At 72.2% G+C, this 56290-nt stretch carries 53 protein-coding genes, 1 tRNA gene, 1 pseudogene and 1 riboswitch (2 of these 56 running past the window's edge); of the genes and pseudogenes, 32 read left to right on the top strand and 23 right to left on the bottom strand.

Annotation, left to right across the window (positions count from 1 at the left end; genetic code table 11):
• Positions 1-1954 carry the 5' portion of a hypothetical protein gene (locus ACZ6AQ_RS02225; protein ID WP_468756811.1) on the bottom strand. It extends 56 nt beyond the left edge of the window, so the window shows 1954 of its 2010 coding nt (coding positions 1-1954); it begins with the start codon at positions 1952-1954; the stop codon falls past the left edge of the window.
• A 160-nt stretch (positions 1955-2114) separates the two neighbouring features.
• Here ACZ6AQ_RS02225 and ACZ6AQ_RS02230 point away from each other — a divergent pair, with 160 nt between their 5' ends.
• Together ACZ6AQ_RS02230 and ACZ6AQ_RS02235 are read left to right on the top strand one after the other, a co-directional pair.
• The gene (locus ACZ6AQ_RS02230) at positions 2115-3023 is read left to right on the top strand and encodes an N-acetylmuramoyl-L-alanine amidase (protein ID WP_468756813.1); all 909 of its coding nucleotides are present in this window, start codon (positions 2115-2117) and stop codon (positions 3021-3023) included.
• 100 nt (positions 3024-3123) lie between these two features.
• Entirely contained in the window at positions 3124-3978 is an 855-nt protein-coding gene (locus ACZ6AQ_RS02235) for a DUF5336 domain-containing protein (protein ID WP_468756815.1), read from the top strand.
• Between the two features lie 115 nt (positions 3979-4093).
• Here ACZ6AQ_RS02235 and ACZ6AQ_RS02240 read toward each other — a convergent pair whose 3' ends face one another.
• From ACZ6AQ_RS02240 to ACZ6AQ_RS02250, 3 genes are all read right to left on the bottom strand, one after another.
• Entirely contained in the window at positions 4094-5173 is a 1080-nt protein-coding gene (locus tag ACZ6AQ_RS02240; RefSeq protein WP_468756816.1) for a prenyltransferase/squalene oxidase repeat-containing protein, read from the bottom strand.
• Entirely contained in the window at positions 5170-5919 is a 750-nt protein-coding gene (locus tag ACZ6AQ_RS02245) for a class I SAM-dependent methyltransferase (protein WP_388694460.1), read from the bottom strand. The genes ACZ6AQ_RS02240 and ACZ6AQ_RS02245 overlap by 4 nt, the downstream gene beginning before the upstream one ends.
• A gap of 67 nt (positions 5920-5986) precedes the next feature.
• Positions 5987-7297, bottom strand: coding sequence for a glycosyltransferase family 4 protein (locus ACZ6AQ_RS02250; protein WP_468756817.1), 1311 nt, complete (start codon positions 7295-7297; stop codon positions 5987-5989).
• A gap of 204 nt (positions 7298-7501) precedes the next feature.
• Between ACZ6AQ_RS02250 and ACZ6AQ_RS02255 the strand changes: the two genes are divergently transcribed.
• From ACZ6AQ_RS02255 to ACZ6AQ_RS02295, 9 genes are all read left to right on the top strand, one after another.
• Positions 7502-8128 (top strand): TetR family transcriptional regulator, encoded by a 627-nt coding sequence (locus ACZ6AQ_RS02255; protein ID WP_468756819.1) that lies wholly within the window; start codon positions 7502-7504, stop codon positions 8126-8128.
• A gap of 148 nt (positions 8129-8276) precedes the next feature.
• A riboswitch (cobalamin riboswitch) is annotated at positions 8277-8351 on the top strand.
• Positions 8352-8443: 92 nt separating this feature from the next.
• A complete protein-coding gene (locus ACZ6AQ_RS02260) occupies positions 8444-9709 on the top strand; it encodes a prenyltransferase/squalene oxidase repeat-containing protein (RefSeq protein ID WP_468756821.1) in 1266 nt (421 codons plus the stop codon).
• Positions 9706-10371: an SCO2322 family protein gene (locus ACZ6AQ_RS02265; protein ID WP_468756822.1), complete on the top strand. Its 666-nt coding sequence runs from the start codon at positions 9706-9708 to the stop codon at positions 10369-10371. Before ACZ6AQ_RS02260 ends, ACZ6AQ_RS02265 begins: the two co-directional genes overlap by 4 nt.
• Positions 10368-11510, top strand: a complete 1143-nt coding sequence (locus ACZ6AQ_RS02270) for an energy-coupling factor transporter transmembrane protein EcfT (protein ID WP_468756823.1) — start codon at positions 10368-10370, stop codon at positions 11508-11510. Before ACZ6AQ_RS02265 ends, ACZ6AQ_RS02270 begins: the two co-directional genes overlap by 4 nt.
• Entirely contained in the window at positions 11507-13342 is a 1836-nt protein-coding gene (locus tag ACZ6AQ_RS02275) for an ABC transporter ATP-binding protein (protein WP_468756824.1), read from the top strand. Before ACZ6AQ_RS02270 ends, ACZ6AQ_RS02275 begins: the two co-directional genes overlap by 4 nt.
• Positions 13339-14202: an ECF transporter S component gene (locus ACZ6AQ_RS02280; RefSeq protein WP_468756825.1), complete on the top strand. Its 864-nt coding sequence runs from the start codon at positions 13339-13341 to the stop codon at positions 14200-14202. Before ACZ6AQ_RS02275 ends, ACZ6AQ_RS02280 begins: the two co-directional genes overlap by 4 nt.
• A gap of 283 nt (positions 14203-14485) precedes the next feature.
• Positions 14486-14887, top strand: a complete 402-nt coding sequence (locus ACZ6AQ_RS02285; protein WP_468756827.1) for an aggregation-promoting factor C-terminal-like domain-containing protein — start codon at positions 14486-14488, stop codon at positions 14885-14887.
• 124 nt (positions 14888-15011) lie between these two features.
• Entirely contained in the window at positions 15012-16121 is a 1110-nt protein-coding gene (locus ACZ6AQ_RS02290; protein WP_468756829.1) for a DUF2330 domain-containing protein, read from the top strand.
• On the top strand, positions 16118-16786 hold the full coding sequence (locus tag ACZ6AQ_RS02295) for an O-methyltransferase (protein WP_468756830.1): 669 nt from the start codon (positions 16118-16120) through the stop codon (positions 16784-16786). Before ACZ6AQ_RS02290 ends, ACZ6AQ_RS02295 begins: the two co-directional genes overlap by 4 nt.
• Positions 16787-16843: 57 nt before the next feature.
• On the opposite strand, the gene ACZ6AQ_RS02300 is transcribed toward ACZ6AQ_RS02295, so the two are convergent.
• Complete coding sequence (locus ACZ6AQ_RS02300; protein WP_468756831.1) at positions 16844-17932, bottom strand: serpin family protein; 1089 nt, start codon at positions 17930-17932, stop codon at positions 16844-16846.
• 12 nt (positions 17933-17944) lie between these two features.
• Between ACZ6AQ_RS02300 and ACZ6AQ_RS02305 the strand changes: the two genes are divergently transcribed.
• Complete coding sequence (locus tag ACZ6AQ_RS02305) at positions 17945-18268, top strand: antibiotic biosynthesis monooxygenase family protein (protein ID WP_388694490.1); 324 nt, start codon at positions 17945-17947, stop codon at positions 18266-18268.
• Between the two features lie 52 nt (positions 18269-18320).
• Positions 18321-18806 carry a GNAT family N-acetyltransferase gene (locus ACZ6AQ_RS02310; protein ID WP_468756833.1) on the top strand — a complete coding sequence of 162 codons (486 nt, stop codon included), beginning with the start codon at positions 18321-18323 and terminating at the stop codon, positions 18804-18806.
• A gap of 123 nt (positions 18807-18929) precedes the next feature.
• Here ACZ6AQ_RS02310 and ACZ6AQ_RS02315 read toward each other — a convergent pair whose 3' ends face one another.
• Positions 18930-20987 carry an MDR family MFS transporter gene (locus ACZ6AQ_RS02315; RefSeq protein ID WP_468756835.1) on the bottom strand — a complete coding sequence of 686 codons (2058 nt, stop codon included), beginning with the start codon at positions 20985-20987 and terminating at the stop codon, positions 18930-18932.
• Between the two features lie 649 nt (positions 20988-21636).
• On the opposite strand from ACZ6AQ_RS02315, the gene ACZ6AQ_RS02320 reads away from it, so the two are divergent.
• From ACZ6AQ_RS02320 to ACZ6AQ_RS02340, 5 genes are all read left to right on the top strand, one after another.
• Positions 21637-22407 (top strand): peptidoglycan-binding domain-containing protein, encoded by a 771-nt coding sequence (locus ACZ6AQ_RS02320; protein ID WP_468756836.1) that lies wholly within the window; start codon positions 21637-21639, stop codon positions 22405-22407.
• Positions 22408-22583: 176 nt separating this feature from the next.
• Positions 22584-23249: an HAD-IA family hydrolase gene (locus ACZ6AQ_RS02325; protein ID WP_468756838.1), complete on the top strand. Its 666-nt coding sequence runs from the start codon at positions 22584-22586 to the stop codon at positions 23247-23249.
• Between the two features lie 394 nt (positions 23250-23643).
• Complete coding sequence (locus ACZ6AQ_RS02330) at positions 23644-24288, top strand: HNH endonuclease family protein (protein ID WP_468757065.1); 645 nt, start codon at positions 23644-23646, stop codon at positions 24286-24288.
• Positions 24289-24505: 217 nt separating this feature from the next.
• Entirely contained in the window at positions 24506-25024 is a 519-nt protein-coding gene (locus ACZ6AQ_RS02335) for a DoxX family protein (RefSeq protein ID WP_468756840.1), read from the top strand.
• 393 nt (positions 25025-25417) lie between these two features.
• Positions 25418-26041 carry a DedA family protein gene (locus tag ACZ6AQ_RS02340; protein ID WP_468757066.1) on the top strand — a complete coding sequence of 208 codons (624 nt, stop codon included), beginning with the start codon at positions 25418-25420 and terminating at the stop codon, positions 26039-26041.
• Here ACZ6AQ_RS02340 and ACZ6AQ_RS02345 read toward each other — a convergent pair.
• Together ACZ6AQ_RS02345 and ACZ6AQ_RS02350 are read right to left on the bottom strand one after the other, a co-directional pair.
• The gene (locus ACZ6AQ_RS02345) at positions 26001-26261 is read right to left on the bottom strand and encodes a DUF2277 domain-containing protein (RefSeq protein ID WP_468756841.1); all 261 of its coding nucleotides are present in this window, start codon (positions 26259-26261) and stop codon (positions 26001-26003) included. The genes ACZ6AQ_RS02340 and ACZ6AQ_RS02345 overlap by 41 nt on opposite strands.
• Before the next feature lie 83 nt (positions 26262-26344).
• Entirely contained in the window at positions 26345-26569 is a 225-nt protein-coding gene (locus tag ACZ6AQ_RS02350; RefSeq protein ID WP_468756843.1) for a hypothetical protein, read from the bottom strand.
• 189 nt (positions 26570-26758) lie between these two features.
• Between ACZ6AQ_RS02350 and ACZ6AQ_RS02355 the strand changes: the two genes are divergently transcribed.
• Complete coding sequence (locus ACZ6AQ_RS02355; protein WP_468756845.1) at positions 26759-27517, top strand: GntR family transcriptional regulator; 759 nt, start codon at positions 26759-26761, stop codon at positions 27515-27517.
• A 144-nt stretch (positions 27518-27661) separates the two neighbouring features.
• Here the strand turns inward: ACZ6AQ_RS02355 and ACZ6AQ_RS02360 are convergent, their stop codons facing one another.
• Complete coding sequence (locus tag ACZ6AQ_RS02360; RefSeq protein WP_468756846.1) at positions 27662-28291, bottom strand: DUF4231 domain-containing protein; 630 nt, start codon at positions 28289-28291, stop codon at positions 27662-27664.
• A gap of 214 nt (positions 28292-28505) precedes the next feature.
• Between ACZ6AQ_RS02360 and ACZ6AQ_RS02365 the strand changes: the two genes are divergently transcribed.
• Positions 28506-28970, top strand: a complete 465-nt coding sequence (locus tag ACZ6AQ_RS02365; RefSeq protein WP_468756847.1) for a MarR family transcriptional regulator — start codon at positions 28506-28508, stop codon at positions 28968-28970.
• Positions 28971-29095: 125 nt separating this feature from the next.
• Here ACZ6AQ_RS02365 and ACZ6AQ_RS02370 read toward each other — a convergent pair whose 3' ends face one another.
• The gene (locus tag ACZ6AQ_RS02370; protein ID WP_468756849.1) at positions 29096-29266 is read right to left on the bottom strand and encodes a hypothetical protein; all 171 of its coding nucleotides are present in this window, start codon (positions 29264-29266) and stop codon (positions 29096-29098) included.
• Positions 29267-30143: 877 nt separating this feature from the next.
• Positions 30144-30860, bottom strand: coding sequence for a GntR family transcriptional regulator (locus tag ACZ6AQ_RS02375; protein WP_468757068.1), 717 nt, complete (start codon positions 30858-30860; stop codon positions 30144-30146).
• Positions 30861-31012: 152 nt separating this feature from the next.
• Here ACZ6AQ_RS02375 and ACZ6AQ_RS02380 point away from each other — a divergent pair, with 152 nt between their 5' ends.
• From ACZ6AQ_RS02380 to ACZ6AQ_RS02400, 5 genes and pseudogenes are all read left to right on the top strand, one after another.
• Positions 31013-31546 (top strand): GntR family transcriptional regulator, encoded by a 534-nt coding sequence (locus ACZ6AQ_RS02380; RefSeq protein ID WP_468756850.1) that lies wholly within the window; start codon positions 31013-31015, stop codon positions 31544-31546.
• Positions 31547-32179: 633 nt separating this feature from the next.
• A complete protein-coding gene (locus ACZ6AQ_RS02385; protein WP_468756851.1) occupies positions 32180-33256 on the top strand; it encodes a DUF262 domain-containing protein in 1077 nt (358 codons plus the stop codon).
• Positions 33253-34005, top strand: coding sequence for an MAE_28990/MAE_18760 family HEPN-like nuclease (locus tag ACZ6AQ_RS02390; protein WP_468756852.1), 753 nt, complete (start codon positions 33253-33255; stop codon positions 34003-34005). The genes ACZ6AQ_RS02385 and ACZ6AQ_RS02390 overlap by 4 nt, the downstream gene beginning before the upstream one ends.
• Positions 34002-35108 carry a DNA cytosine methyltransferase gene (locus ACZ6AQ_RS02395; RefSeq protein WP_468756853.1) on the top strand — a complete coding sequence of 369 codons (1107 nt, stop codon included), beginning with the start codon at positions 34002-34004 and terminating at the stop codon, positions 35106-35108. The genes ACZ6AQ_RS02390 and ACZ6AQ_RS02395 overlap by 4 nt, the downstream gene beginning before the upstream one ends.
• A gap of 170 nt (positions 35109-35278) precedes the next feature.
• Positions 35279-35937: pseudogene (locus tag ACZ6AQ_RS02400) on the top strand (tyrosine-type recombinase/integrase); the annotation flags it as partial.
• 72 nt (positions 35938-36009) lie between these two features.
• Here ACZ6AQ_RS02400 and ACZ6AQ_RS02405 read toward each other — a convergent pair.
• Positions 36010-36084 (bottom strand) — tRNA-Val (locus ACZ6AQ_RS02405).
• Between the two features lie 177 nt (positions 36085-36261).
• On the opposite strand from ACZ6AQ_RS02405, the gene ACZ6AQ_RS02410 reads away from it, so the two are divergent.
• The 3 genes from ACZ6AQ_RS02410 (at position 36262) to ACZ6AQ_RS02420 (ending at position 38864) form a co-directional block, all read left to right on the top strand.
• Positions 36262-37029, top strand: a complete 768-nt coding sequence (locus tag ACZ6AQ_RS02410) for a DUF4097 family beta strand repeat-containing protein (RefSeq protein WP_468756854.1) — start codon at positions 36262-36264, stop codon at positions 37027-37029.
• 78 nt (positions 37030-37107) lie between these two features.
• On the top strand, positions 37108-38487 hold the full coding sequence (locus tag ACZ6AQ_RS02415) for a hypothetical protein (RefSeq protein ID WP_468756856.1): 1380 nt from the start codon (positions 37108-37110) through the stop codon (positions 38485-38487).
• Between the two features lie 161 nt (positions 38488-38648).
• On the top strand, positions 38649-38864 hold the full coding sequence (locus tag ACZ6AQ_RS02420; protein WP_388694519.1) for an FmdB family zinc ribbon protein: 216 nt from the start codon (positions 38649-38651) through the stop codon (positions 38862-38864).
• 71 nt (positions 38865-38935) lie between these two features.
• Here the strand turns inward: ACZ6AQ_RS02420 and ACZ6AQ_RS02425 are convergent, their stop codons facing one another.
• From ACZ6AQ_RS02425 to ACZ6AQ_RS02435, 3 genes are read right to left on the bottom strand one after another with little or no spacing between them, the layout of a single operon-like run.
• Positions 38936-39790, bottom strand: coding sequence for an HAD family hydrolase (locus ACZ6AQ_RS02425; protein ID WP_468756857.1), 855 nt, complete (start codon positions 39788-39790; stop codon positions 38936-38938).
• Positions 39787-42372 (bottom strand): phosphoribosyltransferase, encoded by a 2586-nt coding sequence (locus ACZ6AQ_RS02430; RefSeq protein WP_468756858.1) that lies wholly within the window; start codon positions 42370-42372, stop codon positions 39787-39789. The genes ACZ6AQ_RS02425 and ACZ6AQ_RS02430 overlap by 4 nt, the downstream gene beginning before the upstream one ends.
• An 18-nt stretch (positions 42373-42390) precedes the next feature.
• Positions 42391-43554 carry an HpcH/HpaI aldolase/citrate lyase family protein gene (locus ACZ6AQ_RS02435; RefSeq protein ID WP_468756860.1) on the bottom strand — a complete coding sequence of 388 codons (1164 nt, stop codon included), beginning with the start codon at positions 43552-43554 and terminating at the stop codon, positions 42391-42393.
• 188 nt (positions 43555-43742) lie between these two features.
• Between ACZ6AQ_RS02435 and ACZ6AQ_RS02440 the strand changes: the two genes are divergently transcribed.
• Complete coding sequence (locus ACZ6AQ_RS02440; protein WP_468757069.1) at positions 43743-44609, top strand: TerD family protein; 867 nt, start codon at positions 43743-43745, stop codon at positions 44607-44609.
• Positions 44610-44624: 15 nt separating this feature from the next.
• Here the strand turns inward: ACZ6AQ_RS02440 and ACZ6AQ_RS02445 are convergent, their stop codons facing one another.
• The 6 genes from ACZ6AQ_RS02445 to ACZ6AQ_RS02470 all read right to left on the bottom strand — a co-directional run bounded on the left by ACZ6AQ_RS02445 (position 44625) and on the right by ACZ6AQ_RS02470 (position 49043).
• Positions 44625-45362: a TerD family protein gene (locus ACZ6AQ_RS02445; RefSeq protein WP_468756862.1), complete on the bottom strand. Its 738-nt coding sequence runs from the start codon at positions 45360-45362 to the stop codon at positions 44625-44627.
• A 105-nt stretch (positions 45363-45467) separates the two neighbouring features.
• Positions 45468-46616 (bottom strand): DUF475 domain-containing protein, encoded by a 1149-nt coding sequence (locus ACZ6AQ_RS02450; RefSeq protein ID WP_468756864.1) that lies wholly within the window; start codon positions 46614-46616, stop codon positions 45468-45470.
• 29 nt (positions 46617-46645) lie between these two features.
• Positions 46646-47221, bottom strand: a complete 576-nt coding sequence (locus tag ACZ6AQ_RS02455) for a TerD family protein (RefSeq protein WP_468756866.1) — start codon at positions 47219-47221, stop codon at positions 46646-46648.
• Positions 47222-47304: 83 nt separating this feature from the next.
• The gene (locus ACZ6AQ_RS02460; RefSeq protein WP_388694537.1) at positions 47305-47880 is read right to left on the bottom strand and encodes a TerD family protein; all 576 of its coding nucleotides are present in this window, start codon (positions 47878-47880) and stop codon (positions 47305-47307) included.
• Between the two features lie 137 nt (positions 47881-48017).
• Entirely contained in the window at positions 48018-48476 is a 459-nt protein-coding gene (locus tag ACZ6AQ_RS02465) for a peroxiredoxin (protein WP_468756867.1), read from the bottom strand.
• Positions 48477-48620: 144 nt separating this feature from the next.
• On the bottom strand, positions 48621-49043 hold the full coding sequence (locus tag ACZ6AQ_RS02470; RefSeq protein WP_388694541.1) for a DUF3052 domain-containing protein: 423 nt from the start codon (positions 49041-49043) through the stop codon (positions 48621-48623).
• Between the two features lie 418 nt (positions 49044-49461).
• Here ACZ6AQ_RS02470 and aceE point away from each other — a divergent pair, with 418 nt between their 5' ends.
• On the top strand, positions 49462-52194 hold the full coding sequence (gene aceE / locus ACZ6AQ_RS02475) for a pyruvate dehydrogenase (acetyl-transferring), homodimeric type (RefSeq protein WP_468756869.1): 2733 nt from the start codon (positions 49462-49464) through the stop codon (positions 52192-52194).
• A 138-nt stretch (positions 52195-52332) separates the two neighbouring features.
• Here aceE and ACZ6AQ_RS02480 read toward each other — a convergent pair whose 3' ends face one another.
• Both ACZ6AQ_RS02480 and ACZ6AQ_RS02485 read right to left on the bottom strand, forming a co-directional pair.
• On the bottom strand, positions 52333-52761 hold the full coding sequence (locus ACZ6AQ_RS02480) for a peptidase inhibitor family I36 protein (protein ID WP_468756870.1): 429 nt from the start codon (positions 52759-52761) through the stop codon (positions 52333-52335).
• 212 nt (positions 52762-52973) lie between these two features.
• Positions 52974-54596, bottom strand: a complete 1623-nt coding sequence (locus ACZ6AQ_RS02485) for an MFS transporter (RefSeq protein WP_468756872.1) — start codon at positions 54594-54596, stop codon at positions 52974-52976.
• A gap of 139 nt (positions 54597-54735) precedes the next feature.
• Here ACZ6AQ_RS02485 and ACZ6AQ_RS02490 point away from each other — a divergent pair, with 139 nt between their 5' ends.
• Both ACZ6AQ_RS02490 and ACZ6AQ_RS02495 read left to right on the top strand, forming a co-directional pair.
• Complete coding sequence (locus ACZ6AQ_RS02490) at positions 54736-55398, top strand: TetR/AcrR family transcriptional regulator (protein ID WP_468756874.1); 663 nt, start codon at positions 54736-54738, stop codon at positions 55396-55398.
• A 92-nt stretch (positions 55399-55490) separates the two neighbouring features.
• Positions 55491-56290 carry the 5' portion of an alpha/beta hydrolase gene (locus ACZ6AQ_RS02495; RefSeq protein ID WP_468756875.1) on the top strand. The gene runs 412 nt beyond the window's last position, so only the first 800 of its 1212 coding nucleotides appear in the window; its start codon is at positions 55491-55493; the stop codon falls past the right edge of the window.

Raw genomic sequence — 56290 nt, forward strand, 5'->3', positions numbered from 1 at the left:
TCGCCTTGCTCGCCTTGGTGTCCCCGGCCGACGACGTGCCGACGGCGGCCCGCTTCTGGAGGAAGTGGTAGTCACCGGCGGGCAGCATCAGGGTCGTCTTCGGGTACTTCGAGGACGGTCCGGTGCACGCCTTGACCTTCTCGCCGCCCAGGCGGAGCGGTCCCGGGTACTTGGTGCAGGTCGTGCACGCCTTCAGCGTCACCCTGCCGGTCATCGGGCCCGTGTAGAGCAGTTCGACCTCGCCGGGGCCGTCGTTGCTCACCACCATGACCATCCGGGTGCCGCCCGGAGGCGACGCCGGGGGCAGGCTCTTGCCGGCCTCGGGCTCCTCGTCCGCGATCTCCGCCGCGATGGCGATCGTGCGGGCGTACGCGGCCTGCGGGCTGGACGGGTAGTCCTTGGCGAACTGCGTCATGGTCGTGACCGCGTCGTCGTAGTCCTTGTTCCTGAACTGCGCGGTCCCGCAGGCGAAGTCGCCCTTCTGGACCGACTCCGCGGCCTCCTTCGTGGCGGCTTCGAGCACCGGGTGCGGCATGGTGTCCAGGGAGGAGCGGAGCGTGCGCAGCTCGACCGTAGTGTCGCAGGGCGAGGAGCCGCCGTCGAGGGCGGTGGTCCGCGTCCTGATCGCCGCCCGGACGGCCGGCTCGACGCGGGCGGCCTGGGGGGAGTTCGGGAAGGTGTCGTAGAGCGCGTTGAGGCTCTCACCGGCGGTCGGACGGGCGGTCTGGACACCCAGGGCGGCCGTCCCGCACGCGTAGAGCGACTCGGCCAGCGGCTCGTCGGTCCTGGCGGGCCGGGAGCCGAGCAGGTCCTTGTCGACCGTCTCGGGAAGGCTCCGCAGGTGCTTGAGCGGCGGGACCGCCTCGCAGTACTCCTTCTTCCCGTACGGGGCGGACAGCCGCTCGTAGTAGGTGTCGAGGCGCGCGGGGACGAGCTTCCCGGCCCGCGACCCGGCGTGCTTCGTGCCGAGCTCCTCGTAGGCGTCGAGCGCCTTGCGGTAGGTCGGTTCGGCCTTGTCGAAGGGGAGGCCCTCGGCGGACTTCACCAGGGTGTCGGCGGCGGCGAGGCGTTCGAGGAGGGCCTGCTCCCTCGCCTCGTCGCGGGCCGCGCCGTACGCCAGGGAGCCGCCCGCCGGCACGGCGAGCAGCACCAGGGCGAGCGGCAGCGCGAGGCGCCGGAAGGAGGCGCCGGCGCGGAGGGTGGCGCGCAGTCCGCGCCGGGCCCCGTCGGCGGCGACGGCGAGCAGGAAGACGCCGTAACCGACGAGGACGCCGACGGGCACGCCGTCGACGTCGGCGGGGAGCGCGGCCACCAACAGGGCGGCGGTGGCGAGCCAGCAGAGCGCGGCGCCGATCCAGTTGCGGAGGAGCACGTATCCCAGGCCGAGGCCGGACAGGTTGAGCAGGCCGATCGCGGCGGCCTGCGCCGGGTTCGCGGGGCCGGGCGGCGGGGCGGGCGGCCCCGCGGGCGGCGGGGGGCCGTAGCCGGGCGGCGGACCGTAGCCGGGGGGGCCGTAGGCGGGGGGCGGGCCGTAGCCGGGGGGACCGTAGGCGGGCGCGGTCGCGGAGCCCGACGCCGTGGCGTCGGCACCGGGCGAGGAGGCACCGGGCGAGGCCGCACCCACCCCCGCGCCCGTCCCCGCGTCCGCCGTACCGGGCGGCGGTCCGAAGGCGGGCGCGGGCGCCGCCGGGGCCCGGTCCGGCGCCGGAGGGGCCGCCGGGGGCGCGGCCGGCGGGGCCACGCGCGGATCGGGGGCCGGGGTCCCGGAGGCCGGGGTCCCGGAGGCCGGGGTCCCGGAGGCCGGCGCGGCCCACGGGTCCGGCCGGTCCGCCGGGCTCTGCCGGTCCTGCCCGGGGTCCGGCCGGTCCGCCGGGTCCGGCCGGTCCGGTTCCTTCGCGCGCGGGATCTCGTCCTGCGGCTCGGGACGTGCGTCGTTCGGTTCTTCCCCCACCACGGGTCCCCCTCGTGGGTCCATGCACGGTGGCACCCACCGTCGCTTCCTGTGGACACCCTTCACCCTCCGCGCACACGCGTCCACCGATATGGGCGGGCGGTGACCAACCTGCGACCTGTCCCTGCGGATTTTCGCCACGCCCAGGGCCTAAAGTCTCCGGGTGCCGAACGACCACCGGAAGACCGCCCGCCCCACCCTCGCCCTCGCCCTCGCCGCCGCCGGGTGCTGTGCCGCGCTCGCCGGGTGCGGGGCCCCGCAGACCCTCCCGTCCCCGGGGAAGGCCCCGGGCTCCCCGGAGTCCTCCGCCGCCGGGAACGGCCCCGGACCGGGCCGTACGCCCTCCCCGTCCTCCTCGTCGCCGGTCTCCTCCGCCCCGCCGGCCGCTCCGGGGAGCCGCCCCCTCGCCGGGCGGACGGTGCTCGTCGATCCCGGGCACAACCCCGGCAACTTCCGGCACCCCGGGGAGATCAACCGGAAGGTGAACATCGGGACGAAGAGCAAGGAGTGCGACACCACGGGCACGTCCACGAACGCCGGATACACCGAGGCCGCCTTCACCCTCGACGTCTCCCGCCGTCTGCGGGACCTGCTCACCGCGCGCGGCGCCGAGGTGGTGTTCACCCACGACGCCGACCGCCCCTGGGGCCCGTGCGTCGACGAGCGGGCCCGGACCGGCAACGAGGCCCGCGCGGACGCCGCGGTCTCCGTCCACGCGGACGGTTCGGCCGCCGGGCACCGCGGATTCCATGTGATCCTGCCCGCACGCGTCCGGGAGGGCTCCGCCGACACCGCGGGGATCGTCGGCCCCTCCCGCGAGCTGGGCGAACGGATCGCGGACCGGTTCGCGCGCGCCACCGGGACGGCCCCCGCCAACTACCTCGGCTCCGGTACGGGATTGGACGTACGGGACGATCTGGGCGGACTGAATCTCTCGACCGTCCCCAAGGTCTTCGTCGAATGCGGCAATATGCGGGATCCGAAGGACGCGCTGCTGCTCACGTCGGAGGCGTGGCGGCAGAAGGCGGCCCAGGGCATCGCGGACGGCATCGCCACCTACCTCGTGGGGTAGAACCCGCGAGCGATAGATTCGCTCCGTACCATGGGGCCGCCCCCGTGCCACGGCCTTGAGCGCCACCCGACGCGACGACGAACCGACGAAGGACTCTTACGTGAATATCCGCTCCCTCACCCGAGGCGATGGCGTGCTGATCGGCGCAGCGGTGGTGCTGTTCATCGCCTCGTTCCTGGACGTCTACGGCTGTGACGGCCCCAACGCGGTCTGCGACCAGGTCGAGTACCCCAACCCGTGGGAGTTGTCCTACCTCGGCTGGGGCACCTTCCTCCTCGCCATCGCGGGCGCGGCCCTGGTCGTCGCCTCCCGCGCCCTGCCGCAGCAGCGCAAGGTGGCCGGCCTGGAACTCGGCCAGGTCGGTGCCGCGTTCACCATCGCCTCCGCCTGGACCCTGCTCATGTGGGTCTTCGAGGCGGGCAACGCCGGCCCGGCCCTGATCCTCGGCCTGATCGCCTCCCTGGTCCTCGCCGCCGCCGCAGTGGCCGGCCCGCTGGTCCCGGCCCTCAAGGCCCCGCTGGTGAGCGCGCCGCGTCCGCAGGCCCCGCAGCCGTACGGCACGCAGGGGGGCCAGCACGGCGTGCAGGGCGTCCCCGGCGGCTACGGCTACCCGGGCGCGCCGCAGCCGTACGGGGCGCAGCCGGACGCCTCGCACGGCGCGGGCCGGCCGTTCGGCGCGCAGGCGGCCGCCGCCCCGCAGCAGCAGGACCCGAGGCCGTCCGAGCCGCAGGCACAGGCGCAGCCGCAGCCGTCGTCGGACTTCGCCCCGTTCTGGTTCGCCGTCCCGGTCGCCCGTCCGCTGTACGCGGAGGACGGCTCCCAGGCCCCGATCGCCGAGCTGGCGCCGGGCACCTGGTACCTGGCGGTCGACCAGCGCGGCCAGGCCCTGGTGGCCCAGACGCAGGACGGGCGGCGCGGCGTCCTCCAGGACACCACCAGCATCCAGCGCGGCTGACCGCACTCGCGCACGGCCCCGCACGACGGCCCCCGACCGGAATCCCTTCCGGTCGGGGGCCGTCGCCTTCTTCCCGCGCGAGCGGGCCGTATACGCGGGCGGTCCGGGGCGGGGATCAGCCCCCGCAGCAGTCGGGTTCGAGGCCGGTGGGGAGGCGTTCGCCGCCGAAGACGGCGACCGTGGCCTCGTCGCCGCCGAGGGCCGCCACCGCGAGCAGCAGGGAGCCGGCGGTCCAGCTCGTCTGCTCCTCCGGCCAGACGGCCCGGTCGCCCTCGAAGACGTACCCCGTCCAGTACATGCCGTTCGGGGCCCGCAGGTGCTGGATGTCCTGGAGGATCGTGAGGGCCCGGTCGGACTCCCCCACCGCCCAGAGGGCGAGGGCGAGTTCGCAGCTCTCGCCGCCGGTGACCCACGGGTTCGGGATCACGCAGCGCACGCCGAGACCGGGCACGACGAACGCGTCCCAGGACGCGTCGATGCGGGCCCTCGCCTCCTCGCCGGTGACCGCGCCGCCGAGGACCGGGTAGTACCAGTCCATCGAGTAGCGGGACTTGTCGAGGAAGCGCTCGGGGTGGCGGCGGATCGCGTGGCCGAGCGCCCCGGCCGCCAGCTCCCAGTCCGGCTGCGGCTCCTCGCGGGCCTCGGCGACGGCGAGGGCGCAGCGCAGGGCCTGGTGGATCGAGGAGCTGCCGGTGAGGAGCGCGTCGGTCACGGCCTCGCCGGTCGGCTCGCGCTTCCAGCCGATCTGGCCGCCGGGCTGCTGGAGGCGGAGGACGAACTCCACGGCCGCGTAGACGACGGGCCACATCCGGTCGAGGAAGGCGTCGTCGCCGGTGGACAGGTAGTGGTGCCAGACGCCGACGGCGACGTACGCGACGAAGTTGGTCTCCCGGCTCCGGTCGGTGACCCGCTCCGGGTCGCCGTCGTCGTAGGCCGCGTACCAGGAGCCGTCGTCGTTCTGGTGCCGGGCGAGCCAGGCGTAGGCGCGGGCGGCGGCGTCGTGCTCCCCGGCGGCGTCCAGGGCCATGGCGGCCTCGGTGTGGTCCCACGGGTCGAGGTGGTGGCCCCGGAACCAGGGGATGGCGCCGTCCTCGCGCTGCACGGCGAGGATTCCGGCGACGGTCCCGGCGGCCTGCTCGGCGGTGAGCACGCCGGGCAGGAGGAGGTGTTCGGCGATGTGCTCGGGAGAGGTCACGGGGTGTCGGCTCCGGACGGCTCGGCCCCGGGCAGGTGGGGCTTGGTCGCGTACGCCACGAAGCTCTTGCCGACCACCGGGTTGAGCAGCTGCTCGGCGACCCGGGTCAGGGCGGGCTTCTTCATGATGTCCCAGACCAGGAGCTTGTGGTAGGCGCGGACCGGCAGCGCCTTGTCGTTGTCCACGCCGAACGCGCACTTCAGCCACCAGTACGGCGCGTGCAGCGCGTGCGCGTGGTGGGTGCCGTACGGCCTGAGGCCGGCCTCCCTGATCCGGGTGAGGAGTTCGTCGGCCTTGTAGATGCGGATGTGGCCGCCCTCGACCTCGTGGTACTCGTCGGAGAGCGCCCAGCAGACCTTCTCGGGGCCGTAGCGCGGGACGGTGACCGCGATCCGGCCGCCCGGCCTGAGGACGCGGACCATCTCGGCGAGCACGCCCTTGTCGTCCGGGATGTGCTCCATGACCTCGGAGATGATCACGACGTCGAAGGACTCGTCGGGGAACGGCAGGTTGAGGGCGTCGCCCTCCATCGCGGTGGCGGTGGCCCCGGCGGGGGCCTCCCCGGCCTCCTTCATGGCGGCGAACCACTTGGCGACCTCGCGGATCTCCTCGCCGTTCCGGTCGAGGGCCACGACCCGGGCGCCGCGCCGGTAGCACTCGAAGGCGTGCCGGCCCGCACCGCAGCCCAGGTCGAGCACGCGGTCGCCGGGGGCGAGCGGGAAGCGGGTGAAGTCGACGGTCAGCACGAGGGCCTGCCTTCGCGATCGGGGCGGGGGTGGCGCGGGTGGGGGTCGTTCGGTTCGTGCGCGGTGGTCACCGGCGGGCGCGGCGGGCGACGGCCTCGCGGTAGAGCTCCTCGGTGCCCCGGGCCGCGCGGGCCCAGGTGAAGCGCTCCAGGACCCGTTCCCGGCCGGCGGCGCCGAGGCGGGCCCGCAGGCCGGGATCGCCGAGGACCCGGCCGAGGGCGGCGGCGAGCGCGCCCGCGTCGCCGGGCGGCACCGCGAGGCAGGTCTCGCCGTCGGGGCCCGCGACCTCGGGGATCGCGCCGCCGGTGGTGGCGACGAGCGGGGTGCCGGTGGCCATGGCCTCGGCGGCGGGCAGCGAGAACCCCTCGTACAGGGAGGGCACGCAGGAGACCTGGGCCGAGCGGACGAGATCGACGAGTTCGGCGTCGGTGACGCCCTTGACGAACTCGACGGCTCCTTCGAGGCCGTACCGCTCGATGGCCCGCGCGACCGGGCCGTCCTCGGCGCGCCTGCCGACGACGACGAGGTGCGCGTCGGGATTCTCGGTGCGGAGCTTGGCCAGCGCCTCGATCAGGTGGATCAGGCCCTTGAGGGGGACGTCGGCGCTGGAGGTGGTGACGATCCGGCCGGGGACCTCGGCGACGGACGGGTCCGGGGACCAGAGGCCGGTGTCGGCGCCGATGTGGACGACCCGGATGCGGTCCTCCCGTACGCCGAGGTGCTCCACGATCTCCTGGCGGGAGGTGCCGGAGACGGTGAGCACGGACGGCAGGCGGCGGGCGACCTTCTTCTGCATGCGGGTGAAGGCGTACCAGCGGCGGACGGAGGCGCGGCGCTTCCAGCCGGCGGCGGCGTCGAGTTCGAGCCGCCGGTCGACGGTGATGGGGTGGTGGATCGTGGTGACCAGGGGCGCGCCGAGCGCGCGGGGGCCGCCGAGGAGGCCGTACCCGAGGGTCTGGTTGTCGTGGACGACGTCGAAGTCGCCGCGGCGGGCGGCGAGCAGGCGCCGGGCCCGCAGGGAGAAGGTGAGCGGCTCGGGGAAGCCGCCGGTCCACATGGTGGCGACTTCCAGGGCGTCGATCCAGTCGCGGTACTCGTCGCGCTTCGGGGTCCGGAAGGGGTCCGGCGAGCGGTAGAGGTCGAGGCTGGCGATCTCGGTGAGCGGCACGCCCTCGTCGAGCGTCGGGTACGGCTGGGAGCCGATGACCTCGACGGTGTGGCCGAGGCGGGCGAGTTCGCGGGAGAGGTGCCGGACGTAGACGCCCTGGCCCCCGCAGAAGGGATTCCCCTTGTACGTGAGGAGGGCGATCCGCAACGGACCGTCACCGTCTCCGGTGACGCCCGGACGGGGGCCCGCCTCTATGGCCTCAGCGGTCATGCGCGACCCCTCTTCGAGCGTGCGTTTCGCCGGAGCGTAACCGCTGGCGTTAACCTAGAACAAGTTACAGACCCGGCCGCCGCCCGGTCGTCCGGGAGGACAGAATCTACCGGCAGGTAGTGCCGCGGTGAGATCCGGAGCGGGTGATTCGCGCCACGGCGCCACCGCCGTACCGCCGCTCCCCACCGCACGGAACGGGATCCCATGACCGCAGAGAACAGAGCGGACCACGGCGCGGACCACGGCCCCGCAGCGCCCCTCACGGAGCGCCAGGAGGAGCGGCGGCGGCGCATCCTGGACGCCAGCACGCGGCTCGCGTCGCGGGGCGGCTTCGACGCCGTGCAGATGCGGGAGGTGGCCGAGGAGGCGGGCGTGGCCCTGGGCACGCTGTACCGCTACTTCCCCTCGAAGATCCACCTGCTCGTCGCGGTGATGCAGGACCAGCTCCGGCACCTGCACACCACGCTGCGCAAGCGGCCCCCGGCGGGCGCGGACCCGGCGGAGCGGGTCGCGGAGACCCTGATGCGGGCCTTCCGGGCCCTCCAGCGGGAGCCGCAGCTGGCCGACGCGATGGTGCGGGCGCTGATCTTCGCGGACCGGAGCGTGAGCGCCGAGGTGGACGAGGTCTCGCGGCTGACGACCGCGATCGTCCTGGACGCGATGGGGACCGGACACCCGACGCCGGCCCGGCGCTCGGTGGTCCGGGTGATCGAGCACACCTGGCACTCGGCGCTGATCACGTGGCTGTCGGGACGGTCCTCGATCGCCCAGGTGAAGATCGACATCGAGACGGTGTGCCGGCTGATCGACGTGACGGCGGGGGACGCGTAGGGGCGGAGGGGCCGGGACGCGGAAGCCGGACCCCGGGACGGCGGGCCCGCCGTCGTCCGCACGGGCCGGTGCGGGGCCGGGCACATCCCGGGTGAGCAGCGCGTAAGGGCCGGTAGAGTGAGCGGGTCGCATCATGCCCGTGCGGGGGGGGGAAGCCGGTGCGAGTCCGGCGCTGACCCGCAGCCGTGAGGCCCTCCGTCCGGGGGGACGAGCCGGAATGCCCCGCCCGGGACGTGACCGCCGGCACCGTCGAGGAACACGGAGCCGAGCCCGGTGCCCCGAGGCGTGCCGTGCCCGGCCGCAGGAGAGGGCTCCATGAACACCGTCCGCCGCGCCGCCGCGCTCACCGCCGCCGTCGCCGTACTCGGCGCCGGAGCCGCCGGGCACGCTTCCGCCGCGCCCGCCCCGGCCCCCTCCGCCGCCTCCTCAGGTTCTGCCGGGTCCGGCCTGTACGGCACGAAGGACCCGACGTACGACGGCGTCTGGCGCCAGTCGCTCGCCTTCCTCGCCCAGCGCGCCACCGGCTACCAGCCCGCCGACCGGGCCGTGGAGTGGCTGCTCGGCCAGCAGTGCGCCGACGGCGCCTTCCCCTCGTACCGCGCGGACACCGCGAAGCCCTGCGACGCGAAGACGATGCGGGACACCAACGCCACCGCCGTCGCCGTGCAGGCGCTCGCCGCCGTCCGCGGCCAGGCCGCCGCCCCGGAGAAGGCCGACCGGGCCGTCAAGGCCGGCACCGACTGGCTGAAGACCGTGCAGAACGAGGACGGCGGCTGGAGCTACAACCCCGGCGGCGCCAGCGACGCCAACTCCACCTCGGTCGTCGTCGGCGCGCTCGCCGCGACCGGCGCCCGGCCCGTCTCGTTCGTCTCCGCCAAGGGCCGCACCCCCTACGACGCGCTCCTCTCCTTCGCGCTGCCCTGCACCGACAAGGAGGGCCCCGGCGCCTTCGCCTACCAGCCGGACAAGGACGGGAAGCTGGTCGCCAACGCCGACGCGACCGCCGCCGCCACCCTCGCCGGGCTCGGCAAGAGCCTCGTCGCCACCAAGGCGTCCCCCGACCAGCCGCCGGCCTGCGCCGACCTGACGAAGCCGACCGCCGAGCGGGCCGCCCTGAACGGCGCCTCCTACCTGGCCGGGGCCCTCGCGAAGACCGGCCACCTCACCCTGCCGCCGATGCCGGGCGCCACCGGCACCGCAGCCACCACCGGGCAGCCCGACGTCGGCAACACCGCCGACGCCGTCGTGGCGCTCGCCGCCGCCGGCGCGGCCAAGCAGGCCAAGCCCGCCCTGGAGTGGCTGGAGAAGAACTCCGCCGCCTGGGCGAAGGAGGGCGGCCCGGCCGCCTACGCCCAGCTGATCCTGGCCGCCCGCGCGACGGAGACCGACCCGCGCGAGTTCGGCACGGCCGACCTGGTCGAGCAGCTCAACGCCGCCGGCCCCGCGCCCAAGAGCCCCGACACCTCCGCCTCCTCCACCAGCGACGACGAGGGCCGCGGCTTCGACCTCTGGTGGATCATCGGCATCGGCACGCTCGTCGGCGTCGGCATCGGCTTCTACGTGAGCGGCCGCAAGAAGTGACCGCCGTCGCCTTCCGCAGGGCCGGGGCCGCGGGCGCCGCCGCCGGAGTGCTCCTGACCCTCGCCGGGGCGGTGGCCACCCCGGCGCACGCCACCGGCTACCGCTACTGGTCGTTCTGGGAGGGCGGGACCGGCAGGCCCTGGGCGTACGCCACCCAGGGGCCGGCGACCGCCCGTCCCGCCGACGGCGACACGATCGGTTTCCGCTTCGCGGTCGGCCGGGAGGCCGACAGCGCCTCCCGGCCCTCCGCCGCCCCGGACTTCGCGGGGATCTGCGCGGGCGTGGCGGAGCAGGACGGCACGCGGCGGATCGCGGTCGTCGTCGACTTCGGCGGCCCGGCCGACGCCCCGCCGGGCGAGGCCCCGCCGGCGCGGCCGGTCAGGACCGGCTGCGCGCGGGTCCGCGACGGCGCGACGGGCGCGGAGGCGCTGGCCGCCGTGGTGAAACCGCTGCGGTACGACAGCGGGGGCATGCTCTGCGGGATCGCGGGCTACCCGGCGCGGGGCTGCGGCGAGCCGGTCGGCGAGGAGTCCCCCGCCCCGGCCGCGCCCACGGCCTCCGGCAAGCCGGTCGGCGGCCCGTCCGTCGGCGTGCTCGCCGGCGGGGCGGCCGTCCTGGCCCTCGGCGGGGCGGCGATCTGGAAGGCCCGCCACCGCGGATGAGCACCGCCCCCCGCAGCACCGCACCCCGTCGCGGCGCGTTCCGCGGCGCGCTCACGGCCCCCGTGGCGAGCCGGGCCAACGCCCTGCACGCGGGGGCGTGGTGGCTGTGGGCGCTCGGCCTGGCCGTCGCCGCCTCCCGCACCACCAACCCGCTCCTGCTCGGCCTGGTCGTCGGGGTCGCCGGGTACGTCGTCGCGGCCCGCCGCACGGACGCGCCGTGGGCCCGCTCGTACGGCGCGTTCGTGAAGCTGGGCCTGTTCGTGGTGGCCCTCCGCGTCCTCTTCTCCCTCCTCCTCGGCTCCCCGGTCCCGGGCACCCACCCCCTCTTCACGCTGCCCGAGGTGCCGCTGCCCGACTGGGCGCGGGGGGTGCGGATCGGGGGCCGGGTGACGGCCGAACAGCTGCTGTTCGCGGTGTACGACGGCGCGAAGCTGGCGACCCTGTTGATCTGCGTGGGCGCCGCGAACGCGCTCGCCAACCCGGCGCGGCTGCTCAAGTCGCTGCCGGGAGCGCTGTACGAAGCGGGGGTCGCCGTCGTCGTGGCGATGACCTTCGCGCCGAACATGGTCGCCGACGTGGCCCGGCTGCGGACCGCCCGCCGGCTGCGGGGCCGCCCCACGGGCGGGGTCCGGGCGGTCCTCCGGATCGGCCTGCCGGTCCTGGAGGGGGCCCTCGAACGCTCGATCGCGGTGGCGGCCTCCATGGACGCGCGGGGCTACGGGCGGACGGCCCGCGTCCCCGCGTCCGTGCGCCGCACCACGAACGTCCTGACCCTCGGCGGTCTCCTCGGCATCTGCGCCGGCTCGTACGGGCTGCTCGCGGCGGAGGGCGCGGGGTACGGCCTCCCGCTGCTCGGCGCCGGGGTCCTCGCCGCCGTGGCCGGGCTCCGGCTCGGCGGGCGCCGCACGGTGCGGACCCGGTACCGGCCCGACCGGTGGGGCGCGCGGGCCTGGCTGGTGGCGGGCTCGGGCGTGGCGGTCGCGGTTCTGATGATCCGGGCGAACGCGTACGCCCCGGAGGCGCTGCACCCGGGGGTCGTCCCCCTGGTCGCCCCCGACCTGCCGCTCTGGCCGGCCGTGTCGGTCCTGGTGGGCCTGGTGCCCGCGTTCGTGGCCCCCGTACCCGAGGAGAGTCCGTGATCCGCTTCGAGAACGTCTCGGTGAGGTACGAGGAGGACGCCGAGCCCACGCTGCGGAACCTCGACCTCACCGTCCCCGAGGGGGAACTCGTCCTCCTGGTGGGGCCCTCGGGCGTCGGCAAGTCGACCCTCCTCGGCGCGGTCTCCGGTCTCGTCCCCCACTTCACGGGCGGCACCCTGACCGGCCGGGTGACGGTCGACGGCCGCGACACGCGCACCCACCCGCCGCGCGAGCTGGCGGACGTGGTGGGCACGGTCGGCCAGGACCCGTCGGCCCACTTCGTCACCGACACGGTCGAGGACGAGCTGGCGTACGGGATGGAGTCCCTGGGGCTCGCGCCCGGCGTGATGCGGCGCCGGGTCGAGGAGACCCTGGACCTGCTCGGCCTCGCCGAGCTCCGCGACCGGCCGATCGCCACGCTCTCCGGCGGCCAGCGCCAGCGGGTCGCGATCGGCTCCGTCCTCACCCCGCACCCCAAGGTGCTCGTCCTCGACGAGCCGACCTCCGCGCTCGACCCGTCGGCGGCGGAGGACGTCCTCGCGGTCCTCCAGCGCCTGGTCCACGACCTCGGCACGACGGTCCTCCTCGCGGAGCACCGCCTCGAACGCGTCGTCCAGTACGCGGACCGGGTCCTCCTCCTGCCGGAGGCGCTGATGGGACCGCCGGCCGAGGTCATGGCCGTCTCGCCGGTCCGTCCGCCGGTGGTGTCGCTGGGCCGGGTGGCGGGGTGGTCGCCGCTCCCCCTGACGGTGCGGGACGCGCGGCGGAGGGCGGGGGACCTCAAGGCCCGCCTGGAGGGCCGGGTCCCGGTGGACCCCGCTCCCCGTCCCGTCTCCTCCCTCTCTTCTTCCTCTTCTTCTTCCTCCGGCCGGGGCGCCGTCCCGGATTCCGGCCGGGGTGCCGTCCCCTCCTCCGGCCGGGGCGCCGTCCCGGACTCCGGGCCCGGCGGGAAGCGGGGCGGGGGGTTCCCCTTCCTCTCGCGACGGTGGCGGCCGGAACGGGCACGGACGGGCGGGGCTCCCGCCTCCCCCCTCGCCCCTTCCTCCCCTTCCTCCCCTCCCGCCCCCCTCGTCCTCGTCGACTCCCTCGGCGTCCGCCGGGGCCGCGTGGAAGCCCTCCGCGGGATCGACCTGAGGGTCGCCCCCGGCGAGACCGTCGCGCTCATGGGACGGAACGGCGCCGGGAAGTCGACCCTCCTCTCCGCCCTCGTCGGCATGATCGCCCCCACCTCCGGCACCGTCCGGATCGCGGGCCGGGCCCCGCACGCCACCGACCCGCGCGAGCTGATCCGCCGGGTCGGCCTGGTGCCGCAGGAGCCGAGGGACCTCCTCTACGCGGACACCGTCGCCGCCGAGTGCGCGGCGGCCGACGCGGACGCGGGCGCGGCGGACGGCACCTGCCGGGCCCTGGTGTCCGAGCTGCTGCCGGGCGTCACGGACGACACCCATCCCCGGGACCTGTCCGAGGGCCAGCGGCTCGCCCTCGCGCTCGCCGTCGTCCTGACCGCCCGCCCGCCGCTCCTCCTCCTCGACGAGCCGACCCGGGGCCTGGACTACGCGGCCAAGGCCCGCCTGATCGCGCACCTGCGCGCCCTCGCGGCGGACGGGCACGCGATCGTGCTCGCCACGCACGACGTGGAGCTGGCGGCCGAGCTGGTGCACCGGGTGGTGATCGTCGCGGACGGCGAGGTCGTCGCGGACGGCCCGACGGCCGAGGTCGTCGTCTCCTCGCCCGCGTTCTCGCCGCAGGTGGCCAAGATCCTGGCCCCGCGGCCGTGGCTCACGGTCGAGCAGGTGGAGCGGGCGCTGGCGGGGCCGGAGGGAGCGGAATGAGCGCCCGCCCCCTCCGCCTCGGCCCCCGCTCGGTCGCCGCCCTCGCCCTCGTCTCCCTGATCGGGATCGCCGCCTTCTGCTGGCCCCTGTTCGCGGACGCCGGCTCGGCGGTGACGTCGCACGCCGGTGACGCCCCGTGGCTGTTCGCCGCGCTGCTGCCGCTGCTCGTCGCGGTGGTGGTGGCGACGATCGCGGACTCCGGCATGGACGCCAAGGCGGTCGCGATGCTGGGCGTGCTCGCCGCCGTGGGGGCGGCGCTGCGCCCGCTGGGGGCGGGGACGGCCGGCCTGGAGCCGATGTTCTTCCTGATGGTGCTGAGCGGCCGGGTCCTGGGTCCGGGCTTCGGCTTCGTCCTGGGCGCGGTGACGATGTTCGCTTCCGCGCTGCTCACGGGCGGCGTGGGCCCCTGGATGCCGTTCCAGATGCTGGCGATGGGCTGGTTCACGATGGGGGCCGGACTGTTGCCGGGGCAGCGGGGCCTGCGGGGCCGGGCGGAGCTGCTGATGCTCTCCGCGTACGGGTTCGCGGCGGCCTTCGCGTACGGAACGGTCATGAACCTCCAGGGCTGGGTCCTGCTCCAGGGCCTGGGCAGCGGCGTCTCCTTCCGGCCGGGCGCCCCGCTCCACGAGAACCTGGTCCGTTTCCTCGCGTACGTCACCACCACCTCCCTCGGCTGGGACCTCGGCCGGGCCGTGCTCACCGTCGTCCTCACGCTCACGGTCGGCGGCACCCTCCTCAGGGCGCTGCGGCGGGCCACACGGCGGGCGAACTTCGAGGCGCGGGTCACATTCGAGGCCCCGGAAGAGCCCTCCCGGAGTGAGCCGCGCCATAGGACCGAGGTCACGTACGACCGGACGTAGTAGCGGTCATAACGGTACAAATACCTCCGTAACCATCCTTGACCTGCCGGAATGCCCCATACCCCTCCCGGGACCTTCTTCCCGGGTCCGAGGCTCCCTCGTACAGGGGGTCGTTGCGCCGGGGGTTCCCGTCCTGCTTCTCTGGTGGACGTCGCCAGGCAGCCGGTGCCCACCGCATCGCCCCGGTCGACCGGTTCCCTCCAGTTCCCGGGTCCTCCGGGGTCTGGTTCCGGACGGCCCGGAACGCCCGGCGCGACCTTGTCCCCGAAGTTAGGTAGAAACCTTGATCCGCTCGCTCACCACCCGTGTCGCCGCCCGCAAGAAGACCTTCGCCGCCTCCGCAGCCGTGCTGCTGGGCGCGTCGGGTGCGGTGCTCGGCACGACGGGCTCGGCCTCGGCCGCCAGCCCGCAGGATGTCGCGCGACAGATCGTCCCCTCCTCGCAGTACGCCGCCTTCAGCAAGATCGTGGCCCACGAGTCCGGCTGGAACCACAAGGCCACCAACTCCTCCAGCGGCGCCTACGGCCTGGTCCAGGCCCTGCCGGCCTCGAAGATGTCCTCGGCCGGCTCCGACTGGAAGACGAACCCCGCCACCCAGATCAAGTGGGGTCTCAACTACATGAACGAGCGCTACGGCTCCCCGAACGCCGCCTGGGCGTTCTGGCAGACCCACGGCTGGTACTGAGAAACCCGCCGCACCGCGCACCCGCACGGCCCCGCCCTCCGCACGGAGGGGCGGGGCCTGCCGCGTTCCCGGGCGCCGAACGCCCGTACGGAACCGGAGTCCCGCCCGCCGCGTCTGAGCCGCCATGGGGGAGACACGCCGCCGTCCGGCCACCAGAATCCTGACGCTCGTCGTCGCGCTGCTCGCGCTCCAGCTCGGCTCGCTCGTCGCACCGGCGTACGCCTGCGGCTGCGGCGCCATGATCCCGGACGCGTCCCGGCGCATCGGCGTCGACCGCGAGGAGTCGGCCGTCCGCTGGGACGGGCACACCGAGACCGTCGTCATGCGCTTCCGGGTGAACGGCGACGCCGAACGGGCCGCCTGGGTCATGCCGGTGCCGAGCCGGGCCGGCGTCACCCTCGGCGACCCGGCGCTCTTCGGCGAACTGGCCCGGCTCACCGCGCCCGAGCGGCGCGACCGCTTCCACTTCTGGCCGCGCGAGGACGACTGGCCCTTCGGCGGCGGACGCGGCGACGGGATCGGGGCCGGCGCGCCCCCCGGCGGGGGCGTCGGCGTCGTCGGCCGCGAACGGCTCGGCCCCTTCGACGTGGCCCGGCTGACCGCCACCGACCCGGACGCCCTCGGCGACTGGCTCCGTACCAACGGCTTCGCCCTGCCCGACCGGCTCACCGCCGAACTCCGGCCGTACGTCGAGCGGAAGTGGGAGTACGTCGCGGTCCGCCTGGCGCCCCGGGAGAAGGGCGCGGTCCTGCGCGGCGAACTCACCCCGCTGCGCATCGTCTTCGCCTCGCCCGAACTCGTCTACCCCATGCGGCTCTCCCGGCTCGCGAAGACCCCCCAGTCCCTCGGCCTCTCCGTCCTCGCGGACCACCGGATGGAGCCCCGCTCCCCCATCGGCGGCGACCGCCCCGAGGTGACCTTCGCCGGCCGGATCGAGCGCCCCGGGGGCGCCGTGGCCGCGCTCGCGGGCGGCGGACCGGTCCATCTGACCGTCCTGGAGCAGCGGTTCCCGCACCCGGAGCGGATCGACGACGACCACCACCTGCGGCGGGTGGCCGACACCCCGTACCGCCGGGTCGTGTACACCGACCGGCTGCTGACCGTCGCCGGCGTTCCCGCCTGGCTCCTGACGGTGGGCGGCGGCCCGCTGCTCGTGGCCGTCACGGCGCTCCTGCTCGTACGGGCGTCACGACGCCGTGCGGACGCCGGCGCGGGTGTACGTTCGGCCGCATGACGAACCCCCGATGGACCGCCGTGGACCAGTACGTCACCGATCTGCTCGTCCCGGACGACGAGGCGCTGTCCGCCGCGCTCGCCGACTCGGCGGCGGCCGGACTGCCGGAGATCGCCGTCGCCCCCAACCAGGGCAAGCTGCTCCACCTGCTCGCCCGGACGCAGGGCGCCCGGAAAATCCTGGAGATCGGCACCCTCGGCGGCTACAGCACGATCTGGCTGGCCCGCGCGCTGCCCGCCGACGGCCGGCTCATCACCCTGGAGTACGACCCGGCCCACGCGGAGGTGGCCCGCGCCAACATCGCCCGCGCCGGCCTGGACGGGCTGGTGGAGGTGCGGACGGGCGCGGCCCTGGACAGCCTGCCGGAGATCGGGGCGGAGGGGGCGGGCCCGTTCGACCTCGTCTTCGTCGACGCCGACAAGGCCAACAACCCGCGCTACGTGGAGTGGGCCCTGAAGCTCTCCCGGCCGGGCACCCTGATCGTGGTCGACAACGTGGTGCGGGACGGCAGGGTCGCCACCGAGCACCCGGACGACCCGGCCGTCACGGGCATCCGCGAGATGTTCGAACTGATCGCCCGCGAACCGCGCCTGGACGCCACGGCGTTCCAGACGGTCGGCACGAAGGGCCACGACGGGCTGCTGCTCGCGCGGGTGGTGGAGTAGGAGCGCGGGTGGTGGAGCAGGGCGCGGGCCGGGCGGCCGGTCGCCCGGCCGGCGGGGTCACGACGGGCCGGTGCCGGACCGCCAGCCCGCGAAGAGCGGCACCTCGCCGGTGGCATCGAGGACGACGACGCCGAAGGGCCGGTCGAAGGCGATCCGTTCCACCGCCTCCCGCCGGGGCGCGGACGCGCTCCGGGCCATCCGCACGGCGGTGACGGCCGCCGCCTCGACGCCCTCCTCGGCGACCTCGACCACCGCCTCCTGCACCACCTTGTCGACGAAAAGACCGGCCGGGTCGGGAGTCAGGCCCGCGAAGTCGGCGCCGGGGCGCAGGGCCCGGACCACGCCGAGCGCCGCCAGGTGCGCGTCCACCCCGGTCCGCGTACGGAGGGTGAAGCGCGGCAGGGAGAGGTCGACGGCGTCGGCGGCGAACCCCTCCCGCCCGCCGGGCACGGCCCAGGCGGCGGGCAGCGTCCCGGCGGGCCCGGCCCCCTCCGCGCCGAGCACGAACCGCACCAGGGCGGCGTCCTCCCCGGCACAGGGCAGCTCGACCACGGTGGCCCCGCCGACCCGCCAGGCCCACGCGGCGGGAACCCGCCGCCGCATGGTCGGCACGGGCCGGACGGCACCGCGGCCGTCGGTGAAGGGCTCGTCGCGGGTGAGGTGCGCGGGGAAAGCGGTCCGCCAGGACGCCTTGAGGGCGAGCGCGTTGAGCAGGACGAGGGCCTCGGAACCGTCGAGGCCGAGCGGCAGCCCATCGACCCGGCCACCGGTGGCCTCCCGCACCCACGCGTCGAGGACGGCCTGCGCGTCCCCGCGCAGCTCCCCGAACCGCACGCCGGGCAGCCCCCGCCGGTACTCCTCGCGGACCGGCACCCGGGCCCACACCCCCGTACCCACCGCGAGCCCGCCCGTGGCCGCGAGCCGCCGCCCCGCGACGGTCACGGCCCCGGCGGCCTCCTCCCCGGCGACCCCGAGCAGACCGCGCAACTCCTCGGCGGTGCGCCCCCGCGCCCCGGCCGCGACGGCCCCGAGCGCCAGCCACAGCCCGACCGGCGAGACGACGAAGTCACCGTCCCCGAGGCGGGGCAGCCAGCGCGCGGCGAGAGCGCGGACGGCGTCCGCGCGGGGAACGGGAGGAGGAGTCATATCCTGCCCTTCATGAGCATCGTGAAGATCAACGTCCTGACCGTGCCGGCCGAGCAGCGCGAGGTCCTGGAGCGGCGCTTCGCCTCGCGGGCCGGGGCCGTGGAGGGCTCCGACGGCTTCGAGTGGTTCGAGCTGCTGCGCCCCGTGGAGGGCACCGACCAGTATCTGGTGTACACCCGCTGGCGCAGCGAGGAGGACTTCCAGAACTGGATGAACGGTTCCATGCGCGCCGCCCACCAGGGCGGCGGCGAGGGCGGTGAGCGGCCGAAGCCCGCCGCGTCCGGGTCCACCCTGTGGTCGTTCGAGGTCGTCCAGCAGGCGGCCCCCAAGGGCTGAGCCGCGCCCGGCGGCTCAACCCGGGTGCGTCGCCGGTCGTGCGCGCCGCACAATGGCGCGCATGACCTGGTCCTTCGCCCCCGAGCCCGTCGACACCCCCGAGGCCACCGCCCTCCGCCGCGACTACTACGGCGACGTCGCCGGGCGTTACTTCCGCCGCGTCCTGGCCGAGGACGAGTACGACGACGAGATGCTGAACGAGGGGCTCGGCCTGCTCGCCCCGCCCACCGGGCAGTTCCTCGTCGGACGCCACGGGGGGAAGCCGGCCGCCTGCGGCGGGGTGCTGCTCCTGGACGGGGAGCGCGCCGAGCTGACCCGGGTCTTCGTCCGCCACGCGTTCCGCGGCCTCGGCGGCGCCGGCCTCCTGATGGAGGGCCTGGAGGACGCGGCCCGCGCCCTCGGCGCCCGCCGGACGGTCCTCAACACGCGCCTGGACCTGATCGAGGCGCGACGCCTGTACGTGCGGCACGGATACGCGGAGATACCGGCGTACTGCACCGGCCCGTACATGGAGATCTGGTACGGCAAGGAGCTCTGACGCACCGCGCCGGTCCCCGCGCGGGCGCCCGGCACGACGGCGGTCCGGCGGCGGGAGTCCGGTACGGCGGCGGTCCCGGCGGTGACGTCCGGTACGACGGCGGTCCCGGCGGCGGCCGTCCGTTCACCCGTGGTGGTCGCGGGGCGGTTGCGGGGTGTGGGGGCGGTCGCCGTCCGAGCCGTTCAGCTCGGACGTCAGTTCCTCCACCAGTTTCACCAGGTCGGTGGGCCGGTCGGGCCCCCACCAGTCGCCGAGGAGTTCGGCGAGCGACTCCTCCCGCGCCTCGGCGAGCAGCGTCGTCACCCGTACGCCCTCCTCGGTGAGGAACAGCTGGACGCCCTCCCGGGCGACCAGGTGGCGCTCCTCCACCTGCCGGGACGCCTCGGTGATCACCCGCAGCGGTACGGGGGTGGTCTCGGCGAGCCGGGCCGGTTCGACGGTGCCGTGCCGGCGGATGCGCAGCAGCAGCCAGCTCGCGGCGGGCAGCAGGTCGAGTCCGGCGCGGGCGGTGATCCTCTCGTAGATCGCCTTGCGCCCCTCGCGGGAGCCGAGGACGGAGAGGGCGCGGGCGCACTCGTCGTACGAGGAGCGTTCGACCGGGTTGGAGGCGAGGGTCTGGGTGGTGTCGGGCGCGGTGACCGAGGTGCGGAGCCGGTCCTCCTTGAGGAACCAGGCGACGACGAAGGCGACGAGGACGACGGGCGACGCGTACAGGAAGACGTCGGTGATGGACGTGGCGTACGCGTGGAGCACGGCGGGGCGCAGGCTCGGCGGGAGCTGGGCGAGGGCGCGCGGGTCGGCCGCGACCTGCCCGGGGCCGGTGCCGGGCGGGACGTTCGGTCCCGCCGCGGCGAAGACGTCTTCGAGCTTGCCGGTGAGCCGGTTGGTGAAGATCGTGCCGAAGACGGCGACGCCGAAGGACGCGCCGATGGAGCGGAAGAAGGTGGCTCCGGAGGTGGCGACGCCGAGGTCCTCGTAGGAGACGGCGTTCTGCACGACGAGGACGAGGACCTGCATGACGAGGCCGAGCCCGGCGCCGAAGACGAAGAAGTAGACGCTCATCTCCCAGGTGGAGCTGGTCTCCGTCAGGCGGTGGAGGAGGAGCAGTCCGACGGCGGTGAGGGCGGTGCCGGCGATCGGGAAGACCTTCCAGCGGCCGGTGCGGGTGACGATCTGGCCGGAGGCGGTCGAGGTGAGCAGCAGGCCGAGGACCATGGGCAGCATGTGCACGCCGGACATGGTCGGGGTGATGCCCCGGACCACCTGGAGGAAGGTCGGCAGGTAGGTCATCGCCCCGAACATCGCGAAGCCGACGACGAAGCTGATGAGCGAGACGAGGGTGAAGGTCCGGACGCGGAACAGCTTGAGCGGCAGCACGGGCTCGGCGGCCCGGCGCTCGACGCGCACGAACCAGACGAGGAGGACGACGCCGAGGACGGCGAGGCCGATGATCTGCGCCGAGCCCCAGGCCCAGGTGGTGCCGCCGAGGGAGGCGACCAGGACCAGGCAGGTGGCGACCGAGGCGATGAGGAAGGTGCCGAGGTAGTCGATGGTGTGCTTCGTGGAGCGGACCGGGATGTGGAGCACGGCGGCGATCACGAAGAGGGCGACGACCCCGACCGGCAGGTTGATGTAGAAGACCCAGCGCCAGGAGAGGTGCTCGGTGAAGAGGCCGCCGAGGAGGGGGCCGAGGACGCTGGTGGCGCCGAAGACGGCGCCGAAGAGGCCCTGGTACTTGCCGCGCTCCCGGGGCGGGACGAGGTCGCCGACGATCGCCATGGACAGGACCATCAGCCCGCCGCCGCCGAGGCCCTGCACCGCGCGGAAGGCGATGAGCTGCGGCATGTTCTGGGCGATGCCGCAGAGGGCCGAACCGATCAGGAAGATGACGATGGCCGACTGGAAGAGCTTCTTGCGTCCGTACTGGTCGCCCAGTTTGCCCCAGAGGGGGGTGGCGGCGGTGGACGCCAGCATGTAGGCGGTGACCACCCAGGAGAGGTGTTCCATGCCGCCCAGCTCGCTGACGATGGTCGGCAGGGCGGTGGAGACGATGGTCTGGTCGAGTGCGGCGAGCAGCATGCCGAGCAGCAGCGCGCCGATCGCGACGAGGACGGTGCGGTGGCTCTGCGCCTCTCCCGGCGCGGGGGCGCCGGGCGGGGACGGGCGTAGGTCCTGGGCCATGGTCGTCTCGTCTCCTCGTACGTCTCCCGGGACGGGTCCCCGGAGAGTTCACCTCGGACAGCTCCTCCATCCTGGTCCGAATGTCCGGTTATGGCCTGCGGAAGGGCACGCCCGTTCCCCCGCAGGGAGGGGGTGGGCTGCATAATCGCTCGCATTGGTATCGGGAGGGGAGCCCATCATGACCGGACACGTCTGTCCTGAATGCGGTGTACACAGACCTGGCTGCGCCTGCGTCCGGGCGGAGCCGGCGGCGGCCGAGGACTTCGATCCGCTCCGGATCAGGCCGTACGTGACGCTGGACGCGCCGCAGGAGGCGGAGGCGGGGACGTACGGCGGGCCGGGAGCCGGGGCGTACGGCGGTTCGGGAGCCGGGGCGTACGGGACGGGGGCCGGGGCGCATGACGGAACGGGGGCCCATGGCGGGACGGGTGCCGGGACCGGGGCCCACGGCGGGCCCGGGGCCGGGGCGTACGGGGCGGGGGCCGGGAGCGGGACGTACCCCGGGGCGGGAACGCGGGGGTACGGGGCGGGGGGCGCGGACGCGGACCCGCCGACCGCCCGCCTCGCCGCGGTCCCGCCGGCGGGCCCCCGGGTCCCCCCTCAGGGTTCTCGCCCCGGGGGCCGCGCGGGAACGGTTCCCGCCGCCCCGGTGACGGGAGCGCGCCCGGACGCGTACCCCGGCGCCGAGGGCGACCCCTCCGAGACGATGCCGCTGCTGCTGCACGGGACCGGCGGCACGCCGCCGTCCGGCGGGAAGCGGAGGCGGGGGCGGGGCACGGTGGTCGTGATGGTGGCCGCCGCCGCCGTGGCGGGCACCGCCGCCCTGGCCGCCGCCGTCCTCGGTGGCGGGAAGGAGGCGGACGACCGGGCGGTCCTGCCCGAGGTGACCACGAGCGCGTCCCTGAACGCCGCCGTGTCGGAGGCGCCGTCCCCCTCCTCCACGGGCCCGGAGCCGACGACGTCGTCGCCGACCCCGCACCGGACGCCCTCCGCCTCCGCCACCGCCACCGCCTCCCCGTCCCGCACGGCCACCCCCTCCGCCCCGGCCCGCACCACCGCTCCGGGTCCCGGCGCCTCGACCCGGCCGGCCGTCCCCCCGGCCGTCACCACCCCTCCGGCGCCGACGGCCGCGCCGACGACGAGGCCCGCGACCCCCTCCCGGACCCCGGAGGAGACGCGGAGGCCCGACCAGGAGGCCCCCACCCTCGCCTACGGCGACCAGGGCCCCGAGGTGAGGGAGCTCCAGTGGCGGCTGAGGAACGTGGGGGCCTACTACGGGCCGATCAGCGGCCGCTTCGACGACGAGGTCAGGAAGTCCGTGCGGATGTTCCAGCAGTGGCGGTCGGTCCGGGGGGACGCGCCGGGCGTCTACGGACCGAACACGCGCGCGGCCCTGGAGGGCGGAGGGTCCGACTTCTGAGGCGCGGCCGGTACCGCGCGGGGTGCCGGCGGTCCCAGGATGCGGACACCGGACGGTCCGGTTGGCCAAGACTGCCCCCGGTTTTGTATCGTTGAAAAACAAAGTGGTCCCGCCCGCACTCCCTGACCGGTGGGCGGGTCCGCCTTGTTCTCCGCACCACCCCTTCTGGAGACCCGATGCCTGCCACCACCCCGGCAACGCTCACCGCCCGCGCCCTCCTCCTCGACATGGACGGCACCCTCGTCAACTCGGACGCCGTCGTCGAACGCTGCTGGCGCCGCTGGGCCGAGCGGCAGGGTCTCGACGGGGACGCCGTGCTCCGGGTGGTCCACGGCCGCCAGGGGTACGCGACGATGGCCCTGCTCCTCCCGGACCGCCCGATGGAGGAGAACCACGCGGACAACCGGCTCATGCTCGCCGAGGAGACCGCCGACCTCGACGGGGTCGTGCCCGTCTCCGGCGCCCCCGCCTTCATGGCCGCGATCGCGGACCTGCCGCACGCCCTGGTGACCTCGGCGGACGAGGCCCTCGCCCGGGCGCGCATGGGCGCGGCGGCGCTGCGGATGCCGGCGGTCCGGGTCACCGCCGAGAACGTCGGGGCCAGCAAGCCGGACCCCGAGGGCTTCCTGAAGGGCGCGGCGGCGCTGGGCTTCGACCCGGCGGACTGCGTGGTCTTCGAGGACTCCGAGGCCGGCATCCGGGCGGGCCGCGCGGCCGGCATGCGCGTCGTGGGCGTGGGCCCGCGCGCGGCGGCCTTCGCGCCGGACGCGTACGTGCCGGACCTCACCCACCTGCGGGTCGAGGCGGGAGACGGCTCGATCACGCTGACCGCCCTGCCGTAACACCCGCGCGTACGCGACGACCCTCCGCGTACGTACCCCGCCCTCCGCGCGCGACCGGACCCTCCGGCCGCGCGCGCGTGCTTTCCGGAGCGCTCTCCCTTCACGCCCTTCGCGCCCCTTGCGCCCTTCGCACCCCCGGCGCACAGGCCCCCGCGCACGAGGAAACGGTTCACCACCGGTCGGTACACCCCCGCAACCCCCGGACTCCGGGCGGAATCTGACGCTCCGTTAGTGAACGTCGCACCTCTTGATGTGTCGTGCCCATGACGCCACTCTGTTACCTGACGCACCCCCCACGGAAACCCGGCGCCGCCACGATGGCCGGGCCGCCGTCCGGCGGCTCACGGGGACGCGTCCGCCAAGGTTCCGCCACGTCAAGGGAGTTCGCATGTCCATACACAAGGTCTACGCGCGTCGAATCGCCGTCCTCGCCGCCTCCGCCGCCCTCACCACCACCGGCCTGCTGGCCACCGCGCCCACCGCCCAGGCCGCCCTTCCGACCCCGGTCAGCGCCGCGACCGCGCGCACCTACCTGGCCGCCCTCACGGTGCGGGCGGAGGGTTCCACCTCGGGCTACAGCCGGGACCTCTTCCCGCACTGGATCACCCAGTCCGGCACCTGCAACACGCGCGAGACCGTCCTCAAGCGGGACGGCAGCAACGTCGTCACGGACGCCAACTGCGCTTCCACCAGCGGTAGTTGGTACTCCGAGTACGACGGCGCCACCTGGACGGCCGCCTCGGACCTCGACATCGACCACGTGGTCCCCCTGGCCGAGTCCTGGCGTTCCGGCGCCAGTTCCTGGACCACCTCCCAGCGCCAGGCGTTCGCCAACGACCTGACCCGGCCGCAGCTCATCGCCGTCACGGACAACGTGAACCAGGCGAAGGGCGACCTCGACCCGGCGAAGTGGATGCCCCCGAGGACGGCCTACCGCTGCACGTACGCCCGGGCCTGGGTGCACGTGAAGTACTACTGGAAGCTCAGCGTCGACTCCGCCGAGAAGAGCGCCCTCCAGTCCGTCCTCAACGGCTGCTGACCGCACGGCGCCACGGCCGGGGAAACAGCACCGGAGGAACACCACCGAAGAAACGACACTGCGCGGCCGCACGGGAAGCACACACGACCCCACACTTCCCGTGCGGCTCAATGTTGAACTTGCAAGTACTAATGAGGCGAACCTAACCTACCGACTCATCGGTTCCGTCCCCCACCCCGTTCACCCCACGAACGAGGCCAGACCGAAGGAGTCCCCCATGAAGAACCCCGGCACCGCCGGCGCCCCCGGCGGCACGCGCGGCCCGGCCGGCCTCACGGCCCGCCTGCACCGGGCCCAGCCGTACGCGCTCGGTCTCTTCCGCATGGTCGTCGGCCTGCTCTTCGCCTGCCACGGCGCCGCCTCGCTCTTCGGCGTCCTCGGCGGCGCCATGGGCGGCGGCACGATCCCCGCGGGCACCTGGCCCGGCTGGTACGCGGCGGTGATCCAGCTCGTCGCGGGCACCCTGGTCCTGGTCGGCCTCGGCACCCGGAGCGCCGCCCTCCTCGCCTCGGGATCGATGGCGTACGCGTACTTCGAGGTCCACCAGCCCGAATCCCTCTTCCCGTTGCAGAACGGCGGAGAGATCGCGGCCCTGTTCTGCTGGGCCTTCCTGCTGCTCGTCTTCACCGGCCCGGGCGCGCCGGCCCTCGACCGGCTGTTCGGGAACGGGACCGGGTCCCGGGAGGAGACGGAGAAGGCGGCGCGCGAGGAGCGGACCACGCCGGCCGCGGTCTGAGCGGCGGCGGGCAGGACACCGCCGGCCCGGCACCGGACCCTCCCCCGGCGGGAGGGTCCGGCACGAAGGCGTGCGAGGCCCCGCGGGCCCTGAACCGCCCGGAGGCGCGAGGCGCCGGACGCGCCCCATCGGGCCCGGGAGCCCCGCCCGCGAGGCGTCGTAACAGAGGAGGCCGGTCTCCGCAGCGCGCTTTCCGGCCTTTCCCGCGTACGGTGCGCGGCGACGGCCGGCCGCCGCACCGGGCGATTCCCCTCAGGCTCCCTCAGGTCCCCTCAGATCTCCGCACGTTCGCACGCCGGCGCGTCCCGGCATCACCGCAGGTCCCGTCGCCCCCGCCCGGGCACCCACCGGGCACCGTGAGCCCTCCCCCGCGTAGGCTCTGCCCCTGTGAATCTGCTCGACAGCCTGGGCTCGGTGCGGTCGCTCACCGCCGGTCCGTGGATCTACCCGGTGGTGGCGACGTCGATCCTGCTCGACGTCTTCCTGCCCGTGCTGCCGAGCGGCTTCCTGGTGGTCACCGCCGCCACGGCCGCCGCGACGGCCACCGCGGCCACCCCCGACGTGCCGTCGCTCCTCCCGCTCCTCCTCTGCGCGGCCACGGCCTCGGTGCTCGGCGACTTCCTCGCGTACCGCCTGGCCCGGCGGGGCGGGGCCAGGCTGGACCGGGCGATAGCGCGTTCGCGCCGCCTCTCCCTGGCGCAGGAACGTCTCGGCACCGCGCTCGCCCGGGGCGGCGGGCTGCTCGTGGTGCTCGCGCGCTTCGCCCCGGCGGGCCGCTCCGTGGTCTCGCTGGGCGCGGGCGCGTCGAAGCGGCGGGTCGAAGAGTTCCTGCCGTGGTCGGCGGTCGCGGGCGTGACCTGGGCCTCGTACAGCGTGGGGCTCGGCTGGCTGGGCGGCCAGTGGCTGGGCGCGACCTGGTTCGGCGCGGGGGTGTCCACCCTCGCGCTCTTCCTGGCGGGGGGCCTGGCCGCGTACCTCATCCAGCGTCCGGCCCCGGCTCCCGCGACCGCTTCCTGACGGCGGAGGGCGCCCCGCGCACCTCCAGGCCGTCGAGGAGCCTCGCGGTGGCCTCCGCGACCTCCTCCACGGCCCGCTCGAAGACCTCGCGGTTGTGGGCGGCGGGGGCGCGGAAGCCGGAGACCTTGCGGACGTACTGCAGGGCGGCGGCGCGGATGTCGTCCCCGGTCGCCTCCTCGGGCAGGACGGGCGGGCGGAGCGTCTTGATGCTGCGGCACATGCCTCCAGTGTGACGCGCACCACTGACAACCGGGCAGGCCCCGCTCCCGCCGCCCCCGCGCGCCCGTTCCGCACGCTCCGCGCTCAGGCGCCGAGACCGCGCCTGCTCCGCGCGTTGAGCTCGGCGGTGCGGGCCCGCAGTTCGTGCAGGGGCGTGGCGAGCTGGATGTCCACGGGCTCGGCCTCCCACTCGGCACCGCCGTGGACGGCGCGGATGCGGAAGCGCCCGGAGACGCTGTCCACGTAGAAACCGACCCGCCCGGTGGCGGTGTCGCGGACGAGGTCACCGACCTCGGGCCATGACTGCACGCATCCCCTCCGTCCCGGAACCTGAAGCATGGGGACACTCAGGGAAGCGCGGCGGCTCCGCCCTGTCAACGCATCTCTAGAGATGTCCCCCGTTGGACGGATCGGCCGGGCGGGAAGGCGTACACGTGTGCCTCCGCGCCGAGAAGTGCGCCGTAGGGTGTGCTCGCAGAGGAAGGGGGTGGTCCGCCCGTGACCGACCAGGACAGTGCCCGGCGGCCCAAGTACCGGAAGATCGCTGAGGAGTTGAGGTCCGCGATCCGGTCGGGCACCTTCGCGCCGGGCGACCGCCTCCCCGGCGAGAACGACCTCATGGCGACCTACGACGTGGCACGGATGACGGCCCGGCAGGCCCTCTCCGTCCTGCGGGCCGAAGGGCTCACCGAGGCGCGCAGGGGCGCGGGGGTCTTCGTCCGCGTCTTCCCCCCGCTGCGCCGCCGGGGCGTCCCCCGCCTCGCGGGCGACCACTGGGGCGGCGGCCGTTCGGTCTGGTCGGCGGACATCGGGGACCGGGACCTGGTGGTCGACCGGATCGAGGTGACCGAGGAGGAGGCCGGCGCCCGGGTCGCGGAGATCCTGGACCTGCCGCCGGGCGCGCCCGTCTGCGTCCGCAGCCGCCGGTTCGTCCTGGACTCCCGGCCGGTGCTGCTCTCCGTCTCGTACCTCTCCGCCGAGCTGGTGCGCGGTACGCCGATCACCGCTCCGGACACGGGTCCGGGCGGCACCTACGCGCGGCTCGCCGAACTGGGCAGGCGGCCGGTGCGCTTCCGGGAGGAGGTCCGCTGCCGGATGCCGACGGCGGACGAGTCGGAGCGGCTGGCCCTGGGACCCGGGACACCGGTGGTCCTCATCGACCGCACGGCCTTCACGGAGACGGGGGCGGCGGTGGAACTCAACGAGATGACGCTGGACTCGTCGTCGTACGTCCTGGAGTACGACTTCGGGGCGTGACGGGCGGGGCGGGGGCACCGCGCCGGGCGGAACGGCGGTCCGTCGCGCCCGGGGCGGACGGGTTCCGGGGTCCCGGGTGCCGAGGCTCTGACCTTCAGAGGTCTCGGGGCCTTGGGGTCCCGGGGTCCCGCCAGGCGGCCCGGCTCAGGCGCCCTCGCGGGCGCCGCTCTCCTTCCGGGCGCCGCTCTCCACCCGGGCGTCGCTCTCCACCCGTACGTACTCGGCCCGGACGCTCTCCGAGCGGACCTCGCCGACCGCCTCGCGGGCGGCGGGGACCCCGTACTGCTGCATGTCGGAACCGACCTGCCCGCCGAGCGTCATGACGTTCAGGGTGGCCGAGTTCTCGTTGGCGATGGCCTTCTCGACCCGGGCGACGAGCAACTGGAACGACTGCCGCTTCGGCAGGTCGTGGTACGGCCCCACCCTGGCCTCGAAGTAGACGCGTTCGTGGCCGAGGAGCTGCTCGGTCGAGCGGTAGTTCTTCCACTGCTCCCGGTACCGGTACACGCTCTCCAGCGACACGGCGGCGACGACGACCACGCTCAGCACCGTGGCCGCGACCCGCGCGGAGTCCAGGTCCACGTTCACGAGCACCGGCACGAGCGACCCGCCGACGACGGACAGGGTCCGCATCCGCTGGTGCATCGCCTTCGCACGGGTCGCCTTGGCGTCGTACCACTCCTGGTACTGCGCGAGTCTCGTCTCGATGTACCGCTGCGGCGTCATCTCGCCGCCCCGATCGCCCTGTTCGGGCGCGTCCCCCACCTCGGTCATGGCCGGAGTACACCCGCCGCGCGCACTGCCCGTCAACTCTCCGCCCGCGCGGCGCGAACCGGCGCGGGGCGCGTTCGCCCCGCCCTCGGCCAGGGGTTCCCGGTGGCCGTCCCGCCGGGGCGTCCACCGGGAGCGGGCTGCGGGAAGCACCTTGATCTCAACCGGACTTGAGGTCCTACGGTGATCGCATTCCACCGATCGCGAGGAGGAGCGCATGAGCGTGACGCTCAGGGAGTACACGCAGGAGCAGGTGGCCGCCCAGCCCGTCGGGGCGTGGACGGGCATGGCGTGCCGGCTGGTGGTCGGGGCCCTTCGTGAGCAGCTGGCGGTGGAGGACCTCACCCAGCCGCACTGGTGGACGCTCAACCACGTCGCCGGGCAGCCGGGCACGTGGACCCGCGCGGCGCTGACCGAGCGGCTGGCGAAGTGGGACGACCTCGGGACCGACTTCGACGGCGTCTTCGACGACCTCGTCGCCCGTGGCTGGCTGGTGGAGGACGCGGGGCTCATGACCTTGACCGGGGCGGGAGAGGCCGGACGCGTCCGGGCGAAGGAGCGCAACCTGCGCGTGCACCGGCGGGTCCACGAAGGCGTGGACACGGCCGACTTCGTGACCACGATCAACGTCCTGCGCCGCATGGTCGCCAATCTGGGCGGCGACGGCGACCTGCCCGGCTGACGGGCGCCACGGGCCGCCGCGCCGGGCAGCCCGGCACGACCCGCACACCGGACCGGGGCCGCTCGCACGTCCGCACACCACGACTGCCCGGTGTCTCCCGTGGAGCGGGGCACGAGAGGGCACCGCTACCGGCCGAGAACCTCGGCGAAGTCCAGGAACAGCACTGCGCCGAGGACGGCAACAGCCACGACCCCGGCCGCCAACAGGGTCACGACCAACGCAACCGCCATCGTGACCCGCGCGCGTCTCACAGCCGACCTGTACGCACTGTCGTCGTCCCAGTCCTGATCACGCATGGCAACCCCCTTGGCAGGCACCGTACAAAACGCCTGCGGAACCGCTCCGGGCAGCCCAACGGCCGGCACCCGCCCAATGAGCCCTTCCCCTCCGCGCTGGGGAACGGACAAGGCCCAGGCCCCCGGTTCGATACCGGTGACCTGGGCCTTTGCCTGTCTACCTACTGGTGGGCGCGGACGGTTTCGAACCGCCGACATCTGCTTTGTAAGCTCGTGCGGGGCGCTCTCGCCAAGGGTGGATCGCTGGTCACCACCGCCACGGCGGTTCGCGTGCGACCACCGTCATCCGCCGCCGTTGATGTCAGTTTTGGATGTCAGCCGGCCGCACTCGACAGCCAGCTACCGCTTCTTCCGAAGCTTCTTCATCCTGGCTTCGGCTTCCTTCTTCTTCCGCTGCTCGACCCCGTACGGCGACCACGGCCCCTGATGCTTGGAGCACCGAGAGGTACCCGTCATTGCCTTGTTCAGGCAGCGGCCCCCGCTCTGGGTAGGAGCACCGCACTTCGGCTGAACCATCCCGTTCCCTTCTCAGGCCCACTGTGGACTTTCTCAGCGCTGCCCGCAGAGCGGGTTCACGGTGAGGGCGCACAGGGCGGTGGCAGAAGCACGGGTGGAGCGTCAGGGGCACGAAGGTTGCTCAGAACTCCCGTACCCCTGAGGGGTCCCACCATGAAGGAAGGAGCCGAGTCACATAGATGTAGGCGGGCCCATACGGTGTCTCCGTGTGGAGCGACTCCCATAGATCCAGGTCGTGAGCGCAGTAACGCCGCAACAGATCCATCATCCGTGCGACCTCTTCGTCACTGAGGCTGCCGCTGCCCTGCCCATCGGTCATGGACGTCATGGTAGGTGTGCCCCTCCGGCCCCTCTCACGGCTTCACCCATGGATGGGGATCTCGTAAACGATCTCGCACAGGGCGGCGGGCACGACGATGTCGGCCGTCTCAACGGGTCGACCCTGGTCGCTGTAGTACGTCCGCCGGATATGAGTGACGAGCGCGGCCTTCTGGATCCCAAGAAGTGAGGCTTCTTCGGTGGTGGCCTGCCGGGGCTCGGGCTGTTCGACGGCATGGCTGACGGTGACACCGATCTCGGCCATCCGGTTCACGACGCCAGCGCCGGCGTGCGGCCCAGCCTCTGGAAGGACTACGAGGGTCCCGCCGGTGAGGTCGTACGGCTCCCAGCTCGTCGACAATTGCACGGGTCGCCCGTCGGCGAGGAACTCGTACACGGTCCGGACGCACAGCTCGCCCTCCCCGATCCCGAGCCGCGCAGCGATCTCTGCCGGCGCGGGCACCTTCGCATCGGTCCGGCTCTCCCAGCCACCGTTCCGCCCGACGGCCTTCATGTCCGCCCGGAACGGCGACCCGTCAGGCTGCTCACGCGCCGCGGACCGAATCATCCGCACCCGCTGCCGGGGCTCGGCCACATAGGTCCCCGACCCGGCCCGCCCCTCCAACACCCCCTGGGAGATCAACAGCTCCTGGGCCCGGCGAACGACGTTCTCGCCCACCCCGCACTCCTGGCCGATCTGGGCCCGCGAGGGCAGCCGGTCTCCAGGACTCCACTCGTGCTCCGCGATCCGCCGCCGCAGTTCGTCGGCTCCAGATCGGCGGCCAGCCCTGCCGAGTAGCCAGCCTCCGCCAACTCCCCCTCGGCGCGAAGTGCCTCCTTATGCGAAACAGGCAAGCAACTGACCGTGCACCCTCGCACCCGCCTGGTCACCCTCCGAGTCCACAAAAGGCGGTGACCGCGACCATGGCCACCCTCCGCGACACCATCGCTGAAAACCTCCGCACCCAGATCACCACCGGCCACCTCAAGCTCGGAGACCGTCTCCCCTCAGAACCCAAGCCGGCCGCCCACTACAAGGTCAGCATCCCGACGGTCCGCCAGCCCCTCGCCCTCCCCCAAGTCGAAGGACTCATTGAGAAGACCCACTGCAAGGGCAACTTCGTCCGCGCTCCGCTCCGCCGCATCACCTACAGGGGCGACGCGGGCACACCGTTCACCCCCGACCTCCAGACCATCGTCCGCACCACCACCGTCCGAGCCCGCGGCCACATCAGAACCTCCTTGAAGGTCCCGCCCAACACCCTCCTGACGGATTTCCACCGCACCACCCACGAGGGTGAGACTCCCGAAGCATCGCCCGCGTCTACATCCCCGCGATCTCACGCCAGCCACACAACCCGCCTCGCCCTCCTGACACGGCGTTCGACATACTGTCCGCACGGAAACCCAGGAGACGGTCACTGCCCGCTTCCCCACCCCGGATGAGGCAGCTGCCCTCCGCATCACCCCCACGCGGACAGTCCCCACCACCACGCGCATCCAGCCGCGCACTCGAAGCCGTGCTCCTGACACTCTCCAGCCACGTCGCAGACACGGTCTTCACCAACCACCCGAGACTCGACGAAGGGAAGAAGGACCGATGGCCTCCTGCAACGAACTACGGCGAGTCGCGGTCATCGTCTCTCTACGCTGTACGAAGTCGACCACACCCCCATCGTCCTCCTACTAGCGTTTCATCAGCCGCGTCGCAAGCAAGCCCCAGCATGTGCTGGAGGCTTGCTTGCGACGTAGATTCAGGAGCCGCACGGTCGGGCCGCGACGTCAAGGAGGCAGGCTAACTGCGGAGGAAGGCCGAAGCTGAAGCAGGCGCCGGAATGGATCGCAGCTTCATCAGGTTGACGCGGTAACAGCCTTGAGGCTGCGCGATGCCACTGCCAACGTTCGAAGGGAGGCCGTGTCATTGCTGCCAACCAGCACTCGAACTTGGTTAAGCGAGCAGTCACCGAGCTAGTCGGGCGTTGACATAAGAAGTAAGCCTTGGGAGGCGGCTGGCAGTACGTGGCATGATCGTGTATCAGGTGAGTCGATGGACTTTGCACAGCAGACAAGTGGGGACAAATGGTGACGAACGGTGACTTCCTGATCGGGCCGGACGAGCAGGAAGCCGCAGAGCAGCAAATCGTTGAGCAATCTAAACGAATCGACTTCTACATTACCGAATACACAGTCGAGATTCTCGCTAACAAGATGAGGGCAAACGAATACGTCGTCCCTCGCTATCAGCGAGAGTTCACTTGGGAGCCGGAGCGCAAGTCTAAGTTCATCGAATCCGTCATCATGGGGCTGCCCATCCCATTTGTCTTCTTCTGGGAAATGGAGGATGGGAAACTAGAAGTAGTCGACGGCTCTCAGCGCCTCCGAACCCTGGAGGAGTTCATCCTGGGAGACTTTCGCCTGGGAGACCTCGACCAGCTGTCGCATATTTCTGGGTTTAGGTTTACCGACCTCCTCGAATCACGCCAAAGGAAGATCAAGAACAAATCAATTCGAGGTATTGTTCTGAACGAGCACGCCGATGAGGCTGCCAGGCTGGACATGTTCGAGCGGATTAACACCGGAAGCAAGATTGCCAACAAAGCGGAAGTCAGGCGAGGCGCATTGGCTGGACCTTTCCTTGATCTTGTAATCGAGTTGGCAGATGACCAGCTTCTTCATTCTCTTGCACCAATGAGCAGGAAGCAGAAGGATGAGCGCGGATACGATGAGCTGGTTACGCGGTTCTTCGCTTACGGTGATGGCCTAGAAGGCTACAAGGACCGGCCCTCCGATTTCATTTTCAAGTACGCGAAAAAAAAGAATCTCGCCTTCGCCACGGATTCAACATTGTCGATTTCCTACGCACGCCGATTCCATGAAACCCTAGAATTCGTCAATCGAGTTTTCCCGTACGGATTCAGGAAGTCTCCGACTGGTCGCGCCACACCTCGCGCGCGATACGAGTCAATCGTCCTTGGTTCCTACTTGGCGCTACAGGATCGACCCGAGATTAGGGATTTCGGGCGAGAACGCTTCAATGTAACCGACTGGCTCTCTGGTGAAGAATTCACGAATATCACTGGGTCTGACGGAGCGAACGCACGATCTCGCCTGGAGGGACGCATTGGGTTCGTGCGCAATAAGCTGGTGGCCGCATGAGTACTGCGGATCTCTTCCCGTTCTTCGAGGAGCGATTCAGCGAAGTAGATTCGTATATCGACCTTCTTGAGAAGATTGAGGAGGCGGCGCGAAGTGGTGCCCCACGCATCACCGTATCCGAATACAAGATCTCGGCTAAGCAGCAAAGGATTCTCTACTCAAGCGTTTACCTGCAGCTCTACAACTTGGTCGAAGCCACTATGGCAAGGTGCGTCGCGGAACTGACTGATGCAACCGCGGTCGAAGGAACTTGGCAGCCTCACCACCTTAATGATCAGCTGCTCCAGGAATGGGTCCGGTCTACCGCTCGCACGCATGCCGACATGTCCTCCTCAATCCGGCTCAAGCATGCACTTGAGATGAGCACGCACATCGTGCAGCAGCTTCCAATCAAGCCGTTTGTTATAGACGTCGGCGGCGGAGGCAACTGGGACGATGAGGTAATCTACAAGATGGCCGAGCGGCTGGGTTGCCCCTTGTCGCTGACCGGAACCACGCAAGCCGGCGTCAAGCGCAAGCGGCGTGACGGATTGGGGCCCCTCCAGCTGGTCAAGAACCGCAGGAACGGGCTGGCTCACGGTTCGATCTCGTTCGTAGACTGCGCCGACGGTGTAGTGGTGCATGAGCTGCGCGAGATGTCACAATGCGTAGAGGCGTATCTACGTGAAGTAATCGCGTGCTTCAAGCAGTACATAGATTCCTATAATTTTCTCCGACCAGATTGCAGGCCAACCGGTGGTACGGCATGACTGAAGACCCTCCGAACATTTCAGCGGTTGATCTGTTTTGCGGTGTCGGAGGGCTCACCCACGGCTTGGTCCGCAGCGGAATTAACGTCAGCGCTGGTGTAGACCTGGATCCTCATTGCCGGTATCCGTTCGAGGCAAACAATGCTGCGCCATTTATTGAGCGAGACGTTAAAGACCTCAAGGCTGCCGACCTCGAGGGATATCTGTCTGCCGGGAAGTACTCGCTTCTGGCCGGCTGCGCGCCATGCCAGCCATTCTCGACCTATAGCCAGAGCGGTCGAAGCAAGAAGCGAGGGATGGATTGGCGGCTTGTGCAGAATTTTGGCTCACTCGTGGCGGAGCTGCAGCCCGACCTTGTCACTATGGAAAACGTGGTCCAGTTGGCAGACCACGAGGTTTTCCAGGAGTTTCTTGGATCGCTGAGCGGCTACTCCGTTCGTGTGGAAAAAGTTGAATGCACGAAGCTTGGCATCCCGCAATCACGTAAGAGGCTTGTCCTCTTGGCGTCCAAGCTTGGAAGCCACGGCCTGGATTTGACTCCACAATTCATTCCAAAGCCACGTACGGTGCGGGACGAAATCGGGAAGCTACCTGCAATTCCGGCTGGTGGGCAGCACCCTAGGGACCCTTTGCACACCGCCTCGTCTCTGAGCGAGATCAACATGAAGCGGATCAAGGCATCACGGCCGGGAGGGTCTTGGCGTGATTGGGATCCCGAGCTGATTGCAGAATGCCACCGTAAAGTAACCGGCTCGACGTATCCAAGCGTTTATGGCCGCATGGAATGGGACTCCCCCTCCCCTACGATTACCACTCAGTGCTTCGGTTACGGTAACGGCAGGTTCGGGCACCCGGTGCAGGATCGCGCGATTTCTTTGCGGGAAGCGGCAATGCTGCAGACCTTCCCTAGGGGCTATAAGTTCCTCAAGAAGGGTGAACAGGTCACCTTCAGTCGGTTGGGTCGAATGATTGGGAACGCTGTTCCGGTTCGGCTCGGGGAGGCCATCGGCCAGTGTCTAGTCGAGCACGTTCAGGCATATGAGCGTGGGAAGACGGGAAACGCTGAGACTGGTCCGGCGGAACAGTTGGATCGCCTCTTCTGAACAGCTGCTTAGTCTGCAGGGCAGTGGAGCGGATTTGGGGCAAGTGATCATGGTCCCTAAGTTTGCGACGCGCCGGGCAGGTTGTGGACCTGCCCGGTAAAGCACGACATATGGGCCATGATCTTAGAGGCTCCCACAAAGTAGCTGCCTAAAGCCGTCAAGCCTCGCCGCAAAACGCCGCAACGCTCGTCGAGCCGCCGACCGTCGTCGCCCGGGAGTTCTCGCCCTGGTCCCGGGACGAGACGCTCGATTTCCTCGCCGCCACCCGGAAGGACCCGCTGTACGCCGCCTTCGTGCTCGCCATCGCCCTCGGTTTCCGTCGTGGGGGTCGTCCGGCTCCGCTAGGAGCACGTCAACCTCGACAAGCGGGAGATCCGGGTCAGGACTCAGCAGCAACGGGTCGCCGGGGAGGTTTACGGGGACGATCCCAAGGGGCGCCGATGCAAGCAGACACTTCCGCTCCTTGCCATCTGCGCCGCTCTCCTGTGATGGCAGCGTCTCAAGCAGGCCGCTCGGGGAGAAGTGGACGGAGACCGGGTATATCTTCACCACCCGCGCCGGCCAGCCCGTCGAGCCACGCAACCTCTACCGCTCGTTCACCCGCGTTGCGAAGAACGCCCGCCTCCGCGTCGTCTGGTTGCACGACGTCCGGCACAGCACGATGACGCTCCTCACCTCCGCCAGCGCCCCGGTCCGCGTAGTGACGGAGATTCTCGGACGCAGCCAGATCGCCGTGACGATGAACGTGTACACGTACATCGTCCAGGACTCACAGCGGGAAGCCGTGAGTTACATGGATCGGCTGCTCAGGAGTCGTCCCCGGTCGTGATGGACCGCCCCCGTTGATATCAGAAGTAGATGTCAAAGGCCCCTCGCCATGATCAGCGAGGGGCCTTCGTACTGGTGGGCGCGGACGGTTTCGAACCGCCGACATCTGCTTTGTAAGAGCAGCGCTCTACCCCTGAGCTACGCACCCGTGGAAGAAGCAACAGCCTACATGGCCCGTGGGCGGGTGCCGCAAACCCGTGAGTCCGGCGGAGCGGGGAGCGGGGGTTGTCCCCACCCCGGAGACGGTGGGTCGCCGGATCGTGACGCGGGGTGTCCGGTCCGTACCGTCGGGGGATCGTCGTGTTCCTCTGAGGATGAGGTCGTCATGGTCGCAGGTCGTCCGTTCCGTGTGCTGTTCGCCTCCGGTGGGGTGCTGGCCGCCGTGCTCGTGCTCGGCGGGTGCGGGAGCGCCGACGCCGAGGGGGCGCCGGTGGAGAGGAAGGACTTCGCCTTCGCCGGGACGGCGCTCACCGTCGACTCGGACGACTCGCGCCTGGAGGTGACGCCCGCCGACGTCGACGGTGTGCGCGTCGAGCGGCAGGTCGACGGCTGGGTGTTCATGGGGTCGGGGCCCGAGGCGACCTGGAAGCTGGAGGGCGGGCGGCTGACGCTGCGGGTCGAGTGCGGGGCGGTCGCCTCCCGCTGCGGCGCCGTGCACCGCGTCCAGGTGCCCCGGAACGTCGCCGTCACCGTCGAGAGCGACAACGGGAGCGTGACCGCCGAGGGGCTCGCCACGCCCCTGAAGGTGCGGTCCGACAACGGCGACGTCCGGGTGCGGAAGGCCGGCGGGGCGCTCGACCTCGGCAGCGGGAACGGCCGCGTGGTCGTCGACGCCGGCACCACCTCGCGGGACGTCACCGCCCGGTCCGACAACGGGGACGTCCGGATCACCCTCGGAGCCGTACCCCGCAGGGTCGACGTGGTCACCGACAACGGCGGAGTCACCCTGGAGGTGCCGAAGGCCGAGTACGCGGTGACCGGGACCAGCGACAACGGCCGGGTCCGCCTCGACGTGCCCCGCCGCGACGGCAGCGAGCACGCCCTGAACGTCCGCGGCGGCAACGGCGACATCACGGTCCGCACGGCGAACTGACCGGCCCGTGTGCGCGTCCTCACCGGGTGGGAGAATGGACCCGGACCGGGCACGGCGGACACAGCACGGGAGAGGTACGTGGCGGCGAGCGATACGAGGAGCGCGTCGGCGCCCAGGGTTTCCTCCGCGTTCCGGCCGGCGTTCGCGCTGTCGCTGGTGGCGGTGGCGCTGCTGCCGCAGGCATTCGCCGGTGGGGGGACCCGGCGGTGGTTCGGGGGGCGCGGGGAGGGGCAGCGGGCCGGGGCGCAGGCCGCGAAGGACGCCGCCGCGGCCGCGTTCTACGAGCTGGACACCGCCCAGCGCGGGCTGCGGATCTCCGTCGAGACCATCACGGCCGTCGACGGCTCCCCCGAGGCGCTCCGCGCCGTCGAGGGCTTCGAGGCGCTGGGGCGACGCATCGACGAGGTCAGCCACGCGTACATCACCGCCGTCGACGCCCACGACCTCGACCGCGACGAGCTGGACGGGGCGACCGCCGCCCGGGCCCGCGCCGAACTCACCCGGGCCAAGGACGAGCTGGACCGCGTGAAGGGCGAACTGGACCGGTTCGAGGCCGGTCTCGCCCCGCTCCTCGGCCGCGCCGAGACCCAGCTCGCCCGCCTCGCGCCCGCCGTCGAGCGCGCCCGGCAGTCCCTGCGGGGCGCGAGCGACGCGCTCGACTCGGTACGGGAGGGCGGGCTGCGCGCCGACGACCTCGCGCTGCGGCTCGCGCGGCTCGGCCCCGAGCTGACCCGGCTCAACGAGGGCGCGGGCCGGCACGGCGTCCCCGAGACCCTGCAGCGCGCCGACCGGGTGCTGCGGGACGCCGAGGCCATACGGACCGAGGCGGAACGGCTGCCCGGACGCGCCGCCGAGATCGACCGGCGCCTCGTCTCGCTGCGTACCCGTGCCGAGGCGCTGACCACCCGCGCCGGAGGGGTCGAGCCCGTCCTCTCCGAGCTGCGGCGGCGGTTCTCCGCCGCCTGCTGGCAGGATCTCCAGCACGTGCCCGGGCAGGCCGCCGACACGCTCCACCGGGCGGAGGAGCGGCTCGCCGAGGCCGGACGGGCGCGGGCCGAGCAGCGCTGGCCCGACGCGACCTCGCTGCTCTCCACCGTCCGGGCCCTCCTCGACTCCACCGACGAGGCCGTCTCGGCCGCCGGTGACCGGCTGCGCCGCCTGGACGCCGTCGCGAAGGACCCGGAGGCCGAGACCGACCGCGCCAGGTTCGCCGTACGGGACGCCCAGCGGCTCGCGATGGACGGGCGGACCACCCCCGACCCGCGCCACGCCCGGCCCCTCGACGAGGCCGTCGCGCGGATCGACCGCGCCGTCGGGACGCTGGAGGAGCGCCACCCCGACTACTGGCACTTCCTGACCGAGCTGGAGGCCGTGCGCGCCACCGTCGCCCGGGTCGTCGGGCAGATCCGGGAGGAGCGGGGAGCCGGGGTGGGGACGGGGACGGGAACCGGGCACTGATCCCGGCGGGCCCGCCGGACCGTCGCTTCCGCCGCCCCACGGGCCTCACCGGCGCCCGTCGCCCCGGCGTGCCCGCCGGATCCTTCGACCCGGTCGCTCCCTTCCCTCCGGGCCGGTCGGCGGGGCGCCCCCGAGGGCGGGACACCGCCTAATCTGTCCCCATGCCTCGTTACGAATACCGCTGCCGCACCTGCGGCGACACCTTCGAGCTCAGTCGGCCCATGGCCGAGTCCTCCGCCCCGGCGGCCTGTCCCGCCGGGCACGACGACACCGTGAAGCTGCTGTCGGCCGTGGCCGTCGGCGGAAGCGGAAGCGGCGCCGCCGCCCCCGCGCAGGGCGGTGGCGGCGGTTGCTGCGGCGGGGGCTGCTGCGGCTGACCCCGGGACGGGCCGGGACGGGCCGGGACGTGCATGCCGGGCTCCGCCGGGCGGGACTTCCGGCACGCGTCCTATCCGGCCGCCGCCGCCGCCCGGAAGCGGCGCAGGATCTCCTCCCCCGCCGCGACCCCGCGTTCCGCGAGGACGTCGAGGTGGGGGGCGGTCCAGCCGCTGTCGGCCAGTTCGCCGTGGCCGGGCCGCCAGGCCCGGTCCGCGGCGAGCAGCAGGTCGGCGTCGAGGAGGGAGTCCCCGGCGGCCAGGGTGAGCGCGGCGCCGGTGCGGCGGGCGAGTTCGCGGACGGCCGCGCTCTTGGTGAGCGGCTTCGGCACCGCGTACACCTTGCGGCCCTGGAGCGAGACGGTCCAGCCGCGCTCCCCCGCCCAGTGGCCGAAGAGTCCCAGCCACTCCTCGGGGAGCAGGTCCCGTTCGACGACCAGGTAGGCGAAGAGGTCCTCGGCCACCCGGTGCTTGCGCACCCAGGACCGGTCCGTGGTGGCGGTGAGGTAGGCGCGGATCTCGGCGAGCGGCGCGCACTCGTCGGCGAGCCGGTCGAGGACGGAGGCGTGCCAGTCGCGGTCGGTGACGCCGTCCACGAGGATGTGACCGCCGTTGGCGCAGATCGCGTACTTCGACGCGGTGCCCGGGAGCCGGATGCGCTGGTACTGCTTGCGCGTCCGCGTGGTGGTGGGGACGAAGAGGGTCTCGTCGGCCAGCCGGGCGAGGAGGCCGGCCGCGTCCTCGGTCATGTAGGAGAGCGGCCTGGACTCGTGGACCTCGACGCAGAGCAGCCGGGGCGCGAGCGCGTCCGGGGCGGTGAGGGCGAGGGCGGCGGCCGAGTAGATGAGGGTGCGGTCGAGGTCGCTGGCGACCAGTACGGACGCCGGGTCCGGGGTCCGGGGAGCGGCCGGGTTCGTCGTCGTGTTCACCGGGTCGCCACCGCCTTGCCGTCGGCGCCCGTCGCTCCCCTGGTGTACCGGGGGTGGATCAGGCCCACGCAGCTGTACGGGAGGCCGTCGACCTCCTCGACCGGTACGCCGCGCTGTTCCGCGAGCAGCCGTACGTGCGCGAGGTCGGCGCCGGCGCCCCGTGCGGCGAGGATCTTCCAGGGGACGCGGCGGAGCAGGACGCGGGTGGTCTCGCCGACGCCCGGCTTGACCAGGTTGACGTCGTGGATGCCGTACTCCTCGCTGATCCGCTCCACGGCCGCCCAGCCCTCCCAGGTGGGGGTGCGGTCGGCGGCGAGGAGTTCCTCGACGTCCGTGTCGACGGCCGCGGCGACCTCGGCGAAGCGGGCGGTGACGGCGTCGAGGAAGGCGCCGGAGACGTCGGAGTCCGCCAGGTCGCGGTAGAACTTGGCGCCGTGGAAGTCGTCCGGCCCGACCAGGTCGGAGCGGAGCACGGTGCGGGACACCAGGCCGGAGACCGTGGAGTTGAGGCAGGCGGAGGGGACGAGGAAGTCCTCACGCGTGCCGTAGGTGCGGACGCAGGAGCCGGGGTCGGCCAGGACCGCGATGTCGGGGTCGAACCCGTCGAAGTCCTTGAGGGCTTCGGCGAGTTCGCGGGAGATGGCGCCCTTGCCGGTCCAGCCGTCCACGAAGACCACGTCGGCGGGGTCGTGGTGGGCGGCGAGCCAGCGCAGCGCGTTGGCGTCGATGCCCCGGCCGCGCACGATCGACACGGCGTAGTGCGGGAGGTCGAGGCGGTGGCGGGTCCGTGCCCAGCGGCGCATGAGGATGCCGACGGGGGTGCCGGCGCGGGCGAGGGAGACGAGGACGGGGCGGCCGGTCCGTTCGGCGAGGACGGTCTCGGTGACCGTGCCGACCGCGCGGGCGATCCGGGCGGCGGACGCCTCCAGGGCGGAGTGGAAGAGCGCCTGGTACTCCTCGCTGGGCTGGTACTCGACGGGCAGCGACTCGGCGTAGTGGGCGCCGCCGCGCTGGACGGCCTCCTCGCGTTCCTCGGTGGGGGCCTCCAGCTCGACGTCCGAGAGGTCCTGGAGCAGCCAGCCGACCTCGTCGGGCGCGTACGAGGAGAAGGCGGGGCCGCGGAGGGGCTCGGGCAGCATGGAGCTCCTTTCGGGAGCTTCGGGGGTTCGGGGGGCGCCGGCGGTCGCGGCGGTTCCGGGCACGTACGAGGGCACGACCGCGAGGAACACGTGCGGGACGTGCGCCGCGAGCTGGGCGAGGAGGCCGTCCGGAGCGTGCAGGGCCGGGGTGTCGGCGGCGGAGTCGATCACGAGGACGACGGCGTCGAAGCCCGCGCCGGCCACGTTGTAGGCGTAGCGCTCGCCGGGGCCGTCGGCCGGGTCGTCGTGGGCGGGGAAGACGAGCCGGGTGCGTATCGCGTAGCCGGGGTCGTCGACGGCGAGGACGGGCGAGCGGGTGGTGGTGGAGCAGCGGACGTCGTGTCCGGCCTCCTCCAGGGCGGTGCCGAGGCGCAGCGGCGCGTACATCAGCTCCTCGAAGCCGAGCACGAGGACGCGGCGGGGGGCGGCGGGGGTGACCGCGGCTCCCGCGACTCCCGCGGCTCCTGCGGCTCCTGCGGCTTCCGCGGCTTCCGCGGCTCCCGTGGCTTCCGGGAGGGCCCGGTCCGTCCCGGTCGCCGGGGCCTCCCGGCCCTCCGGGGCCCCCGGCGCTCCCAGCGCCTTCCCCACGCGGTCCGCCAGGGACGGCAGGGCCGCCTCCAGGAGTTCCCGGTGCGCGGGGGTGAACCCGTGCCGTCCGCCGTCGGGCAGCCCCCGGGGCCAGCCGAGGTCGATCCGTACGGGGGCCCGGCCGGGTGCCGGGGGCGCGGGGGCGGGCGCGTGCGCCGCCTCGTACTCCTCGACCAGCGCGCGGCCCCGTTCCAGGACCCCCTCCGGGAGGCGTACCGTGCCGGTCGCGCGGGTGATCAGGTCGACGCGGGCGCCGACCTCCTCCGCGAAGGCGTCCAGACGGCCGAGGTCGTCGGCCGAGCGCATGTCCACGAGGGCGACGACGACGTACCGCTCGCGCGGGTGGCTCCCGTGCAGGGCCCTGATGGTGTTGAGGACGGTGTTGCCGGTGGAGAACTCGTCGTCCACGAGGACCAGCGGGCCGTCACCGGCCAGCAGCTTCGGGTCCTCGGGCAGCAGCAGGTGCGAGGTGGCGTGGGAGTGGGACTCCTCGAAGCCGCCCGCGCGGGCGACGCCGGGGACCGGGCGCCGGGTGGAGTGGAGGTACGGGGCGGTGCCGAGGCCGTCGGCGACGGCGTGGCCCAGGGCGGTGGCGGTCTCCGCGTATCCGAGGACGACCGCGCGTGCGGCCTCCTCGTCGCCGAGGAGCGCGCGGACGCGCCGGCCGAGGTCGAGGCCGGCGCCGTACACGACCGAGGGGCGCTGCGGCACGTGCTTGCCGAGCACGCCGGAGACGAGCAGGTGCGCGCGCCGGGGGTTGCGGCGCAGTGCGAGGCCCAGCAGGGTCCGCAGCTCCTCGCCGCCGGTCAGTTCGACGCCCAGTCGCTCCGCGACCCACGTTCCGGTCCACACCACGTCGTCTCCGTCCCTTCGTCAGCCGGCGAGTCCGGCGGTGAGCAGCTCCACGAAGCCGACGTCCTCCCTGGCGACGCCGAAGACCTCGGCGCGCAGGAGGATGCGTTCGGCCCACGCGCGGTGCGGCTTCACTTCGTTCATCTTGTTCGTGTACGCGGAGCGGAGCACTCCGCCGCCGTCCCGTTCGGGTCGCAGGATGTCCTGGGCGTCGCTCCACTCCTCGTGGCTGACCACGGAGAGCGCGTGCACCGGCACCACGTGGGTGGGGTGGATGCAGGTCTTGCCGAGCAGGCCGTTGGCCCGGTCGAGTTCGATCTCGCGCAGCAGGCCGTCGAGGTCGTGCTCGATGAGCGCCGTGCGCAGGTCCTCGGCGCGCCCCTCCAGGAAGGGGCTGCGGCGCAGCTGGGGCTTGAACATGCGCTCGCCGGGCCTGAAGTACTCCCAGACGGGTCCGGTGATGGTGAAGCCGGTGCCGTCGGCGCGGCCGAGGACGTTGACGACGTCGGAGATGACGTGGGCGACGACCTTGACGTCGTACGCGGTCATCTCGGGCGAGCGGCGGAGGCCGTAGGCGGAGCAGAAGTCGGTGACGCCCAGGCGCAGGGCGAGGACGTGGTCGCGGTACTCCCGGGCGATCGAGGCGATTCCGGTGAGGGTCTCGACCCTGGTCTCCAGGTGGAGGAGTTCGGGGGACTCCAGGACGGGCATGGCGAAGAGGCGCCTGCCGGTGGTGCGCCCGGCCTCGGCCAGCGCGTCGAGGAAGGCGCGTCCACGGCTCTCGGTGAATTTGGGCAGTACGAATCCGGACAGCAGGTGAATCGTTTTTCCGAGGCGGTCGGCGAGATCGGTGATCTGGCCGGGCTCACGGACCCGGATGAAGAGCAGGGGCACGTCCGTCCCGCCGGCGGCGAGGTCCGCGAACTCCCGGACGAGGTTGTCCTCACCGGCCTCCACGTCGGCGTCGCCGATGGAATCCTCCAGGCAGAGCACCATGGAGACCACTCCCCGGGCGGCCTGTTTGCGCACGGCGTCGGCGAGCCGGGGCCGGGTGGCCGGGCTGTAGAGCGTGGCGCCCAGGGCCACGGCGAGCGTGCGCGCGGGCGAGTCGGCCGTGAACTCGGCCGGTTCCCGGTGGAACAGCCCGGCTCGCTTCGCGGACGGAATGTGCCCGAAATGACGCATATGGGTAACCGTCTGCCTCTCGATGTCCCGTCTGTGCCCCGATGACACGTGGCCGGTAATAGTACGTAGGCGGGGGTGTCCTCAGTTCCCGCGCGATGTGAAATCCGGGTGACCCGCCGGCGTCCGTCGTCCCGGTCCGGCATCGGTGCCGCCCCCCGCGTTGTCCGCGGGACGGCCGGGAGGGCAGGATTGCGGTCATGACGCACGCGATGCTGAAGGGCTCCAACGTCCCTCTCGACACCGCGGCCGTACGGGCCGTGCTCCGCTGGACCCCGGGCCCCGGGGTCCCCGACGTGGACGCCTCGGCCCTGCTGCTCGGGCCGTCCGGACGCGTGCGGTCCGACGAGGACTTCGTCTTCTACAACCAGCCGCGCCACCCCTCGGGGTGCGTGCGGCGGCTGCCGAAGAAGCGGGACGCCGCCGGGCTGACGGACACCGTGGAGGCCGACCTCGGTGGCCTGGACGCCTCCGTCGACCGGGTGGTGCTCGCGGCCTCCTCCGACGGCGGCACCTTCCGCTCCGTCTCCGACCTGCGGATCCTGCTGTACGACGCGTCCGCCGGGGCCGGGGACGAGCCGCTGGCCCTGTTCGAGGTGACGGCCGAGACCGGCGAGGAGACGGCCGTCATCTGCGGCGAGCTGTACCGGCGCGGGGACGGCTGGAAGTTCCGCGCGGTGGGGCAGGGCTATCCGACGGGGCTCGTCGGCCTCGCCACCGACTTCGGCATCTCGGTCGACGAGGACGCCCAGGAAGGGGTCCAGGACGGCCTGCCCGGCGCCCCGGGTCCCGACTCCCCCGCCACCGGCTCCCCGGCCCACGGCGCGCCCGCCACCGGCTCCCCCGACCTCGAGGCGACCGTGGTCCACGCCCCCGTGCCGCCGCTTCCCGCGGTGCCGCCGCGGCCGGACCGGGCGCCCTCCTACGGCTACCCGCAGCAGCCCGTGGCCTCGCCGGCCCCCGCGTACGGCTATCCGCAGCCGGTGGGCGTCCCCGACCGGGACCCGTCCCCGGGGTTCCGGATGCCGCCGATGGGCCCCCAGTTCGTGCGGTCCTGAGCCCTCGGGCCGCGCTCACGCCTTGGTCTTGTAGCCCCGGCCCCACTGGAGGCCCCAGCCGTACAGCCGGTCCAGCTCCGCCTGGAAGCCGTACACGAACCGCACCTCGCGCCGCACCGTCAGCTCGCCCTTGGCGTTCTCCACGGAGAAGACCGCGCAGGAGCGGGCCTGCGGGGCGCGCTCGTCGAGTTCGATCTCGATCCGGGGGCCGTTGCTCGGGTAGAGCGTGACCGTGGCGTGGGTGCGGTCGAAGGCCGGCGTCTGGTCGTAGATGTAGACGAAGAACAGCAGCCGCTTGAACTCGTCCTTGTGGTCCAGGTTGACGAAGATCGTCTCGCCGGAGGAGCCGCCGAAGCGGTCGTCCCCGCTCAGTTTCACGTACGGGGCCGCGTTCAGGTCGCCGAAGAAGTTGCCCAGCGGCTGCACCACGCCCTTGCTGCCGTCCGTCAGCTCGTAGAGGCACCCCAGGTCGAGGTCGACGTTGACCATGCCCTGGGTGTGGGCCTGGACGACCTCGGGCTTGAAGAGCTGGGAGGGGTGCCGCAGCAGTTGCCTGCCCTGGCGGGAACGGCCCTCCAGGTCGGAGCTCCGCATCCGCCAGGAGAGGTTCACCCGGAGGTTGCCGGAGGTGGCGCCCTGCTTGGTGAGCGAGACGGACGGGCGCCGTTTCGTCAGGTCGATCGCGTTCGACGCGGAGTTGCCCGAGTCGAACTGGGCCGTCCTCCCCGCGAACAGGTTGTCCCAGAAGGCCATGTCGCCTCCACCCCCACTGGTCGTCGTCCGCACCGCGCACATGCCCGCGGGGCGGCCGGGTGCTCCGGCCGCCCCGCAGTGAAGCGTTCCTCACCGCCGGGGGTGTCACACCCCGGAGGTCACCTCCGTCTTGTCGCCCGGGGAGCCGGAGCCGCCCCCGGCCTCCGCGAGCGCCTTGTTGCGGCGGACGGAGGACCAGAAGGACCAGGCGATCAGGACGACGCCGATCAGGCCGGTGACGACCTCGTTGATCTCGTACCGGATGGTGACCAGGAGGAGCACGGCGAGGGCGCCGATCGCGTAGTGCGCGCCGTGCTCCAGGTAGACGTAGTCGTCGAGGGTGCCCTGCTTGACCAGGTAGACCGTCAGCGAACGCACGTACATGGCGCCGACGCCGAGGCCGAGCGCCATCAGGACGATGTCGTTGGTGATGGCGAAGGCGCCGATGACGCCGTCGAAGGAGAAGGAGGCGTCGAGGACCTCCAGGTAGAGGAACATGAAGAAGGCGGCCTTGCCGGCCAGCTGGACCGCGGAGACCTTCTTGCCGCTGCGCCGGGCCTCTTCCTCGGCCTCGTGCTCGCGCTCCTCCTCCTCTTCCAGCTTGTTCTCGAAGAAGCCGGAGAGACCGCCGACGACGAGGTAGGTGATGAGGCCGGCGATGCCGGAGATCAGGACCGTCTGCGCCTTGTCGGCGTGCGCGCCGCCGTGCTGGTGGGCCTGGGTCGCGAAGGTCATCGCGGTGACGAGCAGGACGATCAGCGCGATGCAGACCGACAGCATGTCGACCTTGCCGAGCTTGGCCAGCGGGCGCTCGATCCAGGCGAGCCACTTGATGTCGCGGTCCTCGAAGATGAAGTCCAGGAAGATCATCAGCAGGAACATGCCACCGAAGGCGGCGATCGACGGATGCGCGTCGGTCACCAGCTCCTCGTACCTGTTCGGCTGGTTGAGCGCCAGGTCGACCGCCTCGATCGGCCCGATCTTCGCGCTGATGGCGACGATCACGACGGGGAAGACGAGCCGCATGCCGAAGACGGCGATCAGCACGCCGACCGTGAGGAAGATCTTCTGCCAGAAGGCATTCATCTTCTTCAGGATTCCGGCGTTGACCACCGCGTTGTCGAAGGAGAGCGAGATCTCGAGGATGCACAGGATCGCGACGATCCCGAACGCTTTCCACCCCCCGTAGAGCACTGCCACGACCAGGCCGAGCGCAGTGATCGCGAACGACCAGCCGAAGGTTTTCAGAACCACTGTCTACCCCATCGTGAAATTACATGGCTTTACGAAACGTTGACCCCGAAGTCTAGAGCGATGCCGCGCAGGCCGGACGCGTACCCCTGTCCCACCGCCCGGAACTTCCATTCGCCGTTGTAGCGGTAGAGCTCGCCGAAGATCATCGCGGTCTCGGTGGAGGCGTCCTCGGAGAGGTCGTAGCGGGCGAGTTCCTGGCCGTCCGTCTGGTTCACGACGCGGATGAAGGCGTTGCTGACCTGGCCGAAGCTCTGGCCCCTGTTGTCGGCGTCGTGGATCGAGACCGGGAAGACGATCTTGTCGCAGTGGGCCGGCACCCGGGTGAGGTCCACGACGAGGGACTCGTCGTCCCCGTCGCCTTCGCCGGTGAGGTTGTCGCCGGTGTGCTCGACCGAGCCCTCGGGGCTGCTGAGCTGGTTGTAGAAGACGAAGTACTCGTCCCCGAGCACCCGGCCGGCCTGGCAGAGCAGGGCGCTGGCATCGAGGTCGAAGGGGGCTCCGGTGGTGGAGCGCGCGTCCCAGCCGAGTCCGACGAGGACCTGGGTGAGGTTGGGTGCGGCCTTGGAGAGGGAGACGTTGCCTCCCTTGGCGAGCGTGACGCCCATGGTTCTGTTCCTCCCCGGTGGTGATGAGGCGCGTCCGGCGCCGCACTTCCGAGTGCGGCGCCGGACGGTTCGAACGGTTCGGCTCAGACGTTGACGCCGAAGTCCTGCGCGATGCCGCGCAGGCCCGAGGCGTAGCCCTGGCCGACGGCGCGGAACTTCCACTCGGCGCCGTGGCGGTACAGCTCGCCGAAGACCATGGCGGTCTCCGTCGAGGCGTCCTCGGAGAGGTCGTACCGGGCGATCTCGGCGCCGCCGGCCTGGTTCACGACGCGGATGAACGCGTTGCGGACCTGGCCGAAGGACTGCTGGCGGTTCTCGGCGTCGTAGATCGAGACCGGGAAGACGATCTTGGCCACGTCGGCCGGAACGGCGGCCAGGTCGACCTTGACCTGCTCGTCGTCGCCCTCGCCCTCACCGGTGAGGTTGTCACCGGTGTGCTCGACCGAGCCGTCGGCGCTCTTCAGGTTGTTGAAGAAGACGAAGTCCTGGTCGTTGCGGACCTTGCCCTCCTCGCTCACCAGGATGGCGCTGGCGTCGAGGTCGAAGTCCGTACCGGTGGTGGTGCGGACGTCCCAGCCCAGACCGACGGTCACGGCGGTGAGGCCAGGGGCCTCCTTGGTCAGCGAGACGTTGCCGCCCTTGCTGAGGCTGACTCCCACGAGTCCCTCCATAGGTTTCCAGGGGCAGCGCCCCCAGTCGTGCGTTGGCATCGGATCAACGAATCGATCCTAGTGACGGGTTCCCGCTCGAAACAGCCGATTCGCCGTCGAACACGGGGGTGTCGGTCCCGGGCGGCTCAGAGGGCGGCGAGCGCCTTCCGGTACGCGTCGGTGTTCCGGGCGTCCGGCAGGGCGTTGACGACGCTCCAGCGGACGACGCCCGCCTTGTCGATGACGAAGGTGCCGCGCACCGCGCAGCCCTTCTCCTCGTCGAAGACGCCGTAGGCGCGGGACACCTCGCCGTGCTTCCAGAAGTCGGAGAGCAGCGGGAAGTCCAGCCCCTCCTGCTCGCCGAAGACGCGCAGGGTGTGGATCGAGTCGTTGGAGACGGCGAGGAGCTGGGTGTCGTCGTTGACGAAGGCCGGCAGGTCGTCGCGCAGCTCGCGCAGCTCGCCGGTGCAGACGCCGGTGAAGGCGAAGGGGTAGAAGAACAGCAGCACGTTCTTCTCGCCGCGGAAGGCGGCGAGCCGGACGGTGCGCCCGTGGTTGTCCTTGAGCTCGAAATCCGGAGCCTCGGTGCCGACCTCGATCGCCATCGCGCGCGCGTCCCTCTCGACGGGGCCCGGTCCCCCGGTCGACGGAACCGGGGCGTGGGCCGAAACGGTGGACCCCACCCTACGCCCGCGGGCGAAAAGCCCCCGCCGGACCGGGTCCGGCGGGGGCTCGTCGCAGTGCGGTGATCAGCGCTTGGGGGTGGCCAGACGGGTGCCCGTCCAGTCCTTTGCCAGGCTGATGCTCTTGGTCTGGGAGAGACCAGCGGTCTGCGCGGCATCGTTGATGTCGCTCGGCTCGATGTAGCCGTCGCGGCCGGTCTTCGGAGTCAGCAGCCAGATCATGCCGCCGTCCTCCAGAAGACCGATGGCGTCCACCAGGGCGTCGGTGAGATCGCCGTCCTCGTCGCGGAACCACAGCACGACGGCGTCGGCGACGTCGTCGTACTCCTCGTCCACGAGATCGGCCCCGATGATGGACTCGATGCCTTCACGGAGATCCTCGGCGACGTCGTCGTCGTAGCCGATCTCCTGGACCACCTGTCCGGGCTCGAACCCCAGCCTCGCTGCCGGGTTGGTCCGCTCCTCCGCGTGGTCCGCGGTCGCGCTCACGGCTTGCCTCCTGCTCATTCGGAAAATGCTGTGGGCCACGCGTATGCGCGCGGCGCTGGCCGTAGTCCACACGTGCCGGGGCGGATCGCGCAAGTACCCGGCCCCGGAGACCGCCGAAACGGTGACGTTTGGGGCCGTCTCGCCGCAACTTCCGGCACCTCCGGTCCTCCTCCGCGACCGGGTGTGAGCGATTCGTCCTGCTTTCGAGGACTTCTGTCTCCTCAGTCTGCCGAACGCCCGGACGGAACGCATGCGCGGGTTGGGCGTAAGGTTGCGATTTGACCGTAACCAGGCACGCGGGAGGTCGCCCCCGAGGGTTACCTCTCGGTAAAGATGACGTCTGGCGCCGGCGGGGTACACGATGGAGATCCCGACCACCCCGTGGCCCCGTGGGCACCCCGAACAGCTAAGGAAGAGCGTGGCTCCCGGATCAGATCGCAACCCGATCATCATTGGCGGCCTTCCCAGCCAGGTCCCGGACTTCGACCCGGAAGAGACCCAGGAATGGCTCGACTCCCTCGACGCCGCCGTCGACGAGCGGGGCCGGGAGAGGGCCCGCTACCTCATGCTCCGCCTGATCGAGCGGGCCCGCGAGAAGCGCGTGGCCGTGCCCGAGATGCGCAGCACGGACTACGTCAACACCATCGCCACCAAGGACGAGCCCTTCTTCCCCGGCAACGAGGAGATCGAGCGCAAGGTCCTCAACGCCACCCGCTGGAACGCGGCCGTGATGGTCTCGCGCGCCCAGCGTCCGGGCATCGGCGTCGGCGGTCACATCGCGACCTTCGCCTCCTCGGCCTCCCTCTACGACGTCGGCTTCAACCACTTCTTCCGCGGCAAGGACGAGGGCGACGGCGGCGACCAGATCTTCTTCCAGGGGCACGCCTCCCCCGGCATCTACGCCCGCGCGTACCTGCTCGACCGGCTGAACGACGCCCAGCTCGACGGCTTCCGCCAGGAGCGCTCGAAGTTCCCGAACGGCCTCTCCTCCTACCCGCACCCGCGGCTGATGCCGGACTTCTGGGAGTTCCCGACCGTGTCGATGGGCCTCGGCCCGCTCGGCGCGATCTACCAGGCCCGGATGAACCGGTACATGGAGGCGCGCGGCATCGCCGACACCTCCAAATCGCACGTCTGGGCGTTCCTCGGCGACGGCGAGATGGACGAGGTCGAGTCCCTCGGCCAGCTCTCCATCGCCGCCCGCGAGGGTCTGGACAACCTCACCTTCGTCGTCAACTGCAACCTCCAGCGGCTCGACGGCCCGGTGCGCGGCAACGGCAAGATCATCCAGGAACTGGAGTCGATCTTCCGGGGCAACGGCTGGAACGTCATCAAGCTGATCTGGGACCGTTCCTGGGACCCGCTGCTCGCGCAGGACCGGGACGGCATCCTGGTCAACAAGCTGAACACCACCCCGGACGGGCAGTTCCAGACGTACGCCACGGAGACCGGCGGCTACATCCGGGACCACTTCTTCGGCGGCGACCACCGGCTGCGGGCCATGGTCGAGGGCATGTCCGACCAGCAGATCCTGCACCTGGGCCGGGGCGGTCACGACCACCGCAAGATCTACGCGGCCTACGCGGCGGCGAAGGCCCACACCGGCCAGCCGACCGTGATCCTCGCGCAGACCGTCAAGGGCTGGGCGCTCGGCCCGAACTTCGAGGGCCGCAACGCGACCCACCAGATGAAGAAGCTGACGGTCGACGACCTCAAGCGCTTCCGCGACCGGCTGCACATCCCGGTCACGGACAAGCAGCTGGAGGAGGGCCTGCCCCCGTACTACCACCCGGGCCGGGACTCCGAGGAGATCCAGTACATGCACGACCGCCGCGAGGCGCTGGGCGGGTACGTCCCGACCCGGGTCGTGCGGGCGAAGCCGCTGGCCCTCCCGGACGACAAGACCTACGCGGCGGCCAGGAAGGGCTCGGGCCAGCAGTCGATCGCCACCACCATGGCGTTCGTCCGCATCCTGAAGGACCTCATGCGGGACAAGGAGATCGGCAAGCGCTTCGTGCTGATCGCCCCCGACGAGTACCGCACCTTCGGCATGGACGCCTTCTTCCCGAGCGCCAAGATCTACAACCCGCTGGGGCAGCAGTACGAGGCGGTGGACCGCGAGCTCCTCCTCGCCTACAAGGAGTCGCCGACCGGCCAGATGCTGCACGACGGCATCTCCGAGGCCGGCTGCACGGCCTCGCTGATCGCCGCCGGCTCCGCGTACGCCACGCACGGCGAGCCGCTGATCCCGGTGTACGTCTTCTACTCGATGTTCGGTTTCCAGCGGACCGGCGACCAGTTCTGGCAGATGGCCGACCAGCTGGCGCGCGGCTTCGTGCTGGGCGCGACCGCCGGCCGCACGACGCTGACCGGTGAGGGACTCCAGCACGCGGACGGGCACTCGCACCTCCTCGCCTCGACCAACCCCGCCTGCGTCGCCTACGACCCGGCGTTCGGCTTCGAGATCGCGCACATCGTCAAGGACGGTCTGCGCCGGATGTACGGGCCCGAGGCCGAGGACGTCTTCTACTACCTGACCGTCTACAACGAGCCGATCCAGCACCCGGCCGAGCCGGAGGACGTGGACGTGGAGGGCATCCTCCAGGGCATCCACCGCTTCAAGCCGGCCGGGGCGGGCACGATCCCGGCGCAGATCATGGCCTCCGGCGTCGGTGTGCCGTGGGCGATCGAGGCGCAGCGCATCCTCGCCGAGGAGTGGAACGTGCGGGCCGACGTCTGGTCCGCCACCTCCTGGACCGAGCTGCGCCGCGAGGCCGTGGCCGTCGAGGAGCACAACCTGCTCCACCCGGACGAGGAGCAGCGCGTCCCGTACGTGACGCGCAAGCTCCAGGGCGCCGAGGGTCCGTTCGTGGCGGTCTCGGACTGGATGCGCGCGGTGCCGGACCAGATCTCCCGCTGGGTGCCGGGGCCGTACACCTCGCTGGGCGCGGACGGCTTCGGCTTCGCGGACACGCGCGGCGCGGCACGGCGCCACTTCCACATCGACGCCCAGTCGATCGTGCTGGCGGTGCTGACCGAGCTGGCCCGCGAGGGCAAGGTCGAGCGGTCGGCCCTGAAGCAGGCCGTGGACCGCTACCAGCTGCTCGACGTGGCGGCGGCGGACCCGGGCGCGGCGGGCGGCGACGCGTAGGCCGTGAGGCATCGCGGCCCGTGAGGCGCCGCAGCCCGTGAGGGAGGCGAGGGGTGGTGGGACCGGCGGTCCCGCCGCCCCTCGCCGCGTCCCGGGGCCCTCACCGCTCCCGGGACCCGCGTCTTTCCCGGAGCGCCCCTACCGCTCCCAGATCTTGAACGCTCTGACCTCGTACGGCGTCTGCGGCACCCAGGTCCCCTTGCCCGGATAGGTCTCGAACTCCCCCGTCTCCCCGCACTCGGCGGACTGGTAGGTGGTGACCGGCCTCCCGGTGCGGTTGGCGAGGGACTGGGCCGAGGTGCCGGCCGGCAGGGCGACGCAGCTGTCGATGTCGGTCGTGGCCAGCTCGTGGCTCTGCGTCCTGCCCTTGAACTCGGGCTTGGACCAGAGGCAGAGCCGGCCGGGGCCGCAGGGGCCGAGCTTCGTCCCCGGGGCCGCGACCGCGCCCCCGCCGCCGGCCGGTGGTCCGGTCGGCGCTCCGGCGGTGGCCGCGGCCGGCAGGACGGCGAGAAGGAGGACCGCCAGGGCGGCGGTCGCCGGAAGTCGCTTCGTATACAGGTCACGCATGGCGCTGAACCCCCGTTTTCGTTACTCTCTGTCACCAGAACTCTGCCGGACGTCACCACCCGTTGAGAAGGGGGCCAAAGCTTCTTCACCCGAACGGGCGACGGCCCCCTCCGGACCGGGTCCGGAGGGGGCCGTGCGAGGAAGCGAAGCAGCGGAGCGGCTGGACAGCCCGGGGGCGGGGCAGCCGCGCGGCGGAGGGTGAAGAGCGGCCCTCAGATGTGGGCGCCGCCCATGCCCGCCTCCGCGTTCGCACCGCGCTTGGTGAGCGTGGCGACGAGCGCCGCGACGACCGCGACGACACCGGCGACGGTGAAGGCCAGGCCCATGCCGTCCAGGAAGGTGTCGTGGATGACGCCGGTGATCCGGTCGAGGAGGTCCGGGGTCATCCCCGGCGTCCGGGCCAGCTGCACCGGGACCATGCCGAACTCGGCGGCCTGCTCCAGCGCCGGGTTGGGCGGGGCCGGGATGCCGGCCGCCTTCCAGTTGTCCGCGAAGACGGCGGAGACCTTGGAGGACATGACGGCACCGAGGACCGCCGTGCCGAGGGCGCCGCCGACCTGCATGGCGGCCTGCTGCAGACCGCCGGCCACGCCGGAGAGCTCCAGCGGCGCGTTGCCGACGATGACCTCGGTGGCGCCGACCATGACCGGGGCGAGCCCGAGGCCGAGGAGGGCGAACCAGAGGGACATGGCGAGGGGGCCGGTGCCGGGGGAGAGCGTGATCATGCCGAACATCGCGACGGCCGTGCAGACCATGCCGCCGACGAGCGGCACGCGCGGACCGAACTTGGTGATCAGCACGCCGGCCAGCGGCGAGGAGACGATCATCATCGCGGTCAGCGGCAGCAGGCGCAGTCCGCTGTCCACCGGGCTGAGCCCCTTCACGCCCTGGAGGTAGAAGGTCACGAAGAACAGGCCGCCCATGAAGGCGAAGGCCATGAGGACCATCAGGACCACACCGGCCGAGAGCGGCACGGAGCGGAACATGGCCAGCGGGATCAGCGGCTCCTTGACCCTGGTCTCCCAGAAGGCGAAGACCGCGAAGAGCACCAGCGCGCCGATCAGACCGCCCCAGGTCTTGCCGCTGCCCCAGCCCCAGGACTCGCCGGCCTTGATGAGGCTCCAGACCAGGGAGGCCATGGCGCCGGAGAGCAGCACGATGCCGAGGATGTCGAAGGAGCGCGGCGCGTTCTCCGCGCGGTGGTCCCTGAGGATCACCAGGCCGAGGACGAGCGCGACGACGCCGACCGGCACGTTGATGAAGAAGACGGACTGCCAGCTGACGTGCTCGACGAGCAGACCGCCGACGATCGGGCCGCCGGCCGTCGAGGCGCCGATGACCATGCCCCAGATGCCGATGGCCATGTTCAGCTTCTCGGCGGGGAAGGTGGCGCGCAGCAGGCCGAGCGCGGCCGGCATCAGCAGGGCGCCGAAGAGGCCCTGGAGGACGCGGAAGGCGATCACGGCCCCGATGGAGTGGGAGAGGCCGATGGCGCCCGAGGCGGCGGCGAAGCCGGTGATGCCTATGAGGAAGGTCTGCCGGTGGCCGAAGCGGTCACCGAGCTTGCCTGCGGTGATCAGGGCGACGGCGAGCGCGAGCAGGTAGCCGTTGGTGATCCACTGGACCTGGGCGAGCGTGGCGCCGAGGTCCTCCTTGATGGCGGGGTTGGCGATCGCGACGATCGTGCCGTCGAGCGCGACCATCATCACGCCCACGGCGACGGCGAACAAGGTCAGCCACGGATGGCCGCGCAGTCCATTCGCCGGGGCCGGAACGGCTCCCGGGGCGTCCCCCTGACCCTGCGGGGCCTTTTTCACGGTGGTCTGACTAGTCATACGAGTGAGGCTAATGTCAGTCGCTGACAATTGACAAAGCGATTCACGCGCCGGTAACTGTCACGTAGCTCACAGGTACTCTGATCTGGAGCAAATGCTTGCAAAACGCCTGTGGCACGTGTGAGAAGAGGACCCCGAGGTGACCCTGCCCGGACTGCGCGAGCGGAAGAAGCAGCGTACGCGCGACGCGTTGATCCGGGTGGCCCTGGAACTCTTCACCGCCCACGGGTACGAGCGGACCACGGTCGACGAGATCGCGGAGGCCGTCGAGGTCTCCCAGCGCACCTTCTTCCGCTACTTCTCCTCCAAGGAGGAGGTCGCCTTCGCCGTCCAGCAGATGGTGGAGGAACGTTTCGTTCGCGCCCTCGAACAGCGGCCCCCGGCCGAAGGGCCCCTCGACGCGATGCGCAACGCCGTCCTCTGCGCCTGGGACACCATCGGCGACGCCATCGTCGAGGTCGTCCCGGTCGCGTTGTACCTGCGCACCTTCCGGCTCATCGAGTCGACGCCCGCGCTGCTCGCCGTCCATCTGCGCCGCTCCACCGAGATGGAGGAGACCATCGCCCGGATCATCGCCGGGCGCGAGGGCGTCGACGTGGACGAGGACCCCCGCCCCCGCATCGTGGTGGCGGCGTTCAGCGGGGTGATGCGGGTGACCGGCCAGATGTGGGGCCGGGGGACGGACCAGAGCCTGGGGGCCATCCGGGCGCTCACCGAGGAGTACCTCGACCACCTCGGCCCGGCGCTGACACCGCGCTGGCGGGACGGGAGCGGCACCGGCGCGCAGCCCCCGCCCCCGTAACGGACCGTCCCCGTACCGGACCGTCCCGGCCTCCCGTACCGGACCCGCCCCGGCCGTCCCGTGAGGTGTGCCGCCCCGTAGGGTGGCGGCCCGTGATCCCCGCCGGCGTCCCGTCCGCCCTTCCCGTCGCACGCGCCCTGTTCGCGCTGCTCGTCGTGTTCGTGCTCCTGACGACCACCGGGTGGACCGCGCCCCGGCACCGGCCGGCGCCGGGGACCCCCCGCGAGGCCGCGCTCGCCGCCTGGACGCAGGACCGGACCGGCCACCGCCCGCCACCCGCCCCGGGCGCCCCCGCCCGTACCGTCGCCGCTTTCTTCGCCGGGCTCGGCCCGGCGGGCGGGGCCCGGCTCGCCGAGCGGCATCCGCTCGTCGTCGGCAACCTCGACGGCGCACCCGTGGCCCTGCGCTACCGCGCCAACCGGATCGCGCTCGCGCGGGCGTACGCCGCCGAGCACGGCAGGGCCGACGACCCCCGCCTCTCCCCCGAGGGCCGTCACGAGGCGCGGCGGCGGATCGACCGCTTCACCGCGCTGCTGCGGCCCGACCGCCAGGTCCTCGCCTTCGACCCGACGGGCACGGGCCGGGTCGCCGAGGTGTTCGGGGACCTGGAGCGGGCCCGGCGCGTCTCGGTGGTCGTGCCCGGCGTCGACACCAACCTCCTCACCTTCCAGAAGACCCACGGCCGGTACGGGGCCCCGGCCGGCATGGCACGGGCCCTCTACGACGCCGAGCGGCGGACCGCGCCCGGCGCCCGGGTCGCGGTGATCGCCTGGGCCGACTACACCGCCCCCTCCGGAATGGGCATCGACGCGCTGACCGGCCGTCTGGCCGCGTCGGGCGCCGTGCGGCTCGTGGGGCTGACCGAGGCGCTGCCCGGAGACGCCCGGGTGAC

The sequence above is a fragment of the Streptomyces sp. NPDC041191 genome, from assembly GCF_055591945.1.

Coding starts and splice junctions, on each gene's coding strand:
- ACZ6AQ_RS02250 (WP_468756817.1), bottom strand. CDS start 7,297: ATGACCGCTGAGGCCATAGAGGCGGGCCCCCGTCCGGGCGTCACCGGA.
- ACZ6AQ_RS02255 (WP_468756819.1), top strand. CDS start 7,502: ATGACCGCAGAGAACAGAGCGGACCACGGCGCGGACCACGGCCCCGCA.
- ACZ6AQ_RS02260 (WP_468756821.1), top strand. CDS start 8,444: ATGAACACCGTCCGCCGCGCCGCCGCGCTCACCGCCGCCGTCGCCGTA.
- ACZ6AQ_RS02270 (WP_468756823.1), top strand. CDS start 10,368: ATGAGCACCGCCCCCCGCAGCACCGCACCCCGTCGCGGCGCGTTCCGC.
- ACZ6AQ_RS02280 (WP_468756825.1), top strand. CDS start 13,339: ATGAGCGCCCGCCCCCTCCGCCTCGGCCCCCGCTCGGTCGCCGCCCTC.
- ACZ6AQ_RS02290 (WP_468756829.1), top strand. CDS start 15,012: ATGGGGGAGACACGCCGCCGTCCGGCCACCAGAATCCTGACGCTCGTC.
- ACZ6AQ_RS02295 (WP_468756830.1), top strand. CDS start 16,118: ATGACGAACCCCCGATGGACCGCCGTGGACCAGTACGTCACCGATCTG.
- ACZ6AQ_RS02300 (WP_468756831.1), bottom strand. CDS start 17,932: ATGACTCCTCCTCCCGTTCCCCGCGCGGACGCCGTCCGCGCTCTCGCC.
- ACZ6AQ_RS02305 (WP_388694490.1), top strand. CDS start 17,945: ATGAGCATCGTGAAGATCAACGTCCTGACCGTGCCGGCCGAGCAGCGC.
- ACZ6AQ_RS02310 (WP_468756833.1), top strand. CDS start 18,321: ATGGCGCGCATGACCTGGTCCTTCGCCCCCGAGCCCGTCGACACCCCC.
- ACZ6AQ_RS02315 (WP_468756835.1), bottom strand. CDS start 20,987: ATGGCCCAGGACCTACGCCCGTCCCCGCCCGGCGCCCCCGCGCCGGGA.
- ACZ6AQ_RS02325 (WP_468756838.1), top strand. CDS start 22,584: ATGCCTGCCACCACCCCGGCAACGCTCACCGCCCGCGCCCTCCTCCTC.
- ACZ6AQ_RS02335 (WP_468756840.1), top strand. CDS start 24,506: ATGAAGAACCCCGGCACCGCCGGCGCCCCCGGCGGCACGCGCGGCCCG.
- ACZ6AQ_RS02345 (WP_468756841.1), bottom strand. CDS start 26,261: ATGTGCCGCAGCATCAAGACGCTCCGCCCGCCCGTCCTGCCCGAGGAG.
- ACZ6AQ_RS02360 (WP_468756846.1), bottom strand. CDS start 28,291: ATGACCGAGGTGGGGGACGCGCCCGAACAGGGCGATCGGGGCGGCGAG.
- ACZ6AQ_RS02365 (WP_468756847.1), top strand. CDS start 28,506: ATGAGCGTGACGCTCAGGGAGTACACGCAGGAGCAGGTGGCCGCCCAG.
- ACZ6AQ_RS02370 (WP_468756849.1), bottom strand. CDS start 29,266: ATGCGTGATCAGGACTGGGACGACGACAGTGCGTACAGGTCGGCTGTG.
- ACZ6AQ_RS02385 (WP_468756851.1), top strand. CDS start 32,180: ATGGTGACGAACGGTGACTTCCTGATCGGGCCGGACGAGCAGGAAGCC.
- ACZ6AQ_RS02390 (WP_468756852.1), top strand. CDS start 33,253: ATGAGTACTGCGGATCTCTTCCCGTTCTTCGAGGAGCGATTCAGCGAA.
- ACZ6AQ_RS02395 (WP_468756853.1), top strand. CDS start 34,002: ATGACTGAAGACCCTCCGAACATTTCAGCGGTTGATCTGTTTTGCGGT.
- ACZ6AQ_RS02410 (WP_468756854.1), top strand. CDS start 36,262: ATGGTCGCAGGTCGTCCGTTCCGTGTGCTGTTCGCCTCCGGTGGGGTG.
- ACZ6AQ_RS02420 (WP_388694519.1), top strand. CDS start 38,649: ATGCCTCGTTACGAATACCGCTGCCGCACCTGCGGCGACACCTTCGAG.
- ACZ6AQ_RS02435 (WP_468756860.1), bottom strand. CDS start 43,554: ATGCGTCATTTCGGGCACATTCCGTCCGCGAAGCGAGCCGGGCTGTTC.
- ACZ6AQ_RS02445 (WP_468756862.1), bottom strand. CDS start 45,362: ATGGCCTTCTGGGACAACCTGTTCGCGGGGAGGACGGCCCAGTTCGAC.
- ACZ6AQ_RS02455 (WP_468756866.1), bottom strand. CDS start 47,221: ATGGGCGTCACGCTCGCCAAGGGAGGCAACGTCTCCCTCTCCAAGGCC.
- ACZ6AQ_RS02465 (WP_468756867.1), bottom strand. CDS start 48,476: ATGGCGATCGAGGTCGGCACCGAGGCTCCGGATTTCGAGCTCAAGGAC.
- ACZ6AQ_RS02480 (WP_468756870.1), bottom strand. CDS start 52,761: ATGCGTGACCTGTATACGAAGCGACTTCCGGCGACCGCCGCCCTGGCG.
- ACZ6AQ_RS02485 (WP_468756872.1), bottom strand. CDS start 54,596: ATGACTAGTCAGACCACCGTGAAAAAGGCCCCGCAGGGTCAGGGGGAC.